The sequence below is a fragment of the Methylobacterium sp. A54F genome, assembly GCF_053346035.1.
In genome coordinates this window covers 53054-105820 of the sequence record NZ_JBKFBF010000012.1, presented here as the reverse complement: position 1 = coordinate 105820, position 52767 = coordinate 53054, and the positions used below count along the sequence as shown (strand labels likewise).

Here is a 52767-nt window from a genome sequence, read left to right as displayed (position 1 = left end):
CTGCGGTACCGCGGCGGCGGCGGGGGCGGCAACGTGCTGTCCGGTGGCTACGGCGGCCCTGCTCACGGCGGCTATTACGGCGGCTCGCGGGTCGGGCGTCCGTTCCGCCACGGTTACGGGGGCTACGGGGGCTACCGCGCGCGGGGCGGCTATTACGGGCGCCGTCCGGGCTTCTACGGGCATCGCCACGGCTACGGCTACTACCGCTGACGCAGCCTCCCCGGCGCCGCTCCGTGCGCAGGGGCGCTGGGACTCTCGCGGAGCGGGCCTCTCGCGGGGAATGTCACTTGCGAAGATGGATGGTGCCGGTTGCGGGACTTGAACTCGCGACCTACCGCTTACAAGGCTCTAGTGCACTCCGGTTAAGTCGTTGCCGCGGTTCTATTTCTCGGAACCGCCGGAGCTACTTCGGGACTTTTTCCGGGACTTCGTGCGACGGCGGTGATCATCGGCCGCCGTCTGCTTCATGGCCTCGCGCAGGTCGTCGAGGCTCGCGTGGGCGTACTTCTCGGTCACCCGCAGGCTGGAGTGGTTGAGGAGCTTCTGGACGAGCTTCAGGTTGCCGGTGGCCCGCAGCGTGCGCGTCGCGCCGGTGTGGCGCAGGTCGTGGATCCGGAAGTCCGTCACGTCGGCCTTGTCGAGCGACCGGCGCATCTGCGATCCCAGCCCCCAGTAGGTGATTGGGTAGCGCTCGCCGGCGACGAGCTCGCGCCCGCTCCGCGGCTCGCGCTTCGTGCGCTGGCAAACATAGGTGAAGACGTGGGTCGGGTGATGCGCCCGCAGCGGCCTGAGCAGGGCGTGCAGGTCCGGCGTGATCGGGATGATGTGCGGCTTGTCGCCCTTGCCGACGACCCGCAGGACTTCAGCGTCGAAGTCGACCTGCGGCCAGGTCAGGCTCACCACCTCGCGGCGACGCAAGCCGGTGATCTGCGCGAACAGGCGGGCCGGCCGGTAGTCGGCGCGTTCGACCTCGTCGAGGCGCGCCTCCTCGCCGTAGCTGAGCTCGCGCACCCGCTCGCGCGGCTCCTCGAGCATGTGCTCGGTCCAGTTCGGCTCCTCGGGTAGCGACTGCTTCCAGACCTTGCGGGCCCGGGTGAGCACGCGCCGCAGGAGCTGGGTCACCGATCGGTTGACCTGGCCGGGCGAGACGAGCCCGAGCTGCTTCCGGCCCCGCCGGAACTCGCCGCGGCGGCGGGCGACGAGGCGCGCCACCGTGTCGTCCGTGATCTCGGCGACGGGCGTGTCCTTGCCGATCCAGTCGACGAGGCGGTCGAGGTTTCGCTCGGTCTCGGCGGCGGTCTCGATGTGCTGCCCGACCTGATCCCAGTAGAGGGCGCAGGCCACGTCGAACGACATCGGACCACCGGCCCTGCGCTTGTCGGTTCGGACTTGCGCCTCGGCCTTCTTCTTCTCGCCGCGCTCTACCGCCTCGGCGAGCCGTCGTTCCGTCTGCTGTGTCGTTCCGAAAAACCGATGACCACCGCGCTGGAAGTCGTAGTGGTAGTACGGCGAGCCCTTCGGCTTGTAGACGGACATTCCTCGCGAGACCTGCGCTTGAAGAAGCCCATCACGTCCGAGAGCGTGAACTCCCGGCGCGGTCTGGTCTCTCCCATTCCCTTCAGGATGAACCGGATGTTCCCGGCGCGGCAATGCTCGCGCAGGGTCTTGGCGTCCATGCGGAGCAGCCGGCAGACGTCCTTAGTGGGCAGCGTGGCTCGCTCGGCGAAGGCGGCCGCGATCGGCGCGGGGATCTCGTCGGGCGTCATCGCGTGTCCTCGGCGACGTCCTCGCGGCAGGGCAAGATGACGGATCGGGGACCGTCGGGGGGGCCGGCGGCCGCGAACGCCGCCAAGCCGATTCGCTCGGGCGATCGTGCAGCAGCATTTAGACGTGAGAGCTTCGAGGGCGTGAGCAGTTCACCCAAGATTAACCATGAAAGCTTAGCCTTGACTGATGAAGCGGCTAAACCATGGGATGCAGGATGTCTGACATCGTTGCTTTGCGTGGGTCCACGCCGCAGATCACGTTGCCGATCACGAACGTCCTCCATTCGTGGCTTGAGGCCGTGATGTCGGCGAGCCGACACAGCACTGCCCTGGCGTCGATCGAAGCGATGCGCGCTGATCGCATCCTGAAGCGGGAGCATAAGCTCACGCCGCAGTTGCAGAGCGCATTCTCGAAAGCCTCTGAGGCCACCGAATGCCTGGTGCGAGGCCTTCGAACTGAGCAAGGGGACCCGGGCCGCTTGCGCATGGCCGCAATCGAGCTCCTGGCAACCCTGATCACGCACCTGCAGACGGCGAAGTCCGAAAGCGACGTACACTGAGCGAGCGCCGTTAGGCTTGTCGCGACGGACGATCGGCGTTGCCTCAGGCATTACCGTCCCCTGCAGCTTCGACCCGTAAGCCCGTCTCCCACCGACGACATGCTGGCGCTCCGGCGCGCACGTCGCTGCCAGCCCCGCGCGTCCAGCCCCGCTGCATCAGCCCGCACTTCAGGTACGTCTTGGCCATGTGGCGGCGGGTCAGGTGCTCGCAGGAGCCGCAGGTCTCGCCGGCCGGCCCGGTGCCGGGGAGCGCCGCGTATCCCTTCGGCGTCGTGGCGGCGCGGAGGCGCTTGCGCTCCTGAGGCGTGAGCGCGCGGTCGAGGCCGAACAGGTCGGCGAGGCCAGGGCTACTCACCGGCGGCTTCCCGCTGCGCGAGTGCGGCCTTAGCCTCGGCGATGACCAGCTTGAGCGTCTCGCCCGCGTGCTTCCGCCAGTCCGCGCCGTGCTCGAGCGCCAGGGTGAGGAGCCAGTGCAGGATGAACGCCTGCTCGTCCTCCGCCCGCCGCCTGATCTCCACCCGGCCAGCATTGCGGAACGCGTGAGCGATGGGTCCGCACTGGAAGACCATCATCTCTAAGACCTCGCGCACTTCGGGCGTCAGCTCGCGGGGAAAGACCAGCTCGGGCTTGTCGGCGGCGGTGGCGGTCGCGGTCATGCGACGAGCTCCATCTGCTCCGGCCGGCGCACCCAGGCGCCCGGCGTCTGCATGGCGTCCCAGCGATCGGCCATGCCGCGCGGCGTGTTCTGCGGCCGGCTGTGGTTCTGGGCGATGTCGGTGCTGTCAACGGAGGCGAACGGCCACTCGCGGCCGGCGCATTGCATCCCGCGTAGCATGTGGACGGCCGGCAGATGGCGGTGCTCGGCAGCGAGCGCGTTCCAACACTCGTCCATGCGCCGGCGCCAGGAATCGGACAGCACCACCCGGTACTCGGCCGTCGAGCCGATGCAGACCCGCGGCCACTCCGAGCACAGCCTCACCAGCCGGTGCAGGGGCTCGTCCATGTGCCAGACCGGCGCGCCGCGATGCCCGAACGGCCACTCGCGCAGGAGCGCGTCCTGCATCTGCGAGCCGCCGTCGATCACGTCCGGGATCACCGCCCACGTCGTCGGGTAGCCGAGCCAGCGATCGCACCAGGCGTAGTAGTCCGGCCAGTCGGTGTCGGCCCCGCGCTTCCACTTCGAGAAGGCACCGTTGTCGAGCATGACGCTCTGGCCAATCTCGTGGACGCGGGCGACCTGTTCGGGGCGTGCGTGGCTGACGCAGAAGTGCCGGCCGCCGAGCTGGTATAGAGCTGAAACGGGGGTGATTGGGGTGCCATGATAGTGGATCATCACGGGCCCGCTTCAATTTGCGCTGCCATAAATGATCGAGCTGAGCCAAAACTCAGCGCATGGATACCCGTACCGCCTGCTTTATAGTCGGCCTTTTCGCTTTCCTCATCGCCTGGGGGTGGGCGACGTCCGATAGCGGCATGTGTCACTCCGAGTACGTCAAAGGCGTCCTCGCAGATCACACAAAAGATGGCGCTCTGAATTGTCTGGATTTCTGGCTGAATCGCTATCAGACACTTATCGGTGCCATCGTGGCTGTAGCTGCTGCAATGGTTGCCGGTTACGCTGCTCTTGTAACGTTGAGAATAGGTCAGCAGCAAATCATAAAGATTGCCGAGCAGATCGAGATTGATCGCCGTGGTCTTGACATCGAACAGTATTTGTTTTGGCAATCTCGTATTGAAGATCTCTGGCGCATGAGAGATTGTGCCAATGAAATGCTTTCTATAATTAGATCTAATCAAGTATTTGCACCGTCTGTTTTTAATGGATACTACTACGAGCCTATGGCTCCCGTAGACAAAGAGAAACTCAGAGCGCAGTCGAAACGCCTGTGTGACTTGTCGAATATGATCTGGAAGGACGCTCAGAGGCATCCTTGGGGACATGGGCGAGGGATGACCAGCATCCGACAAGCCGCTATGAGGTCGAAGAATTTCTCTAGTGCGATAGATAATCTGCTGACGATGCTTGATCGAATCGATAAGAACTTTCAGCCAGGCTCTCTGCGCGACATGAGGGACTTTATGGAGGGAGAGAGGAGAACCTACGGATTTGCGCAGAGAGAAGCTTTCGAACGAACAGATGCCATCGAGCCATCTATCGTCATCGAATTGAGGAATTGTGAGGAGGTCCTCGCCAATATCAGTATGTGGGGCGAAAATGACCGCATACGCTGAGAGCTGCAGTCGCGTGCCGTGCTCGAACCAGCTCACGTCTGCACCTCCAGGACCTGCCGCGCGTACCTCACGGCCGCCCGGAAGCTGCTGGCGCTGCTCAGGCCGAACCGCGCTGCAAGGTTGGCGTGGGTCCCGACCTCGGCGAAAGCGTGAGCCCCGATCAGCCGGCGGTGGCGGTCGATGCGCAGCGGCTTGGCTGCACCGCGCTTCGGCTCGCCTCGGTACCGGCCTACGCTCACGAGGCCGATGCCGAGTTCTCCGGCGATGTCCTCGTGGCGGACGCCCCGCGCCGCGAGCTCGCGGATCCGCCTAAGCTGCGTGGTAGTGGTCGCCGGTCGACGGGTTGGCGCGCCGCCGTTCCGAAGCACCGTTGTCGTGTGCAGGCCAAGGGCCGCGGCGATGTCCTTGGGGGATTCGCCGCGGGCGACGCGCCTGCGGATCTCGGCCTTCTGCCGATCGGTGAGGCAAGCAGCCATGCTCAGGCGACCTCCTCGCAGCTGAACCGGCTCGGCAGCGCGCACCGGCAGGCGGCGAGCGGCATCAGCACGCCGCCGTCATCGTCGTCGTCGACGTCCATGCCATCGCCGAAGTCGACGTCGTCGCAGTCGGGCTCCCAGCAGGCCGGCTCGGGAAACCCGTCGCAGCCGCAGCCCTCGAACTCGTCGGAGCCGCAGCAGTAGAAGCCGCATGCGTTGCACATGGTCAGGCGACCTCCCGGTCCAGGCCGTAGTCGCCGGCATCGCGCGCGTCGGCGGCGGCCGCGATCTCGTCGAGCTCGGCGGCGATCTCCTCGAGGGCCTTCCTGGCGCGCTCGGGCAGCTCGGCGCGCCAAGTCGTGAGCGCGTAGGAGCCCTCGTCGGCCTTGGCTCGGGCGTCTGCGAAGAGCGCGTCCTTGCCGCGGCGCGGGGCCTCGGCGGGCGGCGGGGGCGATGCCCGTCGCTCGCCGCGCGCCCAGGCCGCGAGCGCGTTGCCGTGCTCCTCGCTGATGCGGTCGCCGTGCCGGAAAATCTCCTGGTGCGCACCATCCATCTTCCAGGCGCGCGGGTCCGACAGGTCGACGTAGCCCTTCCGCTCGGTCTCCAGGCGGAACGAGACCGTCACCTCGAACGGGAATTGCGAGTTGCAGACCGACTTGAAGACCTTCGTGGGCTTCTCGCCGGCCTCGCCCGGCTTCACACTCTCCTCGCCCCGGATTGAGAAGATGATCGGGATGCGGCGCTGCAGGAGCGAGTAGACCATCGCCTTGTGGGCGGACTTCGGCTTGATCCAGGAGGCCATCTTCATGCGCTCCTGCTTGCGGTAGTCGTCGCCGGCCATCCGCTGCAGCTCGGCCGCCTGCCAGTCCAGCACGCCCCCGAGCCCGACCCACTCCATGGAGAAGCTGTCGATCACGAAGGCGGCGTAGCCTGCCTGCTCGGCCGAGAGCGCGGCCTGGGCGAACCGCTCGGGCCGGAAGGGCGGCTCCATCACGGCCGCGTCGAAGTCGAACACCTCCTTCAGGTTGAGCGTACGGCCGCCCTCGGTGTCGAGCACCGCAACCTTGCCCGACGGCCCGGCGATGCCGCGGGCGAGCCGAAGGGCGGAGAAGGTCTTCCCGGAATTCGGGTTCCCCGTGAGGGACACGAACAGGCCGGCCCGTTCCGTGAACGAGGCCGCGGGTGCGAAGGTGAAGCTCACGCGGCACTCTCCATGTCGAGGGGGCGGAACGGGCTCGTGGCGACGTCGTAGGGGACGCCGGCGAGCTGCGGGTCGAGCTCCTCGCGCTCGGCCCAGCGCTTCGAGGCCCACTCGGGGTAGTCGACGCGCACGATCGCCTCGGGGTAGCCGGGCCAGCGGTCGGCCGCCCGGCAGGCGTTCCAGCGGTGGATTGCGGCTGCCACCTTGCGGCCGCCCACGTGGAGCCCGGCCGCGTCGATCTCCGCGACGCTCAGCGCGTGCGGGAAGGCGTTCTCGACGAACACCCAGCGGAAGGTGACCCGGCCCGCGAGGCGCGGCAGCAGCGTTTCGACGACGCGCACGTAGAGGGCGGCCTGCACCTCCATGGCCATGCCCTCGACGCGACGGCCGAGGCCCTGCGGCGCCGCCGCGGTGTCGCCGGTCTTCAGGTCCCAGATCACGGCGTGCGTGCCGTGGTCCTCGAACCGGTCCATCATGATCCGCAGCCAGGCGCCCGAGCGGTCGCGCTTGACGGCCACCACTTCGGACGGGGCCGTGGCGAATCCCTCGCAGCCGGGGATGCGCGCGAGGCGCTCCACCACCTGATCGGCGATGGCGTCGGCCTTCTCGCCGTCGGGCTGCAGCAGCGGGCAGTGCCCGTCCGCGTAGGCCTGGGCGCGCTCGGCCTTGGCCGCGCCGGTGCGGTAGTCGTCGGCGTCGATGAGCACGATCTCGGCGCCGCGGCCGAGGATCAGCTTGTGGGCCGCCGTGCCGATCTCCTTCGGACGCGTCGGCTCGTCGCGCGTCTCGAGCGCGCAGCCGAGGCGCGGGTGCGCGATCCAGGCGTGCTCCGCGCTCTGCTCGACGAGCATGCGCGCGGTCGAGGCCGACAGGCTCGGCTCGGGTGAGGGGTCTGCGTGATAGGCGGCGGCCGGCATCTGGTAGAGGCCGGGTCCGGGCACGAGGCCAGCGAGGTGAGGCTTGATCGGCATGGCGCTCACTCCGCTGCGTCCCGGTGGGCTTCGTCGGCCACCGAGCGATCGCGGCCCTCGATGAGGCCGGCGATGTGGTGGGGGACGTAGGGGGCGGCGATGTCCGGCGCCGGGTAGCCGCAGCGCTCGTTCAGGCCGTCCGCGAGGCGCTCGGCCAGCCACATGCGATCCCGGGCGCTCACGTCGGGGAGCGTCGGCACGAAGGCCACCAGCTTGCCGGAGGCGCACTCGACGACGGCCTCGTTCGCGCTGCGGACCGCGTAGGGCCCACGGAAGCCCATCAGGGTCAGCCGCGTGGCCACAGGGTTCTGGGCATCCACCGGCGCCTCCATGCTGAAGGGGAAGATCGCCCGCGTCATCGCGAGCTCGGCTTCGGTGAAGAGCGGGAGGATCACGCGGCGCTCCGTCCGACCCCGAGCTGCGCGGCGCTGAGCCGGTGCTCGTCGTCCTCGTCCTCGAACTCGCCGGGCTCGCGGGGGAGGGGGACGTCGTAGGCCTGGAACGCGTCGAGGAGACCGCGGGCAACCTCCTCGCGCTCGGTCTCGCAGTGGGCGGCGAGCGCGTGCAGCACGTCGATCGTGACGTCCTGGGAGGGGCCGAGGTGCTGCAGGTCGAGGGCGAGCACCCGCAGGAGCGTCATGCCGCCGGGCCAGAAGATCAGCTCGTCCAGAACGTCTTCACCGGTGGCGCCGCGGTGCTGCTCGCGCAGGTGCACCTTGCCGTGCGCGTCGCGGAACTCACAGGTGAGGGTGGGGCCCTCCCTCGGGACGAGGGCGGCGTCGAAGAACTGCCAGACGGGCACGTCGAGCACCTCGGCCACCTCCTGAAGCGCGCCTGCCGAGATCCGGTTCACCCCGTCCTCGTACTTCGCGAACTGCTGGTAGCTGACGCCGATCGCGGCGCCGGCCCGGGTCTGCGAGACGCCACGGGCGACGCGGATCGCGCGAACGCGGCTGGCGATGCGGGCGTCGATGGCGGTGGGGGCGCGGCGGGCCATTGCTCAGCCCTCCCGGCCGAAGGCGATGTGACCAGCCAGCCAGAGGAAGGTGCCGGCCACGAAGGGGGCCAGCGGCAGGGCGTTCGTGAGGAAGTTGGACACCGGGGGTCTCCATCGGCTCGAGGAGCGGCGATGAAGGAACGCTACAAGGCGTAGCGATAGCTGTCAACACATGTTGTAGCGATTTTGCCGGTGGGCGCTACCTGGCGCGAGGAACCTGCGCGGGGCCTTTATCCACAGCAGTCCACAGGAACCAATTTTGTTCTTGCTATGTTCTAAAGCATGCGGTTCCCTTGGCCCCTCGCCAAATAACGGATTCACACAAGTGGCCAGCAAAGATCGCTATGCAGTACAAGCCTATGCAAAAAATGGTAATGGGGAGATTACACCTAGCAGATCGATAGCGTGCAAGACAGCTGATGAAGCAAAATCTCGGGCTGAGCGCTGCTGTTCTGTGGGGTCGAGCGCTGGTGCTGCGGCTTTTCTGCTGCGCGGCGATGAGGATATCGGCTCCACCGACGAACCAATCGCGTTCGCCATCTACGGCGAAGTGCCGCCTGAGGTGTCTGATCGGATTCCGTTTTAGACCTTCACTCGGCTGCTGCTGACGCTGCGGGGCTATGCCGAGCCCAATGCTGGGCATGCACCGTGGCGATGATCCCCGAGGCCCATTTCAGCCTGACATCCGAGATTAACGGCGCGTTATGACTCTCGAGGTGGAAGTGGCCCTTCTTCGTCCCATGAAGAAGGCGCTTCAGGTATCGATCGCCTTTCATCGTCGTGACGGCGGCGTAGAGGCCCACCAGTCGTTCCGGATTCTCGCCGTACTCGGAGCACAGCACGATGTCCTCCGGGTCATAACGCGGGTGCATCGAGGGCCCCGACACCCTGAATGCAATCGTTCCCTCCGGGACCGGGAATGGAACAGTCACCTCGAACAAGTTGCTGCCTTCCGAGATCTGCTCTGATCCGGTCTCGATGAGGCCGCCCGCGCTGATCAAGCCCTTCACGCCGACGACATTGGTGTGCGGTGAGACCTGCTCCGGTGCATCGGCATCTCCGAACAGGATCCCGCGCGCGGTGACGTCGACGCCATCGAACCGGAAGCGGGAAGCGTACCGCTCGGCATCGTCCTGCCCGATGGTGCGCGTGCCGCTCTCGTGCGCCCGGTACGAGCTCTCAGCCCACTCGTTCTGCAGAGCCGCGTCACGCGCAGAGCGATAGCCGGCAGCCTTGCGCGCTCGCTTGAGCCGCTGGCCCTGATCCTTGCGACGCTTGTCTTCAGTCATGACACACAGCGTAGCGACGCGAACGCTACGTGCCGTATTGACGATCGTCGCTACCTCTTGTAGCGATATGTCCATGAACTCGTTCTCCGACGTCATCGATGCGCTAGGCATCGCCAGCGCGGCCGAGATTCTCGGGATCCCCGAGAGCCATGTCCGCACGCTCAAGGCGCGCGACAGCATCCCGCCTGGCTACTTCAAGCGCCTCGTCGACTCGGACGCCGGGAGAGCAGCCGGCATCGGCTACGATTTGCTCTACCGGCTGCGCGAGCGCCCAGCATCCAATCGACGCCCCGAGCAGGCCGCGTGATGACCGCTCGCCGGATCACTGTCCTCTGGACGCTGCTCGCACTGGTGCACGTCGGCGGCGCGATGATGGTGCTGGGGCGGGTGCGCAGCGGCGCGTGCCTAGTGAGCCTCGGGGGCCTCGGGCTGTATGGCATTGCGCTCGCCAGCCTCATCCGAACCACGCTCGAACAAAGGCGAGGGTGGCGATGAGCCCGATCCCCATTGCGACAGCGCCGTACGCCTGGGCTCGGCTCCGGGTCACCGCAAGGCGGATCTCCAGGTCGGTGACGCGCGCCTCCAGCGCGCGGAGCTCCAACTCCACGCTCATTCCCAGCTCCATCGTGCGTCGCAGCTCGATGGTAGCAGCGCAGCCGGGGCGACGCCGCCCTTTGATCGTCTCGGCCGCGCTCGCACGATCGAGGGCCGCCTGATGCGTGTCCGTTACAATCGCAACGGTCCATGCCCGGACGCCCTCTCGCCGACTCAGGAGCCGGGTGGCGGCGCCGATGAGCTGCCGGACGTTTTCAGCGCCGCAGAAGATCTGGGGCCGGCGCGCGGTCTCGCGTTCGCTCTGACCGTGATGCTGATGTTCGGCGCCCTGCTGGCGCTGGCCTGCGCCTTCGCGGCAGGGCGCTGAGATGCCCTGGCTCGCGCTGCTGTTCACCGCGCTCTCGGCTCTAAGCCTGGCGCAGGCCGGGCTCACCGGTTCGGTGCGGGCTCTCGCGGTCGGCGTGTTCGACGCCGCGCTCGCCGTCGGCGCTGTCGCCTGGGGTGTCGCGCCATGAGCGCGGTCGTCTACTCTGCGGCTTCGGCCCGCTTCTTCGGTGACATGTACTCGAGGTCGACTAGGCTCATAGCGGCCCGGATTGCGTTCAGGGTGCGCGCCGGCGCGTTGCCCGTGATCGCCTCGGCCTCGAGGCCGGCGATCGCGATAAAGAGCGCGGCGCGACTGGGCGAGCCTCGCAGAGCAGGCTCCTGCTCCAGCAAACCGACAAGCTTCTTCATGAAGCGGCAGTCGGCAGGCGGTTTGATTGCCTCCATTTGGCGGCTCTCGACTAGTGCTGCGCTCCCCACGCCGCTGTGGGTTCTGACAAGAGCAGTGCGCGCAGGGTTTCGCAAGGGAGAACTTTGCAGACAAAGCTCTCTCGCCAAGTTTAGCAGCAGTTTTCCTGCGCCAGCGTACATTAGTCGCGCCGGGCTGATTCGGCCAAGCGCGCCCGTCCATCGTTCCGACGGCAGGCGCGTCCCCCATTCGCGCGAACGCGCGTCCGTTGCATCGGCCGGTCCCGACCTTCCGCCGGCCGCTGCCGCTCCCCTGGAGCGTTTCCTCCCTGAGCACTGCCGGAGCCCGCGGGCTCCGGCCTTTTCCCTCTTTCCCGACCGCCCTCGCTTGCCGGCTCCCGGCGGTCGCTTCGTGCCTGCGTGCCCGTCTCAACAGTGCCGGGCTCGCTGAGATGTCCGTGGCGCCGCTCACCTCCGATCTCTTCTCGCACTCCACCCCGATGCACACAGCATCGAGGAAGGACATGCGAAAATCTGGGGAGAATTGCACCCAAGGTTGGGAAATCGACCCCCAACTTTGGGTCGAGGAATGGCGACGTATCCATCCGGTCAAGCCCGCGCAGTGCGTTGCCGAGAAACTCAGCGCACCGCTGAAGACAGTCGAGAAGTGGTTCGCCGGCACATCGCGGCCTTCGTTCGACTGGTTCGGCCCGATCCTTTGCGTCTATGGGCTCGGGTTCGTGGTCGGCGGCATGTCGGCGCCGACGCCATGGCTCGATAACGCCGCCCGAGAGGAGCGCCGCCGGCACCTCCTCGCAGCGCGCGAGGACATCGACGCGAAGCTCGCCGAGGTCTGGCAGCGGAGGATCGGAGCATGAGCTTGCGCTTCCTCTGGCACCGCTTCTGGGGATGGACGCACGACCTCTTCGCCCTGCGCGCGAAGGCGCGCTTCGATCACCACTGGGATCGCCGCGAAGTGCACGGGCGCGCCGCCGATGAGTTGCGCCCGCCGGTCGACGAGCGGCCGCCGCCGGAATGGGAGCAGCGCCTTTGGGAGCGGACAGGCGGCCGCACGCCGAACGAAACCCGCGACTGACGATCCCACGCTTACCGCAGTGCTTCATACCGGAGGACCTATGCAAAGCGACGAAGACGCGATCGAAGCCACGCGCAGGGGCCCTGCCAACCACGAGATGGAGGCGGCCCGAGCATGAACGCTCCGATGCATCGTGGCAGGAGCGGCCTTGGAGCGTCCGTGCAGGCGCTCGGCCGCCTCAAGGCCGGCGCCATGAACAGGACCGAGGAGGCGTACGCGCGCCACCTCGAAGCCATGCGGGCGACGGGGGAGCTTGCTTGGTTCCTGTTCGAGGGCGTGAAGCTACGCCTCAGCGATGCCTGCTTCTACACGCCCGACTTCGCCGTGATGCGCGCAGACGGCGCGCTCGAGATGCACGAGGTGAAGGGCTTCTGGGCCGACGACGCGCGCGTGAAGATCAAGGTCGCGGCCGAGCGCTTCCCGTTCCGGTTCGTGGCGATCCGCGCGCTCTCGAAGAAGGCCGGCGGCGGATGGGAGGTCGAGGACTTCTCATGATAGGCCGCATCTCCCCCGATCTGCCCGATGCCGTGCAGCGCATCCTCGTCTGGTGCGCGCTCGGTTGCGCGCTGAGCCGCCAAGGCAGCAGCTGGCGCCTGACGCCGCCGGACTGGATGCGGCCGCCGCGGGGCCCGGCGCCGAAGCCGATCCAGGACCGCACCGCCCAGGCCGCGATCCGCGCCGGCGCCGTCGCCAGCGTCCCGGCCGACCTGTTCGGGAGGGCGGCATGATGTGGGTGCTCGTGCACGCCAGCGTCGCCTTCCACGGAGCGCGCGAGGCGCCGCTCCGCCAGGCCGTGAGATAGGCGCCATGGCCGATCCCCGCGAGATCCTGGTCCGGGACGTCCTCTATCGCGACGCCTGCGAGCTCTGCGACGCCGCCGTGCGCGCGGCCGGGACCGCTGATGCCCTCGACGCGATGGCGCACGGCAACAGCGCGGCGCGGCGCAAGGAGGCCAATCGGCTGCGGCGCGCGGCCGACGTCGCGATCTTCCTCGCCGGCCTCGACGACGCAGTGCTCGACGCGCTCTGCGACGGGTCGATCCACAAGATGCTGCACGAGGCCCGCGCGGCCGCGCGGCGGCGCCAGGCGCTCAGGGTGGCGTCGTGACGGATCGCGACGCTTTCGCGCCCCACATGGAAGCTGTTGCGCGCACGCTCCTGGGCGACCCGAACCCGCGCATGACGTCGCCGACGGAGATCCGCTTCGGCACACATGGCTCGCTCGCGATCGATCGCGAGAAGGGCGTGTGGTTCGATCATGAGGCCGGCGTCGGTGGCGGCGTGCTCGACTTTCTTCAGGCTCGCTCCGGGCTGACGAACGGCGCCGCGCTCGACTGGATGCGCCAGCACGGCTTCCTGGGTGCACGGGAGGACACGGTCAGGGCAGGCCGGGCACGGATCGCGGCGACCTACGACTACGTCGACGAGGATGGCGAGGTCCTCTACCAGGTCGTGCGCTACGAGCCGAAGACGTTTCGCCAGAGGCGCCCCGATCCATCGTCCCCGGACGGCTGGGCCTGGGGCCTGAGGAACGTTCGCTTGGTGCCCTATCGCCTGCCCGAGCTCCTCGAGGCGGTCGCGATGGAACGCCCGATCTTCGTGGTCGAGGGCGAGAAGGATGTCGACGCGCTCGCCGGGATCGGCGTGACGGCGACCTGCAATCCGATGGGGTCGGGTAAGTGGCCCGTCCACTTCTCGGACCACCTCGCCGGGGCGAAGGTCGTCATCCTGCCCGACAACGACGAGGCTGGGCGCAAGCACCGCGACCAAGTGGCCGCCGGCCTCCGCGATGCCGTCGCCTCGGTGCGCATCCTAGACCTTCCAGGCCTGCCCGATCGGGGGGACGCGTCGGACTGGATCGCGGGCGGCGGCACGGCGGACCATCTCTACGCGCTCGTCGATGCCCGTGCCTACCGGCCCGGCGAGGAGCCGTTCAAGAGCCGCTATGGCGCGCTCTGGCTCGACGAGATCCCGGCCTTCCGATCGTCGATCGAGTGGGTGGTGAAAGGGGTCGTGCCCCGCGGCGCGTTCGGTGCGATCATCGGCGAGCCCGGCTGTGGCAAGTCCTTCCTGGCGCTCGACCTCGCCTTCGCAACGTCGGTCCTCTCAATGATGCGGGGTGAGGAGACCCGCTGGTTCGGCAAGCGCGTGAAGCCGACCGGGTCGATCTATATCGCGGCGGAAGGCCAGGGCGGATTTCCGAAGCGCGTCGAACTCTTGATGGCGCAGCACCGGATCCGCGAGCGCCATCCCTTCGTACTGCTGCCGACCAGCGTCGACCTGCGCAACCCCGATGCCGACATCGGCCCGCTGATCACGGAGATCCGGGCCCTGGCGACACGCATGGACGTGCCGCTCGGCCTCGTCGTGCTCGACACGCTCAACCGCGTTCTCGCCGGCGGCGACGAGAACTCACCCGAGGACATGGGAGCATTCATCAGCCATGCCGCACGCATACAGAAGGAGACCGCGGCCACCGTGATCGCGGTCCATCACAAGAACGCGGCCGGTACCCGCGAGCGCGGGCACTCCTCCCTGCGCGGTGCGCTCGACTTCATGATCGAGGTCGAGAAGTCCGAATTCGGAGGCAAGTCCTGGAAGATCACGAAGCAAAAGGATGAGGAGGACGGCGCCTCGTTCGCGTTCGACCTGCGCAGCATCCCGGTGGGCGTCGACGACGACGGTGACCCCATCACGAGCTGCATTGTCGAAGCGAGCGAGACTAAAGCGGCGACGAAGCGCGGCGCGGGTCGGAAGCTACCGCCCCAGGCCGTGAACGCCCTGCGCGTCCTCTTCAGCACCTGTGCGGATCGTGGCCAGCGGGTGCCGGTCAGCGGCCTGAATGCCAGTGGCGTCAGGCTCCAGCAATGGCGAGACGAGTGCGAGAGAAACCGCCTCGTCGCCGTCGACTCCGGTGATGAAGCCTTCCGGAAGGCGTTCCAGCGCGCGCGGGACACCCTCTGGGCAGAGCAGAAGATCGGCGTCGAGGGCGACTGGGTGTGGCCCATCTTCGAAGGCCGCTAGGGCCGGCGCAGATCCTGGAGCGATACCTTGGCGGCAGCACCGCCCAGGCCCCTCCACAAGATCAGCCGCAACCCACACCGCCAAGAAGACGCTCGCCGAGCCTTAAACGTCCCTGATCTGTCCGGGTGTTCGCCGGGGGTATCGCTGTGGCCCATGGTGTTATGCAGATGTTTTGTCCCGCCATGTCCCAGATTTGTCCCGAAAATGTCCCGGACAACGGACGCGCGCGGCTGCTTGCCCGTGCGTGGGTAGTAGATCTCCCGGTTCCTGGGGTGGGGGCCCCTAAAGGGGCTCCCCACACCCCGTTGGGACAAACCCGGTAGCGGCGCAGGGCTGTGGCTGGCGCGGGACATCGCTCGAGGCGCTGTCCCGCTTCCGAGACATCAGAGCGTGTTCGATGAGGTAGCTCGGATGGCGAAGCGAGATCAGGTCGGTCGCTGGATGGGAGTCAAGGCGAGCGTACCACCCACCGGGGCAATCCGATGGCATTCGGGACTGTTGTCGAATTACTGTTTACCCGCATCAGAACCGCTGCAGCTCTGTCCCCGTTGACCCGCGAACAGACCGGACGATTTGCCGCCAGCGCATATATTCAAGCATCGAAGTAGAAATTTGGCAGCCTTCGATTTAGGGCTGCCGAATCGAAAGTCAGCACCATCACAGGAGTTGCATATGCCCAACGAGACGACTGAGACGCGCCCCATCGATGCCACCGCCACGCTGCTGCCGCTCGCCAGCCAGATCGTCGCGAGCTACGTCTCGAACCACTACGTGCTGCCGACTGACCTGCCAGCGCTGATCGCGACCGTGTACGCCTCACTCGGGCAGTTGGAGCTGACGACCAGCTCAGAGGATACCCGGGTCGAGCAGCCATCGATCGCCCAGATCCGCAAGTCTGTCACGGACGACGCGATCACCAGCTTCATCGACGGGCGACTCTACAAGACGCTCAAGCGACACCTGATGGTCCACGGACTGACGCCGCAGGCTTACCGCGAACGCTACGGGTTGGCGGCGAACTATCCGATGGTGGCGCCAAGCTATGGCCGTCATCGCTCGGCTCTCGCCAAGGCGATCCGTCTCGGACACCGGGGCGGTATGCAGCGGGCGGCGGAGTAGGCGCAAGTGAGGAAGATCCCGACCATCTTCGAGCGAGATTGGGAGGGCGATCCGTCCCGTGTCTCGAACCAGCAGCACCCGGCCTGTGGCTGGGTGTTCGCCGGCGAGGGTGAAGCTACCCGCAAGCTCGACGGGACCTGCTGCTTGGTGCGCGGTGGTGAGCTGTTCAAGCGGCGCGAAATCCGAGCTGGCGAGCCGGTACCCTATAGGTTCGAGTGCGCGGACGCCGACGCGGAGACAGGAAAGACGGTCGGGTGGCTCCAGATCGGCGAGGGCCCCGAGGATCGTTGGCATCGCGAGGCTTTCCGAGACCGAGCGACGATCCTCCGGGACGGAACTTACGAGCTCCTCGGGCCCAGGGTGCAGGGAAACCCCGAAGGTCTGCCAACCCATGTGCTCATGCCTCACGGCGCGATAATCCTGTTTGATGCTCCTCGCACCTTCGACGCTCTGCGGGCCTGGTTCGCTGGCCAGGATATCGAGGGACTCGTCTTCCATCACCGGGATGGCCGGATGGCGAAGATCAAACTGCGGGACTTCGGGCTGAAGCGCGAGCGCCGCACTTGAGGTCCGATGCCGAGCGGGATTTCAGGACCTGACCCGCCCACGGGCGGCCTTTGGACTCGCCGGGACATCGAGCGGTGGCTGATCATCCCCATGCGACAGCTGCGCGACGGGCCGATCCTGGCGACGCCCGGCAACGCGCTGCAGCCCACCAACCCGGACCACCCGGCCGCGACCTTCGACATCCTGGCCTTTGCCCGCACCGTGCTGGGCAAAGGCACGCCTGAGCTGCTCGCGGTTACCACCTGGGCTCGAATGATGGCGGCCGGCGACTTTGACGCCTCCATCGCGCAGTGGTGCCGCGACAAGGGCCGGCCGGAGCGAACCTTCCACCGGCGACGTGTTCGTGCCTGCGAGGTGATCGCAATCGCGAAGAACCGGACTGACGGGGCATCTTGAATTCGAGGAGAGAGTGGCGTTCGGACAACACTGCTACATTAGAGTTCAAACGGTTCGGGCGCTGCGCCTTTGAGGCGGCGGGCGCGCAGAGGTGTGCGTCGCGCTTCCGACGCGAGTGGGCCGAGCCCCGACGCCAGAAGGGGCCCGACCCACATATCTGCCGCTGAGAGGGCTAGTCCAGCGGTCCGATGCCTAGTTCTACAATAGTTTCGGCTCGCGTGCATTCGGCGGATTGCGTTAACGGCGTCTTAAGCAGCCGTTATCCACTTGAATTGATTCGAGCGGCATGGGCAAAACTGGCAAACTGGAGATGCGGGGGTGGCACTTGGGTCGAGACTGCCTAGAGGTGCCGCAGCCGTGGCAGACGCCAATCAGCACAGCATCCCCCGCCAGGAGAGACCAGCACATTCATGGTTAACGGAATGTTAAAGCGGTAGTGAGGGAGAGTTGAGCGTCCCGCCGATATTACAGTCAACCGGGGGGATTTTCGGGGGTGCACGACCCGGTGCGCCGGCCTCGCCGGTACGCCGCACAGGTTGGCGGTAGAACTGAGCCACGTTGGCTTTACGCCTCGACAGCCTGTTTCGATCGATGCTGGAAGCCGCAGGGGCGGTGACGCGAGCCCTAACTTGGGGGTACTGGCCGGGCGCGCTCACCTGAGCGGCGGTAGAGAAGGTTCGACCGCCGCAACCCCTGCTCGCACTAAGATCGCCGATGCACGTTAAGGATGTGTTACCAACGAGGGGGCCCATTTCCGAGCGAATATTGGAACTTGCCTTGGTCAGTCCATGTAGGCCGGCAATTCGACCTGAAAAGCGTTATCAATATAGAGAATTCGAGTTCCTCTAAGAGGCATGCGCATGTCCAACATTGGCTTGCAGGAGCGCTCCAATGTGTCTGCAGAGAAGGCCAGCGGTTCGACGATGTAGCACCCAACCCAAGCGTCTCAGGCGGCTGGGCGGCCTGTCGGATGACCTGGCGTCGCACGCCTACTAGGATTGGCTGAGGCGAAAGCGTCCAGCGTCCCCTTCATCTACAGGTTCGACTGGTACAGCCGGGAAACCGACGACGCCGAACGAGCGGGGCTTCCGCCGGCGCCGGCCGCAGGCCTGCGAGGTGCCGGCGGAAGCCGGAACTGCGCCGACCGGCGATCGTGGCTGAGAGACGAGAGCTGAGCCCGGCTCGCCCCTCTCAGTTTCCGTCCTCGATCAGGCTGCGCGGACCGACGCAAGGAAGCGATCGACCTCGGCCGAGAGGTGCTCGGACTGACGCGACAGCTCGGAGGCCGCTCCGAGAACCTGATTGGCGGCTGCACCCGTCTCCTCGGCGGCTCCCGCCACCCCGCTGATGTTGCTCGTCACCTCGACCGTGCCCATCGCGGCCTGCGAGACGTTGCGCACGATCTCCTGGGTGGCTGCCCCTTGTTCCTCAACCGCCGCAGCGATCATCGCCGCCACGCCGCTGATCTCCTGGATGCGCGCGCCGATGCCGCTGATGGCGGCGACCGCCTGGCTGGTCGAGCCCTGGATCCGTCCGATCTGATCCCCAATCTCCTGGGTGGCGCGCGCGGTTTGGCTCGCGAGTTCCTTGACCTCGGCCGCGACGACGGCGAAGCCGCGGCCGGCCTCACCCGCTCTGGCTGCTTCGATAGTAGCATTGAGCGCCAAGAGGTTAGTCTGGCTCGCGATGGTCGAGATCATCGTCACCACATCGCCGATCCGCGATACGGCGCCGCTCAGCTCTTGCACCAGCGCCGCCGTCTGCTCGGCCTCGGAGACGGCCGCTCTCGCGAGAGAGGCCGATCCATCGACCTGACGACCGATCTCCTGGACCGACGAACCGAGCTCCTCGGCTGCGGCCGCGACCGTGTTGACGTTCGAAGCGGCTTCCTCGGCAGCCGCCGCGACTGTGGTGGACTGGCTCGCTGTCTCGGTCGCAGTTGCGGTCATGGCCTGGGCGGTGGCTTGGAGTTCAGTCGCCGACGACGAGACCGTGCCCAGGATCGTGCCGACGGCTGCCTCGAAGTTGTCGGCCATCTGGCGCATGCCGATTTTGCGCTGCTCCTCGGCGGCCTGCCGGGCCTGCGCGGTCTCCTCCTCGAGCCGGCGTGTCCGGATCAGGTTGTCCTTGAACACCTCGACGGCTGCGGCCATCGCCCCGATCTCATCGCGGCGTCCCGAGGCAGGAATAGCCACGGCGGCATCACCGCCCGCCAGGCGCTGCATGGCCGAGGTCATCCCCTGGACGGGTCGGGACACCCGCAGCCAGCCGAACATCATCGCTCCGAGCGCTGCAACGATCGCAAGAGCCACAGCGAGGAGATCCGCCAGTCTCGCTGCATCCACCTCGCGCAGTGCGGCCTGCGCATCGACCTGCGCCCCATGCTCGTTGAACCGCACGTCCCGATCGAGAGCCTCACGGACATCGTTGTAGAGGGCTACGTTGTCAGGGTTGCCGATCAGCGTCAGCGCATCCGCGCGCTGGCCCGCCAGTGCGAGGCGGGCGGCGTCCGCCGAAACCCGCTCGAAGCGCGTCCAGCTCGCAACGAAGGTCTCATATTGAGCGCGCTCCTCGGCGGATGAGATCAGCGGCTCGTAGATTCTGCGGGCCTCGGCGACCTGAGTCAGGGTAGCAGCGAGTTGGGCTTCGTTCTCGGTCAGCTGAACCGGCGTGGTCGACAAAGCCAGCAAACGCAGTTGCTTGATGCGCACTTCCGCGGCCGCGGCCTTGATCTCGTTGATGGCAACGACGGATGGCAGCCAGTTCGTGGCGACCTCGTTCACCCCGTGACCTACGCTCGACAGCTTCGTGATGGACAGACTTCCTTGTCCAGCTGAGATCAGCGCGAGCAGGCCGAAGGCGCCAACGAGTGCGGCTTTGATCGATACGGTCATTTGCCGAGGCCCCGAGTGTCACGAGCGCGTCGTTCGCAGCACCAACAGGCGGAACCGGACGAGCAGATGCCGGGATTAGCGGATGAAGTTTCAGGCTTAGTTAAAGGCCAATGTGCTCCAGTTCACGAAGCTGTGTGAGCAACGAGCTTAGGACCCCGTATATTGACGTATAGCAGCCCATTTTTTGGGCATTAACTTGGCCGCCTAACGCTATCCGGCACGAGTAGTGGGGTTGGCGTAATCTCGCGCAGGCAGATATTTGGCCTTGATGTGGTGCGCTCTGATCAAGGCTCTCCTTGCAGTGTGAACTGCATGTTAGCGCTCACCATTTTGTGACGGGTACAAGCTCGTTAGCCCACGCCCGTGGGGCCATCGATCACGCGCCGGACGCGCCGCGCGAGCTCGATGCGCTTGTAGGGCTTGTTGATCACCTCGAACTCGCTGCCGCCCGCATCCGTGCGCTCGAGAGACGCCTCGGCGTAGCCCGTCGTCAGCAGCACCTTGATCTTGGGCTGGCGCTCGCGAGCGGCGCGGGCCAGCATCACCCCGTTCATGCCGCCCGGCATGATCAGGTCGGTGAACAGGAGGTCGATCCGCGCCTCGCCGTCGAGCACCTCCAGGGCCGCCCGCGGGCCGTCCACCACGGTGACCTTGTAGCCGAAATCCTCCAGGATGACGCCGGCGGTGGCCGCCACGTCCGGCCGGTCGTCGACGACGAGCACGCTCTCCGTCCCGTGGCGGTCGGCGGCCCGCGGCGCGGGCTTGTACTCCTCCTCGACCTTCTGGTCGGAGGCGGGGAAGAGCAGGCGCACGGTCGTCCCCGTGCCGACCTCCGAGTAGATCACGACCGACCCGCCGGACTGTTTGGCGAAGCCGTAGACCATGGCGAGCCCGAGGCCGGTGCCCCGGCCTTCCTCCTTCGTGGTGAAGAACGGCTCCATCACCCGGGACAGGATCTCGGGCGGCATGCCGCTGCCCCTGTCGGTCACTGAGACCGTGACATAGGCACCTTCCGGCAGGCCCTTGAACGCCACGGTTTCCTCGTCGTCGATGACCCGGTTCGCCGTCTTGACGGTCACGGTGCCGCCGGCGGGCATGGCGTCACGGGCGTTGATGAGGACGTTGAGCAGCGCCACCTCGGCCTGGGTCGGGTCGATGCGGCAGGTCCAGAGGTCGGGCGCGAGCTCGGTCTCGATCACGACGTGGTCGCCCATGGCGCGCGAGGCCATCTCGCCCATACCCTCGACGAGGCCGTTGAGGTTCAGGAGGCGGCCTTCCAGCCGCTGCTTGCGCGAGAAGGCGAGGAGCTGGTGCGTCAGCTTGGCGGCGCGCTCCGAGGCGTCCCGGACCGCCTCGCCGGCCCGGCGCAGGCGCCCGACGTCAATGTCGGGGTGGTCGATCAGCGCCAGCATCACCTCGTTGTGGCCCGAGATGACCTGCAGCAGGTTGTTGAAGTCGTGCGCGATGCCGCCGGTGAGCTGGCCCAGGCTCTCCATCTTCTGCGCCTGGTGCAGGCTCTCCTCGGCGTCGCGCCGGCGCGACACGTCGAGCTGCGAGCCGAAGAAGTAGACGAGGTCGCCCTGGCGGTTGAACACCGGGCTGACGAACAGGGCGTTCCAGAACGAGGACCCGTCCTTGCGGTAGTTCAGGATCTCGGTCGAGAATTCTCGGTGGTCGGCGATCGCCGCGCGCACATCTGAGACTGTGTCCCGATCCGTCTCCGGCCCCTGCAGGAAGCGGCAGTTCGTGCCGATCAGCTCCTGGCGGGTGTAGCCCGTCATGCGCTCGAAGGCGCGGTTGACGAAGATGATCGGGTTGTCGGGCTGGTGCGGGTCGGTGACGATCATCGGCATCCGCGTCGTCTCGACGGCGGCGAAGAAGATGTCGTGGTGGACGTCCTCGACGCCCGAGGGGCCACTCCCGGAGACGGGCGTCGGCGGCCCATAGTTCCTGGGCTTCTCGGGCGATGTGACCATGCGGCTCGCGGTTTCCTTGATGGTCCAGCGTCCCGAACCATACGTTCGTGAGATTGCTGCCAACCCTAGCACGGCACAGAGGACGCGTGCATGTGCACTATCGTCTATGAATGGCTGTCTGAAGGTCGCAGGCCCGCGTAGGCCAAAGGAGGTGAAGTTGACGCATACATAGGTTAGCTCGGCCGTTCGGTTCGACTCGCGCCTGTGCTCAGAAAGAGCCCTTAAGTGCCTGAAGGCGCAAATCATTGTTGGGGGCAAGCTGGCGGATCATTCGGCCGCCAACGGCAGCGCAGCCCGCTCGGAGGTGCCGGGCTGACATGAATGGTGGGTGGGTCCGGCACGATGTCGCCTTGTTCGATATCCTGCTCGACCTGAGTGCTCCAGAATCACTCGGCTCCGTGCGGCGGTCAGCCCGTAGACGATCCTTGACGCCACCACTTGACAGTGTCCGCGACGGCGTCGGACCCCGCCTCAGGTTGCCCCGTTGTTTCAGCCGGGGCCAGCTCAGGGGCACCACTGTGATTTCGTCGACAACGCCGTCGTCGTCCACCACCCAAAGCTTGCCGCCGGAGCGCCGCAAGCCGCTCGGCCGCCACGCCGCCGGCGTGCGCCAGAGCCGTGTCCACGCCCCACCGATCGGCACGCGCCGCCCAGAGACCCCGAACCGCCGCGTCCTCGACATCGAGGACGTGCTGCGGTGGGCCTTCCGCGAGGAGCTGCCGAAGCGTCGGGACGACGCTGACGGCCAGATGCGCGCGTTCCCCTCGATCAGCCCGATGTTCGCGATGGCCGCGCTCGGCGGCCGGGTCGAGAACTTCAGCCGTGAGCCGGGCTTTCCGCTGGCCATGGGCGATCCCCATCCGGATGCCCTGATAGTCGAGGCCGCGGTGCTCGACCTGCAGCGGTTCGCCCAGCACCGCTTCGCCGGCGATCTCGGCCTCCTCACCTATTTGCCGCCGGGGCTCGACGAGCATGCGGTGATGAGCCGGGCCATGGAGCAGATCGTCGACCTGGTTCGCATCAAGGTGCGGCTCGGCAGCCGCCCGACCTTCGCGGCCTCGCCGATCCCGGCGGCGATCGTCGATCGCAGAGGCCGGCCTCGGGTGGTCGTCCAGCGGATGGAGAACCGCGTGGATGGGTTCGGGCGCATCCGGTCCCACCCCGTCGAGGAGCCTTGCGGAGCCGAGGGCAGGGATCGCTACCCCAAGGGGGCCTACTGCCCGGTCCATTGGGACGATCCCAACGCGATCCTGTTCGAGCGCGCGGAGTATGCGACCTACTGGGCGGCCCTCGATCTGCTGGCGCACGAGCTCGCGGGCAAGCTCGCCTCGATCGCCGTTCTGCCGCCGGCCGCCGCGCAGCGCCCCTGGGCCGGCGAGATGGATGCGGCCAAGCCGAAGCGGATCCTCGACGCACCTGCGAGCCGGGCGAAGCTGAGGGACCAGCAGGAGACCGAGTTGGCGCGGCGTCTGCTCGCTCATCGGCGCCGCAGCACTCCGAGCAAGCCCCGCCAGGCAGCAGTTCGGAGTGCGTCAGCGACCATCTGAGGCAGGATCAACCGGTCTCGCACGTAAGACTTGCTCGCCGGCCGAACCAAGGCTCCGCCGGCGAGCAATTTGAGCTTACCGGCCCGTCAATATGTCACAACTTATAGATGCAAATCACAAGTAGCTCGACACGCATCCCGAGTGCCCGAATGATCAGGCGACCCTTTTCCGAGTTTAACGCTTTCTGAAAGCTAGACCTGTAAGCACTCACCTTAGCGTGAGATGCGGGAAAGAAACGGGGCGATTTTCTCGCTGCGCTGCAAGCTTCCTCGATGCGAGCATCATCCTGATTTTTTCCCTAGAGCCGTCATGATCCAGCTCTACAACTGCGTCACCCAACAGCACGACCTGCGGTTCGTGGCGATCGCGGCCGTCATCTGCGCGCTCGGAACCTACGCCACCTTCGCGATGGGGCGACAGGTCTTCCGCTGCGGTACTTGGCAGGAGCGGCTGGCTTGGGGCGTCACGGGCGTCACTGCGACGAGCGTCGCCATCTGGGCGACCCACTTCATCGCCATGCTCGCCTACGAGCCGAGCATGCCCTTCGGCTTCTCCTCCGGCCTGACTGGTGCGTCACTCCTCATCGCCTTCGTACTCGTTGGACTTGGCGCTGGGCTCGTGGTCGTATGCCCCGGTCTGCCGGGGCGCATCATGGGCGGCGGGATCGTCGGACTGGCGATCTCCGCCATGCACTACACCGGCATGAGCGCCTATCACGTGCAGGGCACCCTGAACTGGGACCTGCCGGTGGTCGCATGGTCCGTCTTCGTGGGTGCTTCCTGCGGAAGCTTGTCGATGGTGCTGGGCTTCGGCCGCAGCCGCGCTGTGCGCAATCTTGCTCCGCTGGCGCTGCTCCTCGCCGTCTGCGGAACCCACTTCCTCGGCATGAGCGCGGTCACGATCCGCTTCGATCCGGCGGTCGAGATCCCCGGTGGCAGCATGGACGCCACCGTTCTCTCGATCCTGACCGCCAATGCCGCACTGCTGATCTTGGGCTTGGCGTTCGCCGGCTTGCGCCTGTGGCACCTCAACAAGCAGCGGCACGAGGCCGAGAGTCAGCGCCTCCGCGACCTCGCCGACATCGCCGTCGAGGGGCTGATGATCTGCAACGGTGACGTGATCGCAGGCATCAATCACAGCCTGGAACGTGTTCTCGGCCTCTCGCGCGAGGCGCTGCTCGGAACCTCGCTGAAGAGCATCCTGCCCGACCTGAGTATTAGCGACATCCCTTTGACCCACGAGATCGACGCCGGTCTCAAGGACGCCAGCGGTGCCCGCGTGCCGGTGCGCGTCATTGCCCAGTCGATCGTCATCAAGGCCAAGCCGCACACCGTCGTCGCCGTGCGCGATCAGCGCGAGCGTCTGCGCGCCGAGGCCGAGATGCATAGGCTGGCCCACCACGACGCGTTGACTGGCCTTGCCAACCGGCGGCAGTTCAACGACGCCTTAGCGGATCGCTACAACTCGCGTCGAAGCGATGACCCCGCATTCGCCCTGCTTGTCCTCGATCTCGACCGCTTCAAGATCGTCAATGATACGCTCGGTCATGGCATGGGCGATGCCCTGCTGCGCCGGGTGGCTCAGCGGCTGTCGAGGGCGGTGCGTGAGGGCGATCTCGTTGCCCGGCTCGGTGGCGACGAGTTCGCCGTCCTCAAGGGCGGCGGGGTTGATCTCGCGGGCATTCAGGAACTGGCCGAGCGGGTACTCGATGTTCTCGCTCGGCCGTTCCTGATCGACGGACACGTGCTGAACATCGGCACCAGCATCGGCATTGCTCTCGCCCCAAGCGACGGCGAAACGCCCGAGCAGCTGATGGGCAGCGCGGACCTCGCCCTTTACGGCGCCAAGGATGACGGGCGCGGTCGCTACCGGATGTTCGAGGGCAGCATGAATGCCCGCATCCAGGCGCGCCGCTTGCTCGAACTCGACCTGCGGCGGGCGATCGCTCGCCAGGAGTTCACCCTGCACTACCAGCCGCAGGTCGATGCGCGCACTGGCGCGTACGATGGCGCCGAGGCGCTGATCCGCTGGCACCACCCGGAGCGCGGGCTCGTTCCCCCCGCCGACTTCATCACGCTGGCCGAGGACACAGGCCTGATCGGTCCATTGGGGGAGTGGGTGCTTCGGACCGCCTGCACCGATGCGCTCGCCTGGCCGGATCACTTGACGGTCGCCGTCAATCTGTCGCCGGTGCAGTTCCGGGACGCGCGGCTCGCCGCCACGATCCGTAGCATCCTGGCGGAGACCGGGTTGCCCGGTACGCGCTTGGAGATCGAGATCACCGAAGGTTCGCTGCTGCAGGACGAGCAGCGCACGCTGGCGATCCTGCGCGAGCTGCGCACCTTGGGCATACGCATCTCGATGGACGATTTCGGCACGGGCTACTCGTCGTTGAGCTACCTGCGCCGCTTCCCCTTCGACAAGATCAAGATCGACCAGTCCTTCGTGCGGCAGACGCCAGGTGACAAGGACAGCGCCGCCATCGTGCGCGCCATCGCGACGCTCGGCGCGAGCCTCGGCATGAAGACGACGGCGGAGGGCGTCGAGACCGACGCGCAGTCGAGCTTCATCGCCGGAGAAGGTTGCGACCAGTTGCAAGGCTACCTGATCAGCCGACCTGTACCGGCGGACCGGATCGCCGCACTGTTCGCAGCAAAGCCTCGACACGCGCTGACCGCCTGAAGGAAGCCGCATCCATGCCGATCCACCGGCTCCTCTACCGCAGCGACATGGCGCTCATCGGCACCGAGGCCGACGTTCGCCAGCAGGTGGCCGAGATCATCCGCCTGTCCGCGGCCCGCAACGCCGATGTGGGTCTGACCGGCGCCCTGCTGGAAACCCGCGGTGTGTTCATTCAGGCCCTGGAAGGCCGGCTGCCGGCCCTGGAGGCGACCTTCGAGCGGATCTGCTGCGACCTGCGGCACCGACGGGTTGCGCTTCTGGAGTTCGTGCGGGCCGAGGCCCGCGTGTTCGGCGAGTGGTCGATGGTCCGCGTCACGGCCGACCGCACGATCGAAAGACTCCTACCCTCGATCGAGGGGGAGGGGGATGGCACCGTCGAGACGATCCCAGCCCAGGCCACCATTCAGCTCATGCGCTCGATGCTGATCGCCGGAGCGCACCGAGAGATAGGCTGGGAAACCGGATCAGGGGTCAGCATCGAGCGGAAAGCCGACCTCCTTTGAGTGATGCTGTGCTCGCAATGTGGGACAGGTAAAGCGCTGACCAGACATGCAGGATGCTCTGGAGGTCCGGGTGGGTCGATAAGGGTCTGTCCGCTCTTTCGGGGATTCACTCGGGAGTGGACCAGCGGCTTCCGACCCGTTGCCGCCCTACAGGCAACGAAGATTCCGTCCCAGCAGCAGACGATTTCAGGAGAAGCGTCAGAACGCAGTGAAGGCGGCGCACCCTCGTGGGGTCGGAGGGTGCGCCGGACAGTTGGCTCGCAGTCTCAGGAAACGAGCCATGATGGCATAGCGCATCAAGAGCACTACCGCTGTAGCGGAAAGAATACAGCGGTGGCGTTCTGATGGCACCGGCTACCAGCCCGCGATAGGGCTAGTGGTTGTGTGCAATGGGCTCCATCGCCCGCACGAAACTTGCAAAGCTGGCGCTGCGCAGCGGTCGGTAGGGCCTTCCGGCCGTCTCGCACCAGCGCTTCACCAAGCCCGTCGCCTCGTGGCTGACGCAGTCGACCGGAAACAGGACGAGGTCGCTCCGGCCGATGAGACCCGGCAGCAGGCTGAGGCTCTCCTCGAGGCCGCCGTCGTGGCTGAGGAGCAGGCCGCCCCGCGCGGTCGTCAGGCGCCGCAGCGCCGCGACGTGACGCGGACGGCCGCCCACGTAGAGAAGCACGCGACCGGAGAGGTCCTGCGCCGGTTCCGCGTCCGGCGCGTCGGCGAGGCCGGAAGTCAGAACCGCTTCGAGCGCGTCGCGTTCGCTCTCCGCGGTTGCACGGCGGGCCGTTTCCGCTTCGAGATCCCCGCTCAGGCGCGCACAGGCCCGACTCAGCACGGCCACCTTCTCTTCCAAGGCCTCCGCATGTGCCTGCTCGCGGGCGAGGCGCTGCTCCAGCTCTGCGCCGAGCTCCGGCTTCGGCCGCGGGGGCTCGCTCGCCGCCGCAACCGCCTGCGCTGCTACCAGCGCTTGATTGCGGGCACTGATTGCGTCCCGCTGCGCCATGAGTTCGTGGATGCGCCGCTCCTGCGCGGCCACGGTCTCGGCGCGCTCACCGAGATCCGCTTCGAGCTGGCGCAGGCGACGGATGTCGGCCCGGTTCGACTGCCCGACGAGGTGCGAGAGCATGTGCACCTCCCCGAAGATGTCCTGGACCAGGCCCCAGTCGGTCGCCGGGTGGGTCATCGCCGCCCAGTAGGCCCCGGGGATCTCGCCGCGCGCGAGCGCCTCCTGCCACAGGGCGCGCACCTCCGCCGCCGTACGGGCCTTGTCGAAGCGGCGGATCTCCGCCTCGTGACGCCGGTCGAGCATTTTCTGCAGAAGCTTGCCGCCGCCGTCGCGCCGCCCCGCGAGATGAACCACCTGCCCGTGCAGGCGATGCTCGCTCATGGTCCGGGCGTCCGGGACGCCGAGCTTGGCGAGCAGCGAGCGGCCGTCCGCGGTGGTCAGGCAGGTGCCGATGATGGAGCAGTGCAGCGTCTCGGCAAGTTCCCAGATGCGGTCGCGCGCTTTCTCCGACGGCTCGATCGCCGGCGGCAGGAAGGCGGGTCGGCTTCCTCCGGCGAGCGACCGGAGCGCGGGCCCATCGAGATGAGGGCTCTGGGACACGGACACCTCGGCAATCGCTATATCGCAACGGATATAACCAATCTGGCCGAAAGCCGCTGCCTTGGCTAGAGGTCGGGCCGCGGATGCGCGCCGCCTGGTCCGGTGAGGCGGCCGAGGAAGGGCGCCGCTGCCTTCGCGGCGGCGCGCTCAATCGCACGGTAATGGGCGACCACGTCGGCCCCAAATGCCGACAGGCGGGCACCGCCGCCGGCCTTGCCACCGATCTGCGCTTCGACGACGGGCTGACCAAAGCCCTGGTTCATCGCCTCGACCAGCGTCCAGGCCCGGCGGTACGACATGCCGAGCGCGCGGCCCGCCGCCGAGATCGAGCCGTGCTCGGCGATCATCTCCAAGAGCTGCACCTTCCCCGGTCCGACGCGGTTGTCCGGTCCGAGATCGATGCGAATGCTGAGCTGTGCCATCTCGCTGCCTCGCGCGTCGCGGGCGCCCGCGCTGCTGCGTTCGTATATAGCGCATCCGCCGGCCCGGGGCCCGCCGGAGCGCGACTCAGAAGCCCGGAATGCAGCCGAGGGCGATGACCCGGACGGGGGCGCCCGGCACGAGCGCTGGGGCGTCGGGCTCGCGCTCGACGAGCGCGTTTGCCTCTGCGAGCCCCGAGAGCATTGCGGTGTCCTGCTCAGGAAACGCCGCGAAGGTCGGGAGGCCGGTCGATGCCCGCTCGATCCGTCCGCGCAGATAGGTGACCCGGGCACCGACCGGACCGAGCGGGGCGGACAGGATCGCATCCTCGCGCACCAGATCGCTGAAGCCGCACCCGGCGAGCACCGACAGGGTCGGCCTGAGAAAGACCAGGGCGCTCACGAGGGCGGCGACGGCGTTGCCGGGCAGCCCCAGGACCGGGAGGCGGCCGACCCTTCCGAACAGAGTCGCCTTGCCGGGCCGCATCCGGACCCGGCTGAAGGCTGGCACGAGCCCGAGGGCGGTGAGGGCCGGCCCCACGAGATCGAAATCCCCCACGGAGGCGCCCCCCGAGGCGACGAGCAGGTCGATGTCCTGCGCGGCGAGCGTTCGTGCCAGCGCGCCCGACAGCGCGGCGGCCTCGTCGGGGGCGATCCCGAGATCGAGGGGCACTCCACCCCAGGACCGGACCAGCGCCTTCAGGGCAGGCCGGTTGGCGTCGAGGACCTGCGCGCTGCCGCTCGGTGCGAAGGCGTCCGACAGCTCGCTCCCCGTGGAGAGGATCGCAACGCGGGGCCGGCGATGCACGCGGAGCTCCGCGTGGCCGGCGGCGGCCAGGAGCCCGATGTGACGGGCCGAGAGCAGGGTCCCGGGGCGGACGAGCGGGGCGCCCTCCCGGAAGTTGCTGCCGGCCGCCCGGATATGCCGGCGCGCCTCGGCGTCGGGCCCTATGTGCACGCGGTCGCCCTCGACCACGACCCGTTCCTGCGCGACGACCGTGTCGGCGCCGGGCGGGACGGGAGCGCCGGTGAAGATCCGCCGGCAGGTCCCCGGCTCGACCGCCGCACCGACGCCATCGCCGGCTCGGGCCATGCCGAGGCAGCGCAGGGGCGTCTCGGCATCCGCCCAGCGCAGGGCATATCCGTCCATGGCCGCGACCGCGAAGGGCGGCGCATCGAGGCGCGCGGCGATCGTCTCGGCGCAGATGCGGCCCGCTGCCTCATCGAGCGCGACACGCTCTATGCCGACTGCTCCCAGCACCCCCCTCATGCGGGCATGGGCCTCCGCGATTTCTGTCAGGTCAGTGGGACGTGCTGCGACTGTGGGCGGTCTCTGCAAGGCTGGTCCCCGGCGCGTATTCATTGGAGCGGAATTAGCCGAAGGGCTCTGGTCGCGGCTATGCCTGAGCGTATATAGCGCCGCCGGGGGCCGAGTGCCGCCCCGGCTCGACCGGGCGCAACCTTCGCGGAGACACGCGCATGTTCACCTGCACGGGCTATGCGGCCACGAGTGCCGAGACGCCGCTCGCGCCCTTCACCTTCGACCGACGCGACCCAGGGCCGAACGACGTCGAGATCGAGATCGTCTATTGCGGCGTCTGCCACTCCGACCTGCATCAGGCCCGCAACGAGTGGCAGAACACTCTCTATCCCTGCGTGCCCGGCCACGAGATCGTCGGCCGCGTCACCCGGGTCGGTGCCGAGGTGCGCGACTTCAAGGCGGGCGACCTCGCCGCGGTCGGCTGCATGGTCGATAGCTGTCGTACCTGCACGGCCTGTCGCGAGGGCCTGGAGCAGTATTGCGAACCGGGCTTCACGGCGACCTACAACGGGCCGGAGCAGGGTACCGGCGGCAACACCTTCGGAGGCTATTCGAGCCACATCGTGGTCGATCGGCACTTCGTCCTGCACGTGCCCGAGGGCCTCGACCTGGCGGGCGTCGCACCGCTGCTGTGCGCGGGCATCACTACCTACTCGCCGCTCCGGCGCTGGGGCGCCGGTCCCGGCAAGAAGGTCGGGATCGTGGGCCTCGGTGGCCTCGGCCACATGGGCGTGAAGCTCGCCCACGCCATGGGCGCGCACGTCGTGCTGTTCACGACGTCCCCCGGCAAGGAGGCCGATGCGCGCCGCCTGGGCGCCGACGAGGTGGTGATCTCGCGGGACGCCGAGCAGGTGACCCGGCACGCCGAGAGCTTCGACCTGATCGTCGACACGGTGGCGGCCGCCCACGACATCAACGCCTATCTAGGCCTGCTCAAGCGCGACTGCACGCTGGTGCAGGTCGGCGCGCCGGAGAAGCCCCTCGACGTGAACGTGTTCAGCGTGATCTGGCGGCGGCGCAGCTTCGCGGGCTCGCTGATCGGCGGCATCGCGGAGACGCAGGAAATGCTCGATTTCTGCGGCAAGCATGGCATCACGGCCGACATCGAGATGATCCCGATCAGCGAAATCGAGACCGCCTACGGCCGCATGCTGAAGAGCGACGTGAAGTACCGCTTCGTCATCGACATGGCGTCCCTGCCGAAGGCCGCCTGACACCCCTGCTTCTGCTTCCTGTCCCCGAGGTCTCGTCCAGCATGCTCAGCTTCACGCGCACCGCCCTCCTTCTCGGCCTCACCATCGGGTCCGTCGTCGGCCCCTCGGCGGCGCGAGCTGCCGAGACGATCACGGTCTTCGGGGCGGCGAGCCTCAAGAATGCCCTCGACAATGCCGGCAAGGCCTTCACGGCGCAGACGGGCACCGAGGTCAAGGCGAGCTACGCGGCCTCCTCGGCACTGGCCCGCCAGATCGAGGCCGGCGCGCCCGCAGACCTGTTCGCCTCGGCCGATCTCGAATGGATGGACTACCTCGCCAAGAAGAACCTCATCCGGCCGGACAGCCGCGTGAACCTCCTCAACAACCGCCTGGTGGTGATCGCGCCGAAGGACGCCGCGACGGACGCAATCGCCTTCACGCAGGACGGCTTCGCCAAGGCCCTCGGATCCGATGGGCGCCTCGCTACCGGCGAGGTCAACTCGGTGCCGATCGGCAAGTACGCCAAGGCTGCCTTCGAGAAGCTCGGGCTCTGGGGCGGCCTGCAGCCGCGGCTGGCCCAGGCCGACAACGTCCGGGCCGCTCTCGCCCTGGTCTCACGGGGTGAAGCGCCCCTCGGCGTCGTCTACGAGAGCGATGCCAAGTCGGATCCGGGCGTGAAGGTCGTGGGGGTCTTTCCGGCGGACAGCCACCCGCCCGTGGTGTACCCGTTCGCCGTCACGTCGGAGGCAAAGGGCGATGGCGCCGCTCGCTTTCTCGACTTCCTCAAGAGCGGCGCAGGCAAGCCGTTCTTCGAAGCCCAGGGCTTCAGCGTCATCCCGGCCAAGGCCGGCTCACAGTAGCGGAAACTCGATGCAGATCTCAGCGCGCAACGTCATCAAGGGCAAGGTCGTGTCGGTCGAGAAGGGTGCCACCACTGCGCACGTCAAGATCGAAATCGCAGCAGGTCAGATCGTTACAGCGGTGATCACGAACGAGGCAGTGGACAGCCTCAAGCTGAAGGTGGGTGACGAAGCCTATGCCGTGATCAAGTCCTCGGACGTCATGATTGCCGTCGACTGAACGGCCAGCCCAACAGCAGGGGAGCGAGGCAGCCCAGAACGGAGCAGGATGTGCCGGGCTGCAGTCAACCCTACGTAGTCTAGAGCGGTATGAGAGCGGGTGTCACGATGAGGTCCGCTTTCTGTATGTGGCACCTGAAAGCTGACCGGCAGATATCCACCCAACCCAGCTATAGGTTCTTAGCTAACAATCTCCTTCGGAGCGGACGTTCTTGGCGGCTGCAGAGAGTTGGAAGCAGCATGGGGCTCGGTTGGATCATCGAATGGCCTCCGGTGAGAAACTCTAGCGGTTGACTGCGGTTTGTCGCTTGACGTATAGGGATCAAGCAGAAATGCATCCACGGCCCCAGCGGACCCCCGCTCGGGGCCGTTGTCGTTTCGGTCCATGGCGCGGGCGAAACGCGGCAGCGTGTATTTCGCCGCATCCGGGCATCAGTGAACCTGCTTGTTTGGCAACGCACATAGACCGCTCACCAGGCCATGGCCGCATCGCAGGTGCGCCGGTGATCTGATAGGGTGAACCCTGATGTCGGACACGCCGCAGTGACCGAGCGCGAGCTCGCGAAGCGCCTGCACGAGCTCTGCCTCCTGGCGGACCGGCTTCGAGCGCCAGGCCACCGGCACACGGCCGAGTCCTACGTGATCGATCGCGATGAGATCCGGAACGGGCTTCGGCGCGTCTACCGAGACCTCACCGGCGCCTGGCCGGGGCACGATGGCGCCGGCGTCGCGCTGCACCGTCGGCCCACCCTGCCCGTACCGACGGCGATCGCTCGCCATCGGGCTCGCCAGCACCAGGCCCGGAGCTGATCCGCTTCCGCTAATTGCCCTTAGCGGAAGCAACTGAAACGTTGAGGGCGGACCGCAGCCCGTAAAAGAACGTGGTTCGGTCCGCTAATCGTTCGGCTTGAGGCTCATAGCCGAGGAACCGGAGCGATTTCCTCACCTATAGATGAGCCTAAGCCCAGTGCACGGGTGCAAACTGCTGGCCAGCTGATTGGCCTCAGCCTGACGAGCGTTGCGGACGATGACCATTCAGCTGCCGGTGCCGGTCGCACCGGCGGCCGACGTCGTTCACGAGCTCGTCGTCCATACGCCGGCCTTCGAGGCGGCGTTCGACAGCGCCAAGGCCTACGCCGGCGCCTCGAAGGCGGACCGGACGGTTCGAGCCTACCGCGGCGCCTTCGATGCCTTCCGCGCCTGGTGCGCGAGCGTTTCCGCCGAGCCGATGCCCGCCTCGATCGAGACGACGGCCAGCTACATGGCGAGCCTCGCTGATCGGGGCTGCAAGGCCTCCACGATCGATCTGCACGCCGCCGCGATCGCCTTTGCGCACCGCGCCGCCGGCGTCGAGCCGCCCACGAACAGCGAGCCGGTGAAGGCCGTGATCCGCGGCATTCGCCGCTCGATCGGCACCAAGCCGACCCGCAAGGCGCCGGCCACCGCCGAGGCGCTCAAGAAGATCCTGAAGCGGATCCCGGAGACGCTCGTCGGCAAGCGCGATCGCGCGCTCCTGCTGATCGGCTTCGCCGCGGCGCTGCGGCGCTCCGAGCTCGTCGCCCTGCAGGTGTCCGACCTGGAGCGCTCGGCCGAGGGCGTAGTGATCCACATCGCCCGGTCGAAGACGGACCAGGAAGGTGCGGGCCACGAGATCCCGATCCCGGCCGGCTCGAAGCTGAAGCCCGTCCAGGCGCTCGACGCCTGGCTGCGAGCTGCCGCCATCACCTCCGGACCGGTGTTCCGGCAGGTCGCGAAGGGCGGCCGCGTCGGGCTCGTTGCGCTCACTGACCGCTCCGTCGCGCAGATCGTCAAGGATCGCGCGGCCGCGGTCGGGCTCGATGCGGACCTGTTCTCCGGCCACTCGCTGCGGGCCGGCTTCGTCACCTCGGCGCTCCAGGCGGGCGCCGACCTCCTCAAGGTCATGCAGGTCACCCGGCACACCCAGGTCGACACCCTCAAGGGGTACGACCGGCGGGCCCAGGCCTTCGTGAACCACGCTGGCAAGGGCTTCCTGTGATGACCGCCTCCCAACGCGAAGCCCTTCTCGGGCTGATGGATGCCATCCTGGCGGTGGATTACTGCCCGCCGAACCTCGTTGCCCGCGCCCAGGCCCTCCGCACCCGCGTCGTCTTCGGCGCGGCGTTCGACAGCCTGTTCGGCTGAGGCGCGCCCATGGATACCTCGCCGGCGGATGCCATCAACGTCGCGATCGAGCAGCTCGCGCCACTCGTGGGGCGGTCGAGCGCCAGCCTCGGCGCCGCGGCCGACGCCTTCGAAGCCTACGCGGCCGGGAAGGCGCCGAGCGCCATGCACGAGCGGATCGCCACGGTAATCGCCGAAGAGTGCCGGAACGCCGCGGAATGCCGCGAGGTCCGGCGCGCCTTCCTGCAGGGGTTCCGGCTGTGATGACCGAGTCCGAGGTCGAGCGCCTGCCCGAGATCCTGCGGGACATCGTCCTGTTCGACCGGGGGCTGGCGGTGCTTCGCCGGAAGATCGCCCGGCCGGTCGTCTCGATCGAGGACCTGCGCTCCGCCCGCGAGCGCTTGCAGCTCCGGCGCGAGCTGAGCGCGGCAGCCGAGCAGAGCTACGGCTACCGCCTCGGCGGCGACGGCACCGCGAGGACCTGATGCCCCGTCTCACCGCTGCGCTCCTCCTCGCCGGCCTCGCGCTAGCGATCCCCGTTCCGCAGGTGCCCCGCCCGCCCGAGCCCAGCGCTCGCCGCTGGCGAGGCTCCTACCCCACCCCCTGAGGCATCCACGATGGACGGGCTGATCCTCAGCGACCTGGAGAGCCAGGCCGCAACAGCAGCCCAGGCCGTCGCGCCGGTGCTGATCTCCCCGCCCACCGCGGCCTGCCTCCTCGCGGCGATCGCGCTCCTCGCGATCGTGGCGATCCTCGACACCTTCGCAGACGAGAAGGACCCGCGGCGATGAACCAGATCCTGGCCGTGATCCTCGTCTGCGCCGCGACCACGGCGCAGCCCGACTGCACGCGCGAGACCGCGATCGACGTGCTCACCGCGCCGGTGCCGTCGCTCTTCGCCTGCATGATGACGAGCCAGGTCAGCGTGGCCCGCGACGAGCTGCTCGGCGACGGCCGCTACACCAAGGTCCGCTGCAGCGAGCGCCAGGCCCCCTGATGGTCTCCCGTTCCTCGATCCACCGCCGCCTGCCCTGGTCGCGTGCGCTTGCCGACATGCGCGCGGACCGGATGGTCCGCCCGCAGATCCGCGAGGAGCTGCTGCGCATGCGCACGCCGGCGGCCATCGACATGAGCGCCTGGCGCGGCAAGAGCGGGCGCCGCTACGTCGTCGTCGTCCACCCGATCGCCGCGGCGGCAGCGCTGGAGGCGCCCGGCGCCGTCATCCTGGGCGTCCGCAGGGGCGCCGATCAGCTCGCGCAGATCGTGGGGCTCGGCCACGCCGGCACCGTCCAGGAAGCGGCAGAGCTCGCTGCAGCCGACGGCGCGACCGAGCTGCACCTTTACCGCCTCGCCGATACGGACGCCGAGCGCGACGCCGTCGTCGAGGACCTCCTGGAGGACGACGATGCGACCTGAGCGCGGTTACCGCCTCGACCTCTGGTCGCTCCTCGACGTCTACCGCTGCACCATCGAGATCTGGCACGAGGCCGCCCTGCAGCTGCCGCTCGCGATCGCCGACGAGTGGTCGCGGATCGCGAGGTCCTGATGTTCCGGGGATGGCTCCGACGGGTCGTTCTAGCATGGGCGCGAAGCCGCTCCGTAATGGTCGATCTCCCATAGGCCGCGCTTCCGATAACTCCCCTTAGCGGAACCAAAACCGAGCGCTCGGGCACGGGCGATCGCCACGCTCCCAGCCCGAGACCGACCCCATGATCAACGTCTGGCGGATCGAGCTGGCCAGCTCGCCCGACTCCGCGCCGCTGTACCTCGCCGCCGACGGCGAGCGCACCGCGTGGGTGCCGGAGGCAGCCGAAGCGCTCGGCTTCCGCTCCGACTTCGCCGCCTGGGACTACGTCGCCGCCAACGTGCAGTCGCTCTGTCGCGTGAGGGCCACGGCGCTCAGCGATGTGGCGGCCCCGAACCGCCAACCCTGAGGCCCCGATGTTCCTACGCTCCGCCATCCCCTTCATGGGCGGCGCCCTGGCGGCGCTCGAACTCGCCACGCGGCCGCTCCACGTGCGGAAGAGCCAGAGCGTCGGCAAGACCGAGGCTCTGTCCGACGTCGTCGGGTACGCCGACGTCGACACCCGCATGCAGCACCAACGGCCGCGCGAGCTGCCGACGGTCTCGCCGAAGCTCGGTCGATGATCCGCTCCGCCTTCGCCGCCTGCCTCGGAGCAGCCTTCGGCGCCGTCGCCTACCTGCCCGTCCAGGAGCGCGTGGCCGATCGGCTCATGCATCCGGTCGAGGCCTGGAGCGTCGTGCTGGTGGCGATCACCGCGGGCCTCGTGTGGCTCCTCATCATGGCCTGTCGCGAGCCGGCGCGCCGCGGTGGCCATCAGCCCTGCAGCTGCGGGGAGGGCCGGCCGAAGCCGCCCACCAGCGGCTCGGCCGTTACCCCGCCCCGCGGCGCCGATGGCCGCTTCCGCAAGGGACGATCCTGATGCCACAGACGCTGACGATCCTCGACCCCGTCTCGGGCGAGCTGCGCACCATCACGGTCGGGCGTTGAGCTGCCGGTGCGCTGAGCGGCGACAGGCGATCGGCGCGGTAGCCAGCGCTGTCCGCCGCCGCGACGCCGTCGGCGTGCGAACCGCCGCCGCCTTCGTGCAGCGCACGCTCCGCGAGGATGCCGAGGCCCTGGCCCGCCAGATCGCAGACAGGATGAGGCGCGATGAGCGGCGGCCTGTTCGTCACCCTCGACGCCCATGACCTGGAGCGCCTCGGCAACCTGATCGGGGCTGCCGGCGCCCGGGTGCATCTCGGCCTCGCCCGGGCCATCAACCACACCGGCGACAAGGCCAAGACCCAGATGACCCGCGCGCTGACCGCGCAGACGGGTCTGAAGCGCCGCGTGATCGTCAAGGCGCTCCGGGTCACGAAGGCCTCGCCCGGGGCTCTGACCTATGCCATCCGCTCCTCCGGTGGTGACGTGGGTCTCAAGTACTTCGGCGCCCGTGAGACGCGGCCCGGCGTGAGCGCCGCGCCGTGGAACCGCCGCTCGGTCTACCCGCACACCTTCATGAAGGCGGGCTGGTGGCCGAAGCGGGTCACCAAGCCGAACTGGAACGGCCAGGTCTTCGAGCGGACTGGGACCAAGACGCGGACCGCTCATGCCTCGAAGGGCAAGAGCGGCATGGACCGCTTCCAGAAGGTGAAGTCGGGCCTGTTCATCCCGGAGGAGATGGTGACCGGCGCGACCGCCGCGGCCTTCAACTCCGTGGCGGCCTCGGAGCTTCCGGGCCGCCTCGAGCATGAGCTGCAGCGCGCCATCGGCGGGTGAACCTCGGCAGGACTGAGATCTGGTATGCCACGGGTCCTTCCTGGGCGCAGTGGTCTTGCGGGCGGTAAACCCCGGGATTGCTCCAGTCTGAGCCAATTCGGAAAGCCTAAAATTGAGCCCCTAAAATCGGGCGTGCATGCCTGCTATCCCCTTGCCGGAACGATGTCTTTCGGCCAACACCCTGATTTTAGAGCCCTAAAGTCGGGCTAAAGAGCACTCCTAAAGTCGAGCTAAAGAAACGGGAGGCTCCTGGAGCGCCGGGGACCGCCATGTCGAACCCGGACCGGATCGTCACCAAGAGCGAGTTTGCGAAGATCGCCGGCGTCTCGCCGGGCCGCGTCACCCAATGGATCGACGAGGGCAAGATCTCCGGCGACGCGCTCGTCGGCCAAGGCCGCTCCGCCCGGATCCGGGCAGAGGCCGCGCTGCGGCAGGTCAATCTGCGGCGCGACGTCGGCCAGGCGCTCGGGAACGGGCTCGGCACCCGTCTGACGATCCCACGCTCGCCGGTTCCCTCCGTTGGGGGTGGCGAGGACGAGGACCTCGACGCCGGCGGCAGCTGGTCGAGCGACGGCGCCAGCGACGATGTCGACCGCAAGCTCAAGCAGGCGAAGCTCGAGGCGGCCGAACGGGCGAACCGCATGGCTGCCGTCGAGGAGGCGGCGAGCGAGGGCCTCTACACCGAGACCAGTGCGGTCCGAGCCGAGATGGGCAAGATCGCGGGCCAGATGATGCGCATCTTCGAGGGCGCGCTGCCGGAGATCGCCACCGCAATCGCCGCCGAGTTCAAGATCGACGCGCGCGACGTCACCCACCACCTGAACGAGCAGTTCCGAAAGGTGCGCGAGCAGGCGGCAGCCGCTGCCGCCAAGGTCGCTGAGGCGATCCCGGAGACGGTCGCCGCGTCGGCCTGAGGCGATCTCATGACGGTTCTAGCCAACGCGGCGCGCGTCGCAGCCGACGCGATCGCGGCGGCGCTGAAGCCGCCCGCCAAGGTCGACTATCTCGACTGGGCGGTGCGCAACATCGTGTTCACGAAGCGGGAGAGCCCGGAGCCCGGGCCCTACAACCCGGACCGTTTCAGCTACTTCAACGAGATCCTGCGCGCCCTGTCGCCGTCCGATCCATGCCGGATCGTGACGCTCGCGAAGTCGGCGCAGCTCGGCGGCACGGTGCTCGCTAACGTCTTCACCGGCGGCTCCATGGAGATGGACCCCGGCGACCTGATGTACGTCCACCCGACGGACAACAACGCCGAGCGCTGGTCCAAGATGAAGCTCACCCCGATGCTACGGGGGACGACTTCGCTCAAGGCCCTGTTCCCGGAGAAGAGCCGCGAGGGCGGCAACTCCACCCTCTACAAGGAACGCGCGGACGGCCTCGGCGCCATCCTGATCTCGGGCGCGAACTCGCCGGCCTCCCTCAGCCAGGTCACCGTCCCGCGCCAGGTCCAGGACGATCTGGCGAAGTGGGAGAACAATTCCGCAGGCGACCCCGAGGTGCAGGCGGACAGCCGCTCGCGCGCCATCACCTTCGCCAAGATCTTCAAGATCTCGACGCCGCTCGTGATGCCGGGCTGCCGGATCTCGAAGAGCTACGAGGCCGGCTCACAGGAGCGCCTGTTCGTGCCCTGCCCCCACGCAGGCTGCGGACACATGCAGAGCCTCGAATGGGAGAACATGCAGGCGAACCTCGATCCGGAGCACCCGGAGCGGGCCTTCTTCACCTGCGTCGACTGCGGAGCCGCGATCGAGGAGCACCACCGGGCCTGGATGCTGAAGCGCCACGCGTGGCGCGCGGCCAACCCGAAGATGAAGCGGATCCACCGCTCGTTCTACATCTGGTCGGCCTATAGCTTCCTGCAGTCCTGGAAGCAGGTCGCCTTCGAGTGGTTCAAGGCCAAGGGCGATCCGGAGGCCGAGCGGGCCTTCCTCAACGATACGGTCGGACAGGCCTTCAAGGCGACCGGCGAGGCGCCGCCCTGGGAGGGCCTGCGCGACCGCGCCGCTGAGGCGGGCTACGACCGCGGCACGATCCCGCGAGGCGGCCTGCTGCTCACCCTTGGCATCGACTGTCAGGCGGATCGCGTCGAGTGGCAGCTCATCGCCTTCGGGCGCAGCGGGCAGCGCTGGGTCGTCGAGTACGGTGTCGTGCCCGGGCACATCAGCGAGCCGGCGACGCGCGGGCTCCTCGACGAGCTCGTGCAGCAGACCTGGCCGAACAGCTTCGGACGGCCGGTCAGGATCGACCTGGCAGCGATCGATGGCAACGCCTGGACCGAGGACGTCTGGGGCTGGGCCAGCCGTCACCCGGCCTCGCGCGTGATCATGGTGCGCGGCGCCAACCGCGACACCTCGCCGGTGCTCGAGCAGGTCCGCAAGGAGCGCAACGCCGCCGGCCGGCCGCTGAAGTATTCGAAGCGGTTCTACAACTTCGGTTCGAGCGTCCTGAAAATGGCGCTCTACCGGAACCTGCTGAAGCCGGACCCGGCCGAGCCCGGCTACGTGCACTTCCCGCGCGGGCTCGACGACGAGTACTTCCGGCAGCTGACGGCCGAGCGCCGCACCGCCGTGAAACGCTTCGGCGCCGAGGTCTACCGCTGGATCAAGGATCCGGGCCAGGCCAACGAGGCCCTCGACACGCACCTGCAGGCCGAGACGGCAGCGAACCGGCTCGGCCTGCGCGGCATGCCGGACCGACGCTGGGACAAGCTCGAGGCCGAACGCGAGCATCCGCTCGCCGAGCCTGTACCCGAGGTCCCGATCCGAACCGCGGAGCCCGTCCCGGTGGCCAGGGTGCCAACGGAGGCAACCGCTTCACCAGCACAATCAACGCCGGGGGCGTCGCGCTTCGGCGGCATCGCCCGGCTTGCCGCCGCCCTCAACCGATCCGGGTGATCCCATGGCCACGCAAGCGATGCTCGACGAGGCGAGAGGGGCCTACCACAAGCTCATGACCCGGGGCGGCCTGGTGAAGCTGCGCCACTACGAGCGCGAGATGGTCTACAAGCCGGCGAGCGCCGCAGAGCTCCTGGCGTACATCACCCGCCTCGAGGGTGCGCTCGGCGTTCCCTCCTCGCAGACGACGCTGCGTCGCACGCCCGGGCGTCGGATCGCGTTCTCCGGATGAGTGCGGTGCGCATCCTCGGGCCGGATGGTGAGCCAGTGGTGCGCGAGCGCGTGACCGGCCGCGAGCTCGCAACCTCGTTCCAGGCGGCCTCGCGCCGCGACACCGATCTGGAGGCCTGGAACCCCCACAACCCGTCGGGCGCCTCCGCGCTCTTCGGCGAGCGCGATCCGATGATCGCGCGCGTGCACGATCTGGCCCGCAACGACGGCTGGGCCTCGGGCGGCGTCACACGGCAGGTCGACGCCATCATCGGTGCGGGCTGGCGTCTCTCGGCCAAGCCGAACGCCCGCTCGCTCGGCCTGCGCACCCGCACGGGCGAGGTCGACTACGACGCGGCGGACGAGTTCGCCGCGGAGATCGAGGGCGCCTGGCGGGACTTCGCCGAGGACCCCGATTGCTGGTGCGACGTCGGCCGCCGGACCGGCATGGGGGGCATCCTTGCGCTCGCCTTCCGCCACCGCGTGACCGATGGCGAGGCGCTCGCCGCGATCCTCTGGCGGCCGCGCGGCGGCCCTTACGCCACCGCGATCCAGATCATCGATCCCGATCGCCTGTCGAACCCCGCGGGCAGCTACGAGCAGGCGAAGCTCCGGCAGGGCGTCGAGATGAACGCCGACGGCGCAGCGGTCGCCTACCACATCCGCGTCTCGCACCCCGGCGATCTCTATGTCGGCATGGAGCCCTGGCGCTGGGAGCGCGTGCCGCGCGAGACGAGCTTCGGTCGTCGCGTCATCGTCCACGCCTTCGAGCCGGAACGGGCCGGCCAGGTGCGGGGCACGTCGCCGCTCGCGCCGATCGTGAAGCGGCTGAAGATGCTCGGTCGCTACGATGAGGCCGAGATGCAGGCCGCGGTGCTGAACGCCATCATGGCGGCCTTCATCGAAAGCCCCTACGACCACGAGCAGCTCGCGCAGCTCATGGACGACAAGAGCTCGACCGACGAGCTCTCCGCCTACCAGCAGATGCGGCTCGGTTTCCACGAGGCCGCGCCGATGCGGCTCGGCGGCGTGAAGGTAAACTTCACGGCCCCGGGCGAGAAGGTCACGCTCACCAACCCGACGCACCCCAACAGCGTCTTCGAGCACTTCACGCGGGCCTCGCTGCGCAACGTCGCCTCCGCCATGGGGCTCACCTACGAGCAGCTCTCGAACGACTGGGGCCAGGTGAACTACTCGAGCGCCCGCGCGGCGCTCCTGGAGGTCTGGCGCGGCTTCACCGCCCGCAAAGAGCACTTCGCCTTCCAGTTCATGCAGCCAATCTACGCGGCGTGGCTCGAGGAGGCGATCGACCGCGGCATCGTCAAGCTGCCGAAGGGAGCCCCGCCCTTCCGAGCAAAGAAGGCCGCCTATTGCGCGGCGAAGTGGATCGGGCCGGCCCGTGGCTGGGTCGATCCGCTCAAGGAGGCCACCGCCGCGATCGAGCGGATGGAGGCCGGCCTCTCCACCCGTGAGCGCGAAGCGGCCGAGCAGGGCGCGGACTGGGAGGAGGATGCTCAGCAGCGCGCGCGCGAGCGCCGCTACCTGCTGCGTCTCGGCCTCGACCCAGATGCGAGCCAGGTCTCGCGCGGCAAGGCCGCGCCGAAGGCTGCCTCGCGACGAGGCGACGACAATCGCCAGGACGAAGACACGGACGAGGACGACGCGGCTTGAGCGTCGAGCCGGCCGACAGGGTGAGGACCGAACATGTCAGACCTGATGGCAGCCCTGTTCCCCCAGGGGCGGCCCTCGCTCGTCGACGAGCACGCCGCCGGTGAGGTGGCCGCGCTGCTCGCCGCGATGGTGGCGGATCCGCGCGCAGCCGAGCTGACGCGCGTGCAGGCTTCGGCCGATGACGGCTTCTGGCCTGAGGCCGGGAACTGGATGACCTATTACCGCCCCTACGTGGTGGTCGACGGCGTCCTGCAGGTCCCGGTTAAGGGCGTGCTGCTCGCCAACCTCTCGCTCGCCTACGGAAGCTACGCCACCGGCTACGTCTACATCCGGCGCGCGATCGAGCGCGGGCTCGTCGACGGCAACGTCAAGGGCATCGCCCTGATCTGCGACAGCCCCGGCGGCGAGGTCGCGGGCAACTTCGACCTGGTCGATGCAATCCACGCGGCGCGGGGCCGGAAGCCCATCCGCGCCTTCGCCCACGAGCGCGCCTACTCGGCCGCCTACTCGATCGCCAGCGCGGCCGACCGCATCGTCGTGTCCCGCACCGGCGGCGTCGGCTCGATCGGTGTGGTCACCTCGCACACCGACGCCTCGGCGGCTCTGGAGAAGGCCGGTCTCAAGATCACCTTCATCTACGCCGGCAAGCACAAGGTCGACGGCAACGCGACCGAGCCGCTGCCCGACGACGTGCGGGCCCGATGGCAGGCGCGCATCGACGAGCTGATGGACGTGTTCGTCGACACCGTCGCGCGCAACCGCGCGATGACGCCCGAGGCCGTGCGCGCCACGGAGGCGCTCACCTACACTGCGAGCCAGGCCCTCGAGGCCGGGCTCGCCGACGAGATCGGCTCCCTCGCGGACGCCGTCGCCGCCTTCGCGGCAGACCTCAACACCGACCCCGAGGACGAGACGATGAGTGACATCACCCAGGCGGCCCACGACGCGGCCGTCGAGACGGCCCGCGCGGATGCCACGAAGGCCGGCGAGAGCACGGCCAAGACCCGGATCAAGGCGATCCTGGGCTCCGAGGAGGCGAAGGGCCGCCAGGACCTGGCCGAGCACCTCGCCTTCGACAGCGAGATGTCGGCCGACGCAGCGATCGCAGTGCTGGCCAAGGCCCCCAAGGCCGCCGCTCCGGAGCAGCGGCAGGACCTCGCGTCCGAGATGGGCAAGGAGGGCCGTGTCGACCTCGGCCAGGACGGCGGCCAGGACCCGTCCAAGATGAGCGCCACCGAGCGCGGCGCCGCCGAGGCCAAGGCGCTGCTCGGCCTGCGCTGACCCCGCCTCACCCCCTGATCCGCAACCCCGCAGCCGGAGCGCCGCGATGACCGACTATCCCCTCTACGACCCGACCTCGCTGCGCGCCGGTGGCTGCGCTCGCGATCGGCAGATCACCGTCGCCTCGGGCGCCAACGCCTCCGGTGCGGTGCTTAAGCGCGGTACCGTGCTCGGCCGCGTCACGGCGACCGACAAGTACGTCGTCTCGGTGAAGACCGCGAACGACGGCAGTCAGGTGCCCGCGATGGTTCTCGCCTTCGAGATCGACGCCTCCACGGCCGATGTCGTCTGCTCCGGCTACGACGACATCGAGGTGGTCGCCGAGAAGCTGACCTTCGACGGCAGCTGGACCGCCGCGACCCTCGAGGCCGCGCTGCGCGTCGCCAACAGCAAGATCTACGTCCGCTCGGCCGGCGTCCTCGGCTGATCCCTCTCCACCCGATCCCAGTCCATCCTCGGGGCCCCGCGCGGGCCCTTTTTCTTTGGAGCCCGCGATCATGGCGCTCGACGTCAATTCCACCGCCCAGCTGCTCGGCGCCTTCGGCGTCCTCGACCGCCCGAGCCGGTTCATCCTCGACACCTTCTTCAAGTTCTTCCAGCAGTTCGAGACCGAGGAGGTGTTCTTCGACCAGGTGCAGCGCGCCCGCCGGCTCGCGGCTTTCGTCGCGGACACCGTCGAGGGCGAGATCCTGCCCTCCCGCGGCTATGCCACGAAGAGCTTCACCCCGCCGACCGTGCGTCCGAAGCACGTCATCGAGCCGTTCAAGGCCCTGAAGCGCCGGATCGGCGAGCGCCTGCTCGGCGAGCTCACCAACGAGCAGCGCTTCGACCTCGCCCTCCTCGACAACATGATGCTCGAGGACGATGCGATCACCCGCACCGAGACCTGGATGGCCCTGCAGCTCCTGCTCAAGGGCAAGGTGGTCTGCCAGGGCCCGAAGTTCCCGGCCAAGACCCTCGACATGGGGCGCGATCCCAGCCAGACGATCGTGCTGACCGGCTCGCTGCGCTGGGGTCAGTCCGGCGTCGATCCGCTGCAGAACCTGCGCGCCTGGTCGACCCAGACCCAGCGCGTCTCCGGCTTCAAGCCCCGCACCGTGCTGCTCGACCCGCTCGCGGGCGACATGCTGATCAACTCGCCCACCATCCTGCGGGTGATGAACTCGTTCCGCCAGACCAGCGGCAACGTGGATCTCGCCGGCAAGACCACGGGTGGTGCCGTGGGCCAGGAGGTCGCCTACCTCGGCTCGCTGCCCGAGTTCGACTTCTGGCAGTACCAGGAGCTCTACGAGGACGCGGCCGGCAACACCCAGCAGTTCATGCCGGACAACTCCGTCATCCTCGCCAACATCGACGCCCTGCAGGGCATCAAGACCTACGGAGCCGTGAAGGACCGCCGCGCCGGCTTCAAGGCGCTGCCGCGCTTCCCCAAGGTCTGGGACGTCGAGGAGCCTGCCGCCACCATGCAGAACATGGCCTCGGCCCCGCTGCCGCTGTTCGGCTGGATCAACGCGAGCCTCGCCGCGACCGTCGCCTGACGCCCCCGGGCCGGTCCTGCGGCCGGCTCGCTTCCCTGCCCGATCGCCGGCCGCACCGCCGGATCACCTCATTCCGAACCCGGAGGCGCCCCATGGCGACCAAGACCATTCGTGCCAACGTCACGCTGCACGTGCCCGCCGACGGCCACAAGCCGTTCTCGATCGATCCCGCCTCCGGCGCCGTCACCGGCGGCAAGTACCTCGTGAAGGCCGTCCCGCCCGGCACGCCCGTCGAGCTCGACGAGGCGGAAGCCAACGCTCTGATCGAGGCCAAGGTGGCCGAGATTTACGAGGAGCCGAAGCCGGTCGCGACCAAGGTCGACGCGAAGGCCTGACGCGCATGGGCCCGCGCTTCGACAACGAGTGGCTCGACCACCAGGATGAGCTCGACGTGGGCTTCAGCGAGGACTTCCTGCTCGATCCGACCGCGAAGCCCGTCGCATCGAGTGGACGCGTCGATGTGAACGCGGGCTCGGTCTCCAGCGCCAGCCGCTCGATGATGCCCTTCCCGGGCATCTTCGTGGCCGCCGGCGCGATGCTGCACGCCCACGGTCGGGCCATGGCCGACAGCACGACGCGCGCTGTCGCCTCCGAGCAGCCGATGATCGACGCGCCGATCGCGGCGCTCACGCAGCGTCCGCAACAAGGGGACCGCGTTCACCGCTCCGGCACCGGCGAGGTGTTCGAGGTGACGCGCTACCTCGCGGAGAGTCCGGTGCGAGCCTGGATCTACCTGTCCGAGCGGCGGACCGCGCAGAGGCCGGATCGATGAGCCTCGCCCGTACCGCACTGCGCCTCGCCGCGATCGAGGCGCTGAACAGCGACCCCGTCCTCGACGCGCTCTGCGAGGGGCGGGTCTACGACAGCCGCATCGCCGACTTCGACCACCGCGAGGTGGTGCCGGTGATCATCCTCACCACCGAGGAGGGCCACGGCGAGGCCTGGTCGAAGAACAACGGCGGCGCGCCCTTCAACGCCGCCTGCGACCTCGTCCTCGAGATCGCGATGAACGTCGTGGCCCTGGACGAGGCCGGCGATCCGATCCTGAGGGACGGCGCGCCGATGATCGCCTCGCCCGGCACCGACCGCGAGCTCGAGGCGGTCCTCGACCTGATCGAGGAGCGCGCGATCGACGTGCTCACCGTCGGCGAGACCGATGCGGCCCGCCTCCTGCGCGAGGCCGTCACCCGGCGCGTCCTCACGGTGAAGGCCGCGCGCTTCGCCACCGACCAGACGGGCGAGAAGCTGGCGATCCGGCTGCTGACGCTGCGGGTCGAGCTGAAGGGCGAGGACCAGCGCGACATCCGGGACCTGCCGAGCGGGCCCTACGGCCTGCTCCCCGAGCCGCTGCGCTCCGTCGCCAACGCGCTGCCGGAAGGGTCCGGCCGCACGACCTGCGACCTGCTCGCCCGCTACCTCGCGCCGGCCGAGGAGGCGCCCCCGGCCCTCTTCAGGGGTGGAAGCTTCGTCTATGCCCCCCAGCCGCTCGACGGCGGGACCGCGCCCGACCGGACCGCCGACAGCAACGCCGGCCGCACCTTCGCCGACGCCCTCGACATCCCCGAAGCGAGCTCCTGATGCGCAAGCACGTCACCCCGGCCGATCCCGCAGCCACCATCCCGGATCCGGAGCGCGGCGTCGCCCTGCCGGCCGCGGGGCTGCCGGTGACCTGGAGCGCGCACTGGGCGGCGCTCGCGGAGCGCGGCGACGTCACGACCTGCGACCTACCCGACAACGAGCCGGACGCGTCGACCGGCGTCCCAGCCCCGGCCGAGGCGCCTGTCGAGCCCGAGCCCGAGCCCGCATCCTCGCGGCGCAGCCGCGGCGCGCCGGTCGAACCTGCCGCCTGAGCCCCGACCACTCCCCGAACCATCCCGACAAGGCCGCCCCTGAGGCGGCCTCCGCTTTTGGAGAACCCGCGCGATGTCCGTCGCCTTCAACAACGTGCCGGGCGACGCCCGCGTCCCGCTCTTCTACGGCGAGGTGAACGCGGGCATCCCGCCCTACTCCGGCCTGTCCCGGCTGATCCTGCTCGGCCGGGCGCTCGCCGGCGCCAACCTGCCGGCTCGGACGCCGCGCAATCTCGGCTCGACCGACCCGAACGGGCTGGCCGGGCAGGGCTCGATGCTCGCCGACATGATCGCCATCGCGCGCTTCCACAACCCGATCGGCGAGATCTGGGCGATGAACGTCGGCGATCCGGTGGGCGCCAGCGCCGCGGCCGGCGCGATCACCCTGACGGGCACCGCCACCGCGTCCGGCACCCTCGTGCGCTACATCGCCGGTGAGCGCTACAGCGTCGGCGTGGCGATCGGCGACACCGCCGCGACGGTCGCGGCCGCCCTCGTTGCCGCGATCGGCCGGGGCTACACCAAGTTCAACCGCCGGATGGGTGCCCCCGTCACGGCCGCCGTCGACGGCGTCACAGCCGGCAAGGTCAACCTCACCGCGCGCCACACCGGCACCGAGGGCAACGGCATCCGCATCGAGGACGGGCTCGACGGGGACGAGCTCGACCCGGCCGGCCTCACCATCGCGGTGACCCCGATGACGGGCGGCGCCGGCGACGTCGACATCGCTGCCGCGCTCGCCGCCCTCGGCTCGACCGCCTTCGACTGGATCGCCAGCCCCTACGCGAGCCTCGCCCAGCTCAACGCCTCGCGCGACTTCCTGTCCGACTCCGGCACGGGGCGCTGGTCGCCCACCGTCGACCTCGACGGCCACTACATCACCGCGGTCAACGGCAACCTCTCGGCGCTGACCACGCTGGGTGCCGCCCGCAATGATCGGCACGCCACGATCCTGGGCGTCCTGAACTACCCGAACCCGATCTGGTCGATCGTGGCCGGGCTCGCCGCGGTCGTCGCCTTCTCGAAGAACCTTGGGCGCCCCCTCACCGAGGCAATCGAGATCGCCCGGCCGCTGCAGACCCTGGTGATCACCGGCCTGCGCCCGCCGAAGAGCGCCGCGGACCGCTGGGCCAAGGCCGACCGGCAGAGCCTCTACATGAACGGCATCTCCGGCCTCAACGTGAACAACGACGGTTCGATCGCCATCGAGCGCGTGCTCACCACCTACCAGACGAACCTCTACGGTCAGCCCGACATCACCTTCCTCGACATCGAGACGGTGGCGATCGCGGCCTACGTGAAGCGCTACATCCGGCTGATCATCACCTCGACCTACCCGCGCCACGTCCTGCGCGACGACAACCCGCGCGGCCTGCAGGGCGTGGCGACCGTCCAGCAGATCCAGAACACGATGATCCACGCCTACACCGAGCTCAGCGAGGTGGCGGGCATCGTCGAGAAGCCGGAGCTGTTCGCGAAGTTCATGATCGTCGAGCGCTCGAGCGACCCGAACCGGGTCAACAACTACTCGCCGATCGACGGGGCGAACCAGCTCCGGATCTTCGCCTCGAACATCACCTTCTTCCAGGAGCTGACGGACGCGAACGGCTCGCTGCAGTGAGCCCGACGCCCGGCGCGCGAGCCTCCCGCCCCGCGCCGGGCCCCGTCATCCCCTGATCCCGACCTCACGACAGACCCCGGAGACCTTCCATGGACACCAAGGGCGGGCGGTTCACGCTCGACATGAACGGCCGCACCTACTCGGGGCGCGGCAAGGCCTCGATCAGCCCGGCGCGCGCCACGCGCGAGAACGGCGTCAACATGGACGGCACCGGCTACTCGAACGTGAAGCCGAAGCTCGCGAGCCTCGACCTCACCTTCGACCGGGGCGTCGGCCTGAAGTGGGACGAGGCGATGATGCTCGACGAGCTCAACGTCACCTTCGTCGAGACCGACGCCCGGGTCACCCACCTGTTCACCAACGCGAACTGGTCGGGCGATCCCTCGATCGACACCGAGACCGGCGAGGTCTCAGGGCTGAAGATCGAGAGCGACAAGTACCTGGCGCGGTGAGGCGGAGCTGAACGATGACCAAGATGGTCCGCATCCCGCTGCCGACCCCCGTCGAGGGCCACAAGGGCATGATCCGAGAGATCGTGCTGCGTGAGCCGACCTACGACGAGTACATCTCGTGCGGCGGCGAGCCCTACTCGATCGGTCAGAGCGAGGACGGGATCGTCTTCCAGATCGAGAAGCCCGAGGTGATCTGGGCCTACGCCGAGGCCTGCATACAGGAGCCGGGCGACCGGCTCATGCTGAACGACCAGGGCTGGCGCGTGGCCCGCGAGGTGCGCAAGGCGATCCTGGGTTTTTTCCGGGCGCCCGACGTGGCCGCCGCACCCTCGCAGACCTCGCCGACGACATCGTCTTCGAGCTCGACCAGCCCCTCGACGCCGTCGGACGACTGAGCCCGTCGCAGATCATCCACTGGTACGGCCGCGCCGTCGCCCGCGCCGAGAAGCGCAAGCGGGAAGCGGCGCGGCGCGGGCGAGGCTGAGCCATGAGCCGGATCATCGAAGCCAAGGCCGTCATCTCGGCCGAGGACCGCACCGGCAAGGTCTTCGACCAGATCGCCCGCAAGTTCCGGGACGTCGGCAAGGGCGCGAAGGTCTCGGCCGAGATCGACCGCATGTCGAAGGCGCTGAAGGGCGCCCAAGACGGCCTCAAGGGCATCGCGGACTACACCGGCAAGCGCTCGGCCTTCTACCAGGCACGGGGCGAGATGCAGGCGGCGCGGCGCGCGGCCGACGAGGCGGCACGCGCGCTTGCGAACGCCGCCAAGCCGACCAAGGCGCTGGAGCTCGCCAACCGACGGGCGCAGGCTGCCGTCGAGGCCGCGACCGCGTCCTACGAGCGGCAGAAGGCGGCCGTGCTGTCCTCGCGCTCGGCCCTCTCCCAGAGCGGCGTCTCGGTGAAGGGGCTCGTCGGTGAGCAGGCCCGCCTCGGCAAGGAGATCGACCGCACCACCGGCGCGATCCGCCGCCGGCAAGCGGTCCTGCACGCGGAGGATCGCCTCGCGGGCGGCATGAGCGCCTCCGGGCGCCAGACCATGGCGAGGATCGCGCAGGACCGCTACCTCGTGGAGGGCATGGGCTTGGCGGGCAACGCCGCCCGGGCGCGCCGTCAGAAGGATGCCGAGGCGGCCGCGAACGCGCGCGCCGAGCGCCGGGCCGAGCGCCTGGAGGCCGGTCGCGTGCTCGGCGCCGGCGCCGCGGTCACGGCCGGTCACAAGGGCAAGGAGATCGCCAAGGACGCGATCACCTCGGCCGCCGAGTTCGACCTCGCGGTGCGCAAGCAGAAGGTCTTCACCGACATCTCCGGCGACGACCAGGCGGGGCTCCTCGCCCAGGCCAAGCGCATCGGCCAGGAGACACAGTTCTCGAACATCGACGTCGTGAAGGCGCAGACGGCCGCGATGCAAGGCCTGCCCGCAGGCTTCTCGCCCGCCCTCAAGGCCGCGGTGGCCGAGGGCATCGTCGGCAACGTCCGGAACTACTCGACCCTGATGGAGACCGACCTCAAGGAGGGAACCGAGGTCATTCGGTCCTACCTGCAGGCCACCGGCAAGGACATCTCCACGAAAGAGAAGGCGCTCTCCGAGGCCAACAAGGCCACCAACCAACTCGTGAAGATGGCCAAGCTCGGCGGCATGAACGGCGAGGACGTCGGCCAGTTCGTGAAGTACGCGGCCGCCTCGTCGACCTCGGCGGGGCTCTCGACCGAGACCATGATGACGCTCGGCGCGCTCGCCCGCCGCGGCGGCCTGCGCGGTGACGAGGCGGGCGTGGCCATGCGCTCGATGGCCTCGAAGATCGTCGCGCCGACCGACAAGGGGATCGCGGCGCTCAACGCGGCCGGGATCAAGCATTCCGACTACGTTCGCATGCCGGACAAGCTCGACACCAGCGCCCTCGAGGGCCAGTTCCAGAACAAGCTCGGCAAGAGCTTCACGCCGGCCGTGCGCGCGAAGATGGACGCGATCAACGCCGACAAGGCGCTGCTCGCCGATCGCGGCAAGTACGTCGCCGCCGTGACCGAGGCGGCCGGGCCGCTGCTCGGCAAGACCAAGAAGGGCGTCGTGCGGGCCTCCGACGCCAAGAATGCGGCGAAGGCGGCCAACACCTTCTACGGGGTGTCGGGGCAGAGCGTCGACGCCGAGGGCCTGCTGAACGCGGCCATGTCGAAGAACATGACGCTGCCCCAGCTCAACGCCTGGCTGACGGACAAGCACGGCGGCAAGGGCGCCATCACCCAGCGCCAGTGGGACGAGTTCAAGGCCTCGCGCGAGGCGATCAACCGCGCGGGCGACGATCCCGACTGGGCGAAGAAGAAGGCCGACGAGGTGTTTGCCGGCCTCGGCGGTGCCGTGGAGAACCTCAAGGGTTCGTTCGAGAACCTGGTGCTGACGATCGGTACCGCCAACTCCGGCCTGATTAAGGCGACGGCCGACGCGATCGGTACCGGCCTCGACGGCTTCTCGAAGCTACCGGAGGGCGCGCAGCAGGGCCTGTCCCTCGGCGCCGGCGCCGGCCTCCTCGGCGCGAGCGCTTGGGGCTCGATCACCCTCCTGCGTACGCTCCTCGGCTTGGGCGGCAAGGTGGCAGCGCCCGTGGTGGGCGGTGCAACTGGTGCTGCAGCGGGTGGTGGTGCGGGTGCGGCCGGAGCTGCAGCCGGTGGTGCTGCGGCAGGCGGCCTCGCGGTGCCCTCGCTGGCGATCGCCACGATCGCGGGCGCGGCCTTCGCGGGCTACGCCACCGCCAAGGTGATGCCGAACCTCGCCGCCGAGAAGGGCGCCGCCGGGATCGACTACGCCACCGGCGGCGCGCTCGAGGAAAGCCCCATGGCTGGGCTCGCCCCCGAACGGCCCTGGCTGCAGGACTGGTGGAAGCGGAATGCTCCGGCCTGGGCCGGGGGCGAGACAGAGAAGACGCCGTCCGTCGGGGCCTACAGCTTCGGGGCGGGCGGCAAGACGATGCCCGTCGAGGTGGTATCCCTGCCCTCGGGCTCGGACGCCTCCGGTCAGGTCGCGGCGCTTAACAACACCCTCGACAAGGCGGCCAATGCCTCGGCGACGGCCGCCAACGGCGGCAAGCCGATCGAGGCGACGGTCAAGCCCGATCAGATCACGGCGAAGATCACCGAGATCCCACCGGTGACGGGTTCGGCCGAGGTCAGCGTCGAGAACCGGGTGAACGTCAGCGTCACCCTCAACGAGCCGATGCTCAACGCCAAGGTCGAGGCGGCCGCCGGCCGGGCCGTGGCCAAGATCCCGCTCTCCTCCAGCGGAGCGCGGCCCGGCGCGGTCTCGATGCCGGGTGCCGCCGGTACGCCGGGCACGCGCTGATCACCCCTTGGGCGAGGCCTTCAGGCGGGCGGCGCCCCGCCGCAGCGTCTCGTTCATGCGGGTCTGCCAGCCGGGCCCATCCGCCTTGTAGGCGGCCAGCACGTCGGGATCGACGCGCAGCGAGATCGGCACCCGCCGCACGGGGGCCTTCGGTCGACCGGCGCGCCTCAGGAACGCCTCGGCCATCGCCGCGGGCATGCCGGCTGGGCCCGGCCGGGCGGCGGCCAGCTCGGTGTCGGTCAGCGGCGGGTTGTCGGACACCGCGTCCCAATCATCCTGGGTGTAGGCGTCGTTCGG

68 protein-coding genes (2 of these 68 only partly in view) are annotated in these 52767 nt (G+C 68.4%); 47 read left to right on the top strand and 21 right to left on the bottom strand.

Translation table 11 applies throughout. The annotated features are described in order from the left end of the window. Positions 1 to 210, top strand: partial view of a hypothetical protein gene (locus ACLBXP_RS19480; RefSeq protein ID WP_447669440.1) — the 3' portion only. It extends 81 nt beyond the left edge of the window; only the last 210 of its 291 coding nucleotides appear in the window; its start codon lies off the left edge, out of view; it ends in the stop codon at positions 208 to 210. 171 nt (positions 211 to 381) lie between these two features. Here the strand turns inward: ACLBXP_RS19480 and ACLBXP_RS19475 are convergent, their stop codons facing one another. Continuing rightward, positions 382 to 1536: a tyrosine-type recombinase/integrase gene (locus ACLBXP_RS19475; protein ID WP_447669438.1), complete on the bottom strand. Its 1155-nt coding sequence runs from the start codon at positions 1534 to 1536 to the stop codon at positions 382 to 384. 445 nt (positions 1537 to 1981) lie between these two features. On the opposite strand from ACLBXP_RS19475, the gene ACLBXP_RS19470 reads away from it, so the two are divergent. Next, positions 1982 to 2326, top strand: a complete 345-nt coding sequence (locus ACLBXP_RS19470) for a hypothetical protein (protein ID WP_447669437.1) — start codon at positions 1982 to 1984, stop codon at positions 2324 to 2326. 43 nt (positions 2327 to 2369) lie between these two features. Here ACLBXP_RS19470 and ACLBXP_RS19465 read toward each other — a convergent pair whose 3' ends face one another. Genes ACLBXP_RS19465 through ACLBXP_RS19420 form a run of 10 tightly spaced genes read right to left on the bottom strand, consistent with a single transcriptional unit; the run spans position 2370 to position 8203 of the window. Further along, a complete protein-coding gene (locus ACLBXP_RS19465) occupies positions 2370 to 2681 on the bottom strand; it encodes a hypothetical protein (RefSeq protein WP_447669435.1) in 312 nt (103 codons plus the stop codon). Then, positions 2674 to 2982: a hypothetical protein gene (locus tag ACLBXP_RS19460; protein ID WP_447669434.1), complete on the bottom strand. Its 309-nt coding sequence runs from the start codon at positions 2980 to 2982 to the stop codon at positions 2674 to 2676. Before ACLBXP_RS19460 ends, ACLBXP_RS19465 begins: the two co-directional genes overlap by 8 nt. Then, positions 2979 to 3659 (bottom strand): hypothetical protein, encoded by a 681-nt coding sequence (locus tag ACLBXP_RS19455; protein WP_447669433.1) that lies wholly within the window; start codon positions 3657 to 3659, stop codon positions 2979 to 2981. Before ACLBXP_RS19455 ends, ACLBXP_RS19460 begins: the two co-directional genes overlap by 4 nt. Further along, positions 3659 to 4594 (bottom strand): hypothetical protein, encoded by a 936-nt coding sequence (locus tag ACLBXP_RS19450; RefSeq protein ID WP_447669432.1) that lies wholly within the window; start codon positions 4592 to 4594, stop codon positions 3659 to 3661. Before ACLBXP_RS19450 ends, ACLBXP_RS19455 begins: the two co-directional genes overlap by 1 nt. Next, complete coding sequence (locus ACLBXP_RS19445; protein ID WP_447669431.1) at positions 4591 to 5034, bottom strand: hypothetical protein; 444 nt, start codon at positions 5032 to 5034, stop codon at positions 4591 to 4593. Before ACLBXP_RS19445 ends, ACLBXP_RS19450 begins: the two co-directional genes overlap by 4 nt. A 2-nt stretch (positions 5035 to 5036) precedes the next feature. After that, a complete protein-coding gene (locus ACLBXP_RS19440; RefSeq protein WP_447669430.1) occupies positions 5037 to 5258 on the bottom strand; it encodes a hypothetical protein in 222 nt (73 codons plus the stop codon). Between the two features lie 2 nt (positions 5259 to 5260). Further along, positions 5261 to 6235: a hypothetical protein gene (locus ACLBXP_RS19435; RefSeq protein ID WP_447669429.1), complete on the bottom strand. Its 975-nt coding sequence runs from the start codon at positions 6233 to 6235 to the stop codon at positions 5261 to 5263. After that, positions 6232 to 7206 carry a PD-(D/E)XK nuclease family protein gene (locus ACLBXP_RS19430; protein ID WP_447669428.1) on the bottom strand — a complete coding sequence of 325 codons (975 nt, stop codon included), beginning with the start codon at positions 7204 to 7206 and terminating at the stop codon, positions 6232 to 6234. Before ACLBXP_RS19430 ends, ACLBXP_RS19435 begins: the two co-directional genes overlap by 4 nt. A gap of 5 nt (positions 7207 to 7211) precedes the next feature. After that, the gene (locus ACLBXP_RS19425; RefSeq protein ID WP_447669427.1) at positions 7212 to 7601 is read right to left on the bottom strand and encodes a hypothetical protein; all 390 of its coding nucleotides are present in this window, start codon (positions 7599 to 7601) and stop codon (positions 7212 to 7214) included. Beyond that, a complete protein-coding gene (locus ACLBXP_RS19420) occupies positions 7598 to 8203 on the bottom strand; it encodes a helix-turn-helix domain-containing protein (protein ID WP_447669425.1) in 606 nt (201 codons plus the stop codon). Before ACLBXP_RS19420 ends, ACLBXP_RS19425 begins: the two co-directional genes overlap by 4 nt. A gap of 325 nt (positions 8204 to 8528) precedes the next feature. Between ACLBXP_RS19420 and ACLBXP_RS19415 the strand changes: the two genes are divergently transcribed. Further along, the gene (locus ACLBXP_RS19415; protein ID WP_447669423.1) at positions 8529 to 8789 is read left to right on the top strand and encodes a hypothetical protein; all 261 of its coding nucleotides are present in this window, start codon (positions 8529 to 8531) and stop codon (positions 8787 to 8789) included. A 4-nt stretch (positions 8790 to 8793) separates the two neighbouring features. Here ACLBXP_RS19415 and ACLBXP_RS19410 read toward each other — a convergent pair whose 3' ends face one another. Continuing rightward, on the bottom strand, positions 8794 to 9567 hold the full coding sequence (locus ACLBXP_RS19410) for a LexA family transcriptional regulator (protein WP_447669422.1): 774 nt from the start codon (positions 9565 to 9567) through the stop codon (positions 8794 to 8796). Here ACLBXP_RS19410 and ACLBXP_RS19405 point away from each other — a divergent pair. Next, positions 9566 to 9799 (top strand): hypothetical protein, encoded by a 234-nt coding sequence (locus ACLBXP_RS19405; protein ID WP_447669420.1) that lies wholly within the window; start codon positions 9566 to 9568, stop codon positions 9797 to 9799. The two genes, ACLBXP_RS19410 and ACLBXP_RS19405, sit on opposite strands and share 2 nt — an antisense overlap. A 147-nt stretch (positions 9800 to 9946) precedes the next feature. On the opposite strand, the gene ACLBXP_RS19400 is transcribed toward ACLBXP_RS19405, so the two are convergent. After that, the gene (locus ACLBXP_RS19400; RefSeq protein WP_447669419.1) at positions 9947 to 10441 is read right to left on the bottom strand and encodes a hypothetical protein; all 495 of its coding nucleotides are present in this window, start codon (positions 10439 to 10441) and stop codon (positions 9947 to 9949) included. Between ACLBXP_RS19400 and ACLBXP_RS19395 the strand changes: the two genes are divergently transcribed. After that, entirely contained in the window at positions 10416 to 10562 is a 147-nt protein-coding gene (locus ACLBXP_RS19395) for a hypothetical protein (protein WP_447669418.1), read from the top strand. The two genes, ACLBXP_RS19400 and ACLBXP_RS19395, sit on opposite strands and share 26 nt — an antisense overlap. A 10-nt stretch (positions 10563 to 10572) precedes the next feature. On the opposite strand, the gene ACLBXP_RS19390 is transcribed toward ACLBXP_RS19395, so the two are convergent. Continuing rightward, positions 10573 to 10782: a hypothetical protein gene (locus ACLBXP_RS19390; RefSeq protein ID WP_447669416.1), complete on the bottom strand. Its 210-nt coding sequence runs from the start codon at positions 10780 to 10782 to the stop codon at positions 10573 to 10575. Positions 10783 to 11237: 455 nt separating this feature from the next. Here ACLBXP_RS19390 and ACLBXP_RS19385 point away from each other — a divergent pair, with 455 nt between their 5' ends. The 9 genes from ACLBXP_RS19385 (at position 11238) to ACLBXP_RS19345 (ending at position 16980) form a co-directional block, all read left to right on the top strand. Next, positions 11238 to 11657 (top strand): hypothetical protein, encoded by a 420-nt coding sequence (locus ACLBXP_RS19385; protein ID WP_447669414.1) that lies wholly within the window; start codon positions 11238 to 11240, stop codon positions 11655 to 11657. Continuing rightward, positions 11654 to 11875 (top strand): hypothetical protein, encoded by a 222-nt coding sequence (locus tag ACLBXP_RS19380; protein ID WP_447669412.1) that lies wholly within the window; start codon positions 11654 to 11656, stop codon positions 11873 to 11875. The genes ACLBXP_RS19385 and ACLBXP_RS19380 overlap by 4 nt, the downstream gene beginning before the upstream one ends. A 114-nt stretch (positions 11876 to 11989) precedes the next feature. Further along, positions 11990 to 12370, top strand: a complete 381-nt coding sequence (locus tag ACLBXP_RS19375; RefSeq protein ID WP_447669410.1) for a DUF1064 domain-containing protein — start codon at positions 11990 to 11992, stop codon at positions 12368 to 12370. Continuing rightward, positions 12367 to 12603 carry a hypothetical protein gene (locus tag ACLBXP_RS19370; RefSeq protein WP_447669408.1) on the top strand — a complete coding sequence of 79 codons (237 nt, stop codon included), beginning with the start codon at positions 12367 to 12369 and terminating at the stop codon, positions 12601 to 12603. Before ACLBXP_RS19375 ends, ACLBXP_RS19370 begins: the two co-directional genes overlap by 4 nt. A gap of 79 nt (positions 12604 to 12682) precedes the next feature. Beyond that, positions 12683 to 12982 (top strand): hypothetical protein, encoded by a 300-nt coding sequence (locus ACLBXP_RS19365; protein ID WP_447669407.1) that lies wholly within the window; start codon positions 12683 to 12685, stop codon positions 12980 to 12982. Next, the gene (locus ACLBXP_RS19360; RefSeq protein WP_447669405.1) at positions 12979 to 14898 is read left to right on the top strand and encodes an AAA family ATPase; all 1920 of its coding nucleotides are present in this window, start codon (positions 12979 to 12981) and stop codon (positions 14896 to 14898) included. Before ACLBXP_RS19365 ends, ACLBXP_RS19360 begins: the two co-directional genes overlap by 4 nt. Before the next feature lie 672 nt (positions 14899 to 15570). Continuing rightward, positions 15571 to 16017: a MucR family transcriptional regulator gene (locus ACLBXP_RS19355; protein ID WP_447669404.1), complete on the top strand. Its 447-nt coding sequence runs from the start codon at positions 15571 to 15573 to the stop codon at positions 16015 to 16017. A gap of 6 nt (positions 16018 to 16023) precedes the next feature. Continuing rightward, positions 16024 to 16584: an RNA ligase 1 family protein gene (locus ACLBXP_RS19350; RefSeq protein ID WP_447669403.1), complete on the top strand. Its 561-nt coding sequence runs from the start codon at positions 16024 to 16026 to the stop codon at positions 16582 to 16584. Between the two features lie 90 nt (positions 16585 to 16674). Next, complete coding sequence (locus ACLBXP_RS19345; protein ID WP_447669402.1) at positions 16675 to 16980, top strand: hypothetical protein; 306 nt, start codon at positions 16675 to 16677, stop codon at positions 16978 to 16980. Positions 16981 to 18188: 1208 nt separating this feature from the next. On the opposite strand, the gene ACLBXP_RS19340 is transcribed toward ACLBXP_RS19345, so the two are convergent. Together ACLBXP_RS19340 and ACLBXP_RS19335 are read right to left on the bottom strand one after the other, a co-directional pair. Next, positions 18189 to 19874, bottom strand: coding sequence for a methyl-accepting chemotaxis protein (locus ACLBXP_RS19340; RefSeq protein ID WP_447669401.1), 1686 nt, complete (start codon positions 19872 to 19874; stop codon positions 18189 to 18191). 350 nt (positions 19875 to 20224) lie between these two features. Continuing rightward, the gene (locus ACLBXP_RS19335; protein ID WP_447669400.1) at positions 20225 to 21850 is read right to left on the bottom strand and encodes a hybrid sensor histidine kinase/response regulator; all 1626 of its coding nucleotides are present in this window, start codon (positions 21848 to 21850) and stop codon (positions 20225 to 20227) included. A gap of 350 nt (positions 21851 to 22200) precedes the next feature. Between ACLBXP_RS19335 and ACLBXP_RS19330 the strand changes: the two genes are divergently transcribed. The 3 genes from ACLBXP_RS19330 (at position 22201) to ACLBXP_RS19320 (ending at position 26582) form a co-directional block, all read left to right on the top strand. Next, the gene (locus ACLBXP_RS19330; protein ID WP_447669399.1) at positions 22201 to 23397 is read left to right on the top strand and encodes a hypothetical protein; all 1197 of its coding nucleotides are present in this window, start codon (positions 22201 to 22203) and stop codon (positions 23395 to 23397) included. A 309-nt stretch (positions 23398 to 23706) separates the two neighbouring features. Further along, positions 23707 to 26079, top strand: coding sequence for a bifunctional diguanylate cyclase/phosphodiesterase (locus ACLBXP_RS19325; protein WP_447669398.1), 2373 nt, complete (start codon positions 23707 to 23709; stop codon positions 26077 to 26079). A gap of 14 nt (positions 26080 to 26093) precedes the next feature. Beyond that, positions 26094 to 26582, top strand: coding sequence for a BLUF domain-containing protein (locus tag ACLBXP_RS19320; RefSeq protein WP_447669397.1), 489 nt, complete (start codon positions 26094 to 26096; stop codon positions 26580 to 26582). Positions 26583 to 26955: 373 nt separating this feature from the next. Here the strand turns inward: ACLBXP_RS19320 and ACLBXP_RS19315 are convergent, their stop codons facing one another. The 3 genes from ACLBXP_RS19315 to ACLBXP_RS19305 all read right to left on the bottom strand — a co-directional run bounded on the left by ACLBXP_RS19315 (position 26956) and on the right by ACLBXP_RS19305 (position 29964). Then, a complete protein-coding gene (locus tag ACLBXP_RS19315) occupies positions 26956 to 28182 on the bottom strand; it encodes a DUF2325 domain-containing protein (RefSeq protein ID WP_447669396.1) in 1227 nt (408 codons plus the stop codon). A 65-nt stretch (positions 28183 to 28247) separates the two neighbouring features. Then, positions 28248 to 28604: a winged helix-turn-helix domain-containing protein gene (locus ACLBXP_RS19310; RefSeq protein ID WP_447669394.1), complete on the bottom strand. Its 357-nt coding sequence runs from the start codon at positions 28602 to 28604 to the stop codon at positions 28248 to 28250. An 85-nt stretch (positions 28605 to 28689) separates the two neighbouring features. Further along, positions 28690 to 29964, bottom strand: coding sequence for a molybdopterin molybdotransferase MoeA (locus tag ACLBXP_RS19305; RefSeq protein ID WP_447669393.1), 1275 nt, complete (start codon positions 29962 to 29964; stop codon positions 28690 to 28692). Positions 29965 to 30080: 116 nt separating this feature from the next. On the opposite strand from ACLBXP_RS19305, the gene ACLBXP_RS19300 reads away from it, so the two are divergent. Genes ACLBXP_RS19300 through ACLBXP_RS19290 form a run of 3 tightly spaced genes read left to right on the top strand, consistent with a single transcriptional unit; the run spans position 30081 to position 32195 of the window. Continuing rightward, positions 30081 to 31136 carry an NAD(P)-dependent alcohol dehydrogenase gene (locus ACLBXP_RS19300; protein ID WP_447669391.1) on the top strand — a complete coding sequence of 352 codons (1056 nt, stop codon included), beginning with the start codon at positions 30081 to 30083 and terminating at the stop codon, positions 31134 to 31136. A 41-nt stretch (positions 31137 to 31177) separates the two neighbouring features. Beyond that, positions 31178 to 31975, top strand: a complete 798-nt coding sequence (modA, locus tag ACLBXP_RS19295; protein ID WP_447669390.1) for a molybdate ABC transporter substrate-binding protein — start codon at positions 31178 to 31180, stop codon at positions 31973 to 31975. A gap of 10 nt (positions 31976 to 31985) precedes the next feature. Next, entirely contained in the window at positions 31986 to 32195 is a 210-nt protein-coding gene (locus tag ACLBXP_RS19290) for a TOBE domain-containing protein (protein WP_447669389.1), read from the top strand. 431 nt (positions 32196 to 32626) lie between these two features. On the opposite strand, the gene ACLBXP_RS19285 is transcribed toward ACLBXP_RS19290, so the two are convergent. Beyond that, complete coding sequence (locus tag ACLBXP_RS19285) at positions 32627 to 32974, bottom strand: hypothetical protein (protein WP_447669388.1); 348 nt, start codon at positions 32972 to 32974, stop codon at positions 32627 to 32629. A 247-nt stretch (positions 32975 to 33221) separates the two neighbouring features. Here ACLBXP_RS19285 and ACLBXP_RS19280 point away from each other — a divergent pair, with 247 nt between their 5' ends. The 27 genes from ACLBXP_RS19280 (at position 33222) to ACLBXP_RS19150 (ending at position 52470) form a co-directional block, all read left to right on the top strand. Then, positions 33222 to 34211, top strand: a complete 990-nt coding sequence (locus tag ACLBXP_RS19280; protein WP_447669386.1) for a site-specific integrase — start codon at positions 33222 to 33224, stop codon at positions 34209 to 34211. Then, complete coding sequence (locus ACLBXP_RS19275; protein WP_447669385.1) at positions 34211 to 34357, top strand: hypothetical protein; 147 nt, start codon at positions 34211 to 34213, stop codon at positions 34355 to 34357. The genes ACLBXP_RS19280 and ACLBXP_RS19275 overlap by 1 nt, the downstream gene beginning before the upstream one ends. A 9-nt stretch (positions 34358 to 34366) precedes the next feature. Beyond that, positions 34367 to 34600 carry a hypothetical protein gene (locus ACLBXP_RS19270; protein ID WP_447669384.1) on the top strand — a complete coding sequence of 78 codons (234 nt, stop codon included), beginning with the start codon at positions 34367 to 34369 and terminating at the stop codon, positions 34598 to 34600. After that, positions 34600 to 34821 (top strand): hypothetical protein, encoded by a 222-nt coding sequence (locus ACLBXP_RS19265; protein WP_447669382.1) that lies wholly within the window; start codon positions 34600 to 34602, stop codon positions 34819 to 34821. The genes ACLBXP_RS19270 and ACLBXP_RS19265 overlap by 1 nt, the downstream gene beginning before the upstream one ends. A gap of 132 nt (positions 34822 to 34953) precedes the next feature. Further along, positions 34954 to 35127, top strand: a complete 174-nt coding sequence (locus tag ACLBXP_RS19260) for a hypothetical protein (protein WP_447669381.1) — start codon at positions 34954 to 34956, stop codon at positions 35125 to 35127. Then, positions 35124 to 35333: a hypothetical protein gene (locus tag ACLBXP_RS19255; RefSeq protein WP_447669380.1), complete on the top strand. Its 210-nt coding sequence runs from the start codon at positions 35124 to 35126 to the stop codon at positions 35331 to 35333. The genes ACLBXP_RS19260 and ACLBXP_RS19255 overlap by 4 nt, the downstream gene beginning before the upstream one ends. Beyond that, on the top strand, positions 35333 to 35752 hold the full coding sequence (locus tag ACLBXP_RS19250) for a hypothetical protein (RefSeq protein WP_447669379.1): 420 nt from the start codon (positions 35333 to 35335) through the stop codon (positions 35750 to 35752). Before ACLBXP_RS19255 ends, ACLBXP_RS19250 begins: the two co-directional genes overlap by 1 nt. Then, complete coding sequence (locus ACLBXP_RS19245; protein ID WP_447669377.1) at positions 35742 to 35882, top strand: hypothetical protein; 141 nt, start codon at positions 35742 to 35744, stop codon at positions 35880 to 35882. The genes ACLBXP_RS19250 and ACLBXP_RS19245 overlap by 11 nt, the downstream gene beginning before the upstream one ends. A gap of 163 nt (positions 35883 to 36045) precedes the next feature. Beyond that, on the top strand, positions 36046 to 36270 hold the full coding sequence (locus ACLBXP_RS19240) for a hypothetical protein (RefSeq protein WP_447669376.1): 225 nt from the start codon (positions 36046 to 36048) through the stop codon (positions 36268 to 36270). A 7-nt stretch (positions 36271 to 36277) separates the two neighbouring features. Continuing rightward, entirely contained in the window at positions 36278 to 36484 is a 207-nt protein-coding gene (locus ACLBXP_RS19235; protein ID WP_447669374.1) for a hypothetical protein, read from the top strand. Next, positions 36481 to 36780, top strand: coding sequence for a hypothetical protein (locus ACLBXP_RS19230; protein WP_447669372.1), 300 nt, complete (start codon positions 36481 to 36483; stop codon positions 36778 to 36780). Before ACLBXP_RS19235 ends, ACLBXP_RS19230 begins: the two co-directional genes overlap by 4 nt. A 230-nt stretch (positions 36781 to 37010) precedes the next feature. Continuing rightward, positions 37011 to 37619 carry a hypothetical protein gene (locus ACLBXP_RS19225; protein WP_447669371.1) on the top strand — a complete coding sequence of 203 codons (609 nt, stop codon included), beginning with the start codon at positions 37011 to 37013 and terminating at the stop codon, positions 37617 to 37619. A gap of 269 nt (positions 37620 to 37888) precedes the next feature. Continuing rightward, on the top strand, positions 37889 to 38533 hold the full coding sequence (locus ACLBXP_RS19220; RefSeq protein ID WP_447669370.1) for a hypothetical protein: 645 nt from the start codon (positions 37889 to 37891) through the stop codon (positions 38531 to 38533). 9 nt (positions 38534 to 38542) lie between these two features. After that, complete coding sequence (locus ACLBXP_RS19215; RefSeq protein WP_447669369.1) at positions 38543 to 40516, top strand: phage terminase large subunit family protein; 1974 nt, start codon at positions 38543 to 38545, stop codon at positions 40514 to 40516. A 4-nt stretch (positions 40517 to 40520) separates the two neighbouring features. Further along, a complete protein-coding gene (gene gpW / locus ACLBXP_RS19210) occupies positions 40521 to 40748 on the top strand; it encodes a gpW family head-tail joining protein (protein WP_447669367.1) in 228 nt (75 codons plus the stop codon). Next, positions 40745 to 42397, top strand: coding sequence for a phage portal protein (locus ACLBXP_RS19205; protein WP_447669365.1), 1653 nt, complete (start codon positions 40745 to 40747; stop codon positions 42395 to 42397). The genes gpW and ACLBXP_RS19205 overlap by 4 nt, the downstream gene beginning before the upstream one ends. A 33-nt stretch (positions 42398 to 42430) precedes the next feature. Continuing rightward, positions 42431 to 43678: a S49 family peptidase gene (locus ACLBXP_RS19200; protein WP_447669364.1), complete on the top strand. Its 1248-nt coding sequence runs from the start codon at positions 42431 to 42433 to the stop codon at positions 43676 to 43678. Positions 43679 to 43724: 46 nt separating this feature from the next. Continuing rightward, complete coding sequence (locus ACLBXP_RS19195) at positions 43725 to 44105, top strand: head decoration protein (protein WP_447669363.1); 381 nt, start codon at positions 43725 to 43727, stop codon at positions 44103 to 44105. Between the two features lie 70 nt (positions 44106 to 44175). After that, positions 44176 to 45216 carry a major capsid protein gene (locus tag ACLBXP_RS19190; protein ID WP_447669361.1) on the top strand — a complete coding sequence of 347 codons (1041 nt, stop codon included), beginning with the start codon at positions 44176 to 44178 and terminating at the stop codon, positions 45214 to 45216. 92 nt (positions 45217 to 45308) lie between these two features. Further along, on the top strand, positions 45309 to 45551 hold the full coding sequence (locus ACLBXP_RS19185) for a hypothetical protein (RefSeq protein WP_447669360.1): 243 nt from the start codon (positions 45309 to 45311) through the stop codon (positions 45549 to 45551). Positions 45552 to 45556: 5 nt separating this feature from the next. After that, positions 45557 to 45988, top strand: coding sequence for a hypothetical protein (locus ACLBXP_RS19180; protein WP_447669359.1), 432 nt, complete (start codon positions 45557 to 45559; stop codon positions 45986 to 45988). Beyond that, positions 45985 to 46794, top strand: coding sequence for a hypothetical protein (locus tag ACLBXP_RS19175; RefSeq protein WP_447669358.1), 810 nt, complete (start codon positions 45985 to 45987; stop codon positions 46792 to 46794). The genes ACLBXP_RS19180 and ACLBXP_RS19175 overlap by 4 nt, the downstream gene beginning before the upstream one ends. Next, on the top strand, positions 46794 to 47066 hold the full coding sequence (locus ACLBXP_RS19170) for a hypothetical protein (RefSeq protein WP_447669357.1): 273 nt from the start codon (positions 46794 to 46796) through the stop codon (positions 47064 to 47066). The genes ACLBXP_RS19175 and ACLBXP_RS19170 overlap by 1 nt, the downstream gene beginning before the upstream one ends. Positions 47067 to 47139: 73 nt before the next feature. Continuing rightward, positions 47140 to 48687, top strand: a complete 1548-nt coding sequence (locus ACLBXP_RS19165) for a phage tail sheath subtilisin-like domain-containing protein (RefSeq protein ID WP_447669356.1) — start codon at positions 47140 to 47142, stop codon at positions 48685 to 48687. An 89-nt stretch (positions 48688 to 48776) separates the two neighbouring features. Continuing rightward, the gene (locus tag ACLBXP_RS19160; RefSeq protein ID WP_447669354.1) at positions 48777 to 49139 is read left to right on the top strand and encodes a phage tail tube protein; all 363 of its coding nucleotides are present in this window, start codon (positions 48777 to 48779) and stop codon (positions 49137 to 49139) included. A 14-nt stretch (positions 49140 to 49153) separates the two neighbouring features. Then, positions 49154 to 49534 (top strand): hypothetical protein, encoded by a 381-nt coding sequence (locus ACLBXP_RS19155; RefSeq protein WP_447669352.1) that lies wholly within the window; start codon positions 49154 to 49156, stop codon positions 49532 to 49534. 92 nt (positions 49535 to 49626) lie between these two features. Next, complete coding sequence (locus ACLBXP_RS19150; protein ID WP_447669351.1) at positions 49627 to 52470, top strand: phage tail tape measure protein; 2844 nt, start codon at positions 49627 to 49629, stop codon at positions 52468 to 52470. Here ACLBXP_RS19150 and ACLBXP_RS19145 read toward each other — a convergent pair whose 3' ends face one another. After that, on the bottom strand, positions 52471 to 52767 hold the 3' portion of the coding sequence (locus ACLBXP_RS19145; protein ID WP_447669349.1) for a BrnA antitoxin family protein. Its footprint extends 33 nt past the window's final position; 297 of the gene's 330 nt are visible here — the last part of the coding sequence; the start codon falls outside the window, past its right edge; its stop codon occupies positions 52471 to 52473.

Coding starts and splice junctions, on each gene's coding strand:
- ACLBXP_RS19475 (WP_447669438.1), bottom strand. CDS start 1,536: ATGTCCGTCTACAAGCCGAAGGGCTCGCCGTACTACCACTACGACTTC.
- ACLBXP_RS19470 (WP_447669437.1), top strand. CDS start 1,982: ATGTCTGACATCGTTGCTTTGCGTGGGTCCACGCCGCAGATCACGTTG.
- ACLBXP_RS19460 (WP_447669434.1), bottom strand. CDS start 2,982: ATGACCGCGACCGCCACCGCCGCCGACAAGCCCGAGCTGGTCTTTCCC.
- ACLBXP_RS19455 (WP_447669433.1), bottom strand. CDS start 3,659: ATGATCCACTATCATGGCACCCCAATCACCCCCGTTTCAGCTCTATAC.
- ACLBXP_RS19445 (WP_447669431.1), bottom strand. CDS start 5,034: ATGGCTGCTTGCCTCACCGATCGGCAGAAGGCCGAGATCCGCAGGCGC.
- ACLBXP_RS19440 (WP_447669430.1), bottom strand. CDS start 5,258: ATGTGCAACGCATGCGGCTTCTACTGCTGCGGCTCCGACGAGTTCGAG.
- ACLBXP_RS19430 (WP_447669428.1), bottom strand. CDS start 7,206: ATGCCGATCAAGCCTCACCTCGCTGGCCTCGTGCCCGGACCCGGCCTC.
- ACLBXP_RS19420 (WP_447669425.1), bottom strand. CDS start 8,203: ATGGCCCGCCGCGCCCCCACCGCCATCGACGCCCGCATCGCCAGCCGC.
- ACLBXP_RS19405 (WP_447669420.1), top strand. CDS start 9,566: ATGAACTCGTTCTCCGACGTCATCGATGCGCTAGGCATCGCCAGCGCG.
- ACLBXP_RS19410 (WP_447669422.1), bottom strand. CDS start 9,567: ATGGACATATCGCTACAAGAGGTAGCGACGATCGTCAATACGGCACGT.
- ACLBXP_RS19395 (WP_447669418.1), top strand. CDS start 10,416: ATGCCCTGGCTCGCGCTGCTGTTCACCGCGCTCTCGGCTCTAAGCCTG.
- ACLBXP_RS19390 (WP_447669416.1), bottom strand. CDS start 10,782: ATGAAGAAGCTTGTCGGTTTGCTGGAGCAGGAGCCTGCTCTGCGAGGC.
- ACLBXP_RS19380 (WP_447669412.1), top strand. CDS start 11,654: ATGAGCTTGCGCTTCCTCTGGCACCGCTTCTGGGGATGGACGCACGAC.
- ACLBXP_RS19375 (WP_447669410.1), top strand. CDS start 11,990: ATGAACGCTCCGATGCATCGTGGCAGGAGCGGCCTTGGAGCGTCCGTG.
- ACLBXP_RS19370 (WP_447669408.1), top strand. CDS start 12,367: ATGATAGGCCGCATCTCCCCCGATCTGCCCGATGCCGTGCAGCGCATC.
- ACLBXP_RS19365 (WP_447669407.1), top strand. CDS start 12,683: ATGGCCGATCCCCGCGAGATCCTGGTCCGGGACGTCCTCTATCGCGAC.
- ACLBXP_RS19355 (WP_447669404.1), top strand. CDS start 15,571: ATGCCCAACGAGACGACTGAGACGCGCCCCATCGATGCCACCGCCACG.
- ACLBXP_RS19345 (WP_447669402.1), top strand. CDS start 16,675: ATGCGACAGCTGCGCGACGGGCCGATCCTGGCGACGCCCGGCAACGCG.
- ACLBXP_RS19340 (WP_447669401.1), bottom strand. CDS start 19,874: ATGACCGTATCGATCAAAGCCGCACTCGTTGGCGCCTTCGGCCTGCTC.
- ACLBXP_RS19335 (WP_447669400.1), bottom strand. CDS start 21,850: ATGGTCACATCGCCCGAGAAGCCCAGGAACTATGGGCCGCCGACGCCC.
- ACLBXP_RS19325 (WP_447669398.1), top strand. CDS start 23,707: ATGATCCAGCTCTACAACTGCGTCACCCAACAGCACGACCTGCGGTTC.
- ACLBXP_RS19320 (WP_447669397.1), top strand. CDS start 26,094: ATGCCGATCCACCGGCTCCTCTACCGCAGCGACATGGCGCTCATCGGC.
- ACLBXP_RS19310 (WP_447669394.1), bottom strand. CDS start 28,604: ATGGCACAGCTCAGCATTCGCATCGATCTCGGACCGGACAACCGCGTC.
- ACLBXP_RS19305 (WP_447669393.1), bottom strand. CDS start 29,964: ATGAATACGCGCCGGGGACCAGCCTTGCAGAGACCGCCCACAGTCGCA.
- ACLBXP_RS19300 (WP_447669391.1), top strand. CDS start 30,081: ATGTTCACCTGCACGGGCTATGCGGCCACGAGTGCCGAGACGCCGCTC.
- modA (WP_447669390.1), top strand. CDS start 31,178: ATGCTCAGCTTCACGCGCACCGCCCTCCTTCTCGGCCTCACCATCGGG.
- ACLBXP_RS19290 (WP_447669389.1), top strand. CDS start 31,986: ATGCAGATCTCAGCGCGCAACGTCATCAAGGGCAAGGTCGTGTCGGTC.
- ACLBXP_RS19285 (WP_447669388.1), bottom strand. CDS start 32,974: ATGGCGAGCGATCGCCGTCGGTACGGGCAGGGTGGGCCGACGGTGCAG.
- ACLBXP_RS19280 (WP_447669386.1), top strand. CDS start 33,222: ATGACCATTCAGCTGCCGGTGCCGGTCGCACCGGCGGCCGACGTCGTT.
- ACLBXP_RS19275 (WP_447669385.1), top strand. CDS start 34,211: ATGACCGCCTCCCAACGCGAAGCCCTTCTCGGGCTGATGGATGCCATC.
- ACLBXP_RS19270 (WP_447669384.1), top strand. CDS start 34,367: ATGGATACCTCGCCGGCGGATGCCATCAACGTCGCGATCGAGCAGCTC.
- ACLBXP_RS19265 (WP_447669382.1), top strand. CDS start 34,600: ATGACCGAGTCCGAGGTCGAGCGCCTGCCCGAGATCCTGCGGGACATC.
- ACLBXP_RS19260 (WP_447669381.1), top strand. CDS start 34,954: ATGGACGGGCTGATCCTCAGCGACCTGGAGAGCCAGGCCGCAACAGCA.
- ACLBXP_RS19255 (WP_447669380.1), top strand. CDS start 35,124: ATGAACCAGATCCTGGCCGTGATCCTCGTCTGCGCCGCGACCACGGCG.
- ACLBXP_RS19250 (WP_447669379.1), top strand. CDS start 35,333: ATGGTCTCCCGTTCCTCGATCCACCGCCGCCTGCCCTGGTCGCGTGCG.
- ACLBXP_RS19245 (WP_447669377.1), top strand. CDS start 35,742: ATGCGACCTGAGCGCGGTTACCGCCTCGACCTCTGGTCGCTCCTCGAC.
- ACLBXP_RS19240 (WP_447669376.1), top strand. CDS start 36,046: ATGATCAACGTCTGGCGGATCGAGCTGGCCAGCTCGCCCGACTCCGCG.
- ACLBXP_RS19235 (WP_447669374.1), top strand. CDS start 36,278: ATGTTCCTACGCTCCGCCATCCCCTTCATGGGCGGCGCCCTGGCGGCG.
- ACLBXP_RS19230 (WP_447669372.1), top strand. CDS start 36,481: ATGATCCGCTCCGCCTTCGCCGCCTGCCTCGGAGCAGCCTTCGGCGCC.
- ACLBXP_RS19225 (WP_447669371.1), top strand. CDS start 37,011: ATGAGCGGCGGCCTGTTCGTCACCCTCGACGCCCATGACCTGGAGCGC.
- ACLBXP_RS19220 (WP_447669370.1), top strand. CDS start 37,889: ATGTCGAACCCGGACCGGATCGTCACCAAGAGCGAGTTTGCGAAGATC.
- ACLBXP_RS19215 (WP_447669369.1), top strand. CDS start 38,543: ATGACGGTTCTAGCCAACGCGGCGCGCGTCGCAGCCGACGCGATCGCG.
- gpW (WP_447669367.1), top strand. CDS start 40,521: ATGGCCACGCAAGCGATGCTCGACGAGGCGAGAGGGGCCTACCACAAG.
- ACLBXP_RS19205 (WP_447669365.1), top strand. CDS start 40,745: ATGAGTGCGGTGCGCATCCTCGGGCCGGATGGTGAGCCAGTGGTGCGC.
- ACLBXP_RS19200 (WP_447669364.1), top strand. CDS start 42,431: ATGTCAGACCTGATGGCAGCCCTGTTCCCCCAGGGGCGGCCCTCGCTC.
- ACLBXP_RS19195 (WP_447669363.1), top strand. CDS start 43,725: ATGACCGACTATCCCCTCTACGACCCGACCTCGCTGCGCGCCGGTGGC.
- ACLBXP_RS19190 (WP_447669361.1), top strand. CDS start 44,176: ATGGCGCTCGACGTCAATTCCACCGCCCAGCTGCTCGGCGCCTTCGGC.
- ACLBXP_RS19185 (WP_447669360.1), top strand. CDS start 45,309: ATGGCGACCAAGACCATTCGTGCCAACGTCACGCTGCACGTGCCCGCC.
- ACLBXP_RS19180 (WP_447669359.1), top strand. CDS start 45,557: ATGGGCCCGCGCTTCGACAACGAGTGGCTCGACCACCAGGATGAGCTC.
- ACLBXP_RS19175 (WP_447669358.1), top strand. CDS start 45,985: ATGAGCCTCGCCCGTACCGCACTGCGCCTCGCCGCGATCGAGGCGCTG.
- ACLBXP_RS19170 (WP_447669357.1), top strand. CDS start 46,794: ATGCGCAAGCACGTCACCCCGGCCGATCCCGCAGCCACCATCCCGGAT.
- ACLBXP_RS19165 (WP_447669356.1), top strand. CDS start 47,140: ATGTCCGTCGCCTTCAACAACGTGCCGGGCGACGCCCGCGTCCCGCTC.
- ACLBXP_RS19160 (WP_447669354.1), top strand. CDS start 48,777: ATGGACACCAAGGGCGGGCGGTTCACGCTCGACATGAACGGCCGCACC.
- ACLBXP_RS19155 (WP_447669352.1), top strand. CDS start 49,154: ATGACCAAGATGGTCCGCATCCCGCTGCCGACCCCCGTCGAGGGCCAC.
- ACLBXP_RS19150 (WP_447669351.1), top strand. CDS start 49,627: ATGAGCCGGATCATCGAAGCCAAGGCCGTCATCTCGGCCGAGGACCGC.